The sequence below is a fragment of the Feifania hominis genome (assembly GCF_014384765.1).
GTDB lineage: Bacteria > Bacillota > Clostridia > Oscillospirales > Feifaniaceae > Feifania > Feifania hominis.
The window spans coordinates 282,970-338,060 of the sequence record NZ_JACRSP010000003.1; the positions used below are offsets into that span (position 1 = coordinate 282,970).

A 55,091-nucleotide genomic window follows, 5' to 3' on the forward strand; every position below is an offset into this window, starting at 1 on the left:
TTCAGGGGCTCGACGCGTTTCTGCACGCGGCGGAGGGCTACATCTCCCGCCAGAGCCAGTTTATCACCGACCGCTTTGCGCTCGAGGCCGTGCGGCTGGTGTACCAGAATCTCGGCGAGTGCGTCAACAACGGCAAAAACCTCGAGGCGCGCACCTCGGTCGCCCTTGCGAGCACACTTGCGGGAATGGTGATCGCGCTCGCGGGCTGCATCACCGAGCACTCCATGGAGCACCCGATCAGCGCCCACTTCCCGCGTGTGCCGCACGGGGCGGGGCTTGCGCTGATCTTTGAGCAGTACTTCACCAAGGTGGTGGAGAAAGGCACGGTCAACGACCGCCTGATCGAGCTTGCGCAGGCCATGGGCGTCAAGGTCGAGGGGACGGACGAGGCGGCGCGCGCCATGTGCTTTGTGCGCGCGGGCGTCGAGATGCTCAGGGCCTGCGGCATTGACCGCATCAGCCACGAGGCCTTTGGCATTGAAAACCCCGACGTCGACCAGCTCACGGAGGACACGTTCGGCTACTCGAGCGGCAACTTCGTACGCGACCCCTACGAGCTCACGCGCGACGACGTGCGCGAGATCTTCACAAAATCACTGTTGGAAGCGAAATGAGCAAAGCGGACCCGAGAGGGTCCGCTTTTTGTTTGCCGTCAGGCGATGACCTTGATGCGCTTCCACTTGCCGCGCCGGTAGCGCAGCAGGAAGAACGCCGCACGCACCACCCAGTCGGTGACCATGGCGAGCCACACGCCCGCAAGGCCCATATTGAGCCCCCAGGAGCAGGCGAACACATAGCTCAGGGCCACCCGGCAGACGAACATGGTCACCTGGGAGACCACCATCGTATAGAACGCATCGCCCGCTGCGCGCAGCGAGTTCGGCAGCGTAAAGGCCAGGGGCCAGATGACGATGATGCCGACGGCGCTGATGCGCAGCACCTGCGCGGCCATCCGGGCCGCCTCGGCGCTCAGGTGGAAGAGCGACACCCAGAAGCCGGCCGTGAAAAAGAGCAGCACCCCCATCGCCGACATGCACAGATAGCTCAGCCCCACGAGCTTTTTCGTGTAGAGCGCCGCCTGATCGGTCTCGCCCGCGCCCATGCACCGCCCGACCACCGTGATGACCGAGAGACCGATGGCCATACCGGGCACGTTGACGACGCCGGCAATGCTGTTGCCGATGGCGTTTGCCGCGACCGCCGAGGTGCCGAACGAGGTGATCAGCCCCAGCACCAGCAGCTTGCCGACCTGGAACATGCCGTTTTCAAGGCCGTTTGGAATGCCGACAAAGAGAATGCTCCGAATCATGCCCCACCGAAAGCGGATGTGGAGCAGATCGGCAAGGCCGATGCCGTGGCCCGTGCGGTTGAGAAACACCATGATGATGACCGCCGCCGCAATGCGCGAGACCAGCGTGCCGATTCCGGCGCCGGCGGCCCCCATGCCAAAGCCGTAGATGAAGATGGCGTTGACGGCAATGTTGATGATGTTGATGATCAGCGTACAGAACATGGACACTCTGCTGTTGCCCATGGCCCGAAAGAGAGCGGCGCCCGCGTTGTAGATGCCGATGAACGGATAGGCCGCCGCGGTCAGCAGAAAGTAGACGAGGGCGCTGCTCATGACATCCGGTTCCACCCGGCCGAAGATCAGCGAGAGAATGCCCTCGCGCAGCACCATGGCGACCGCCGTGAGCAGAAGAGAGAGGCCGGTCATGATGTAGAGAAGCTGCCGCGAGGCGATTTTGACATTGTGCTGCTCCTCGCGGCCCATGTACTGGGCCACCACCACGGCGCCGCCCGTGGACAGCGCGGAGAAGATCTGGATGATGAGAATGTTGATGCCGTCAACCAGCGAGACGCCGGACACGGCCGCCTCCCCCGCGGTGGTGACCATGACCGTGTCGGCCATGCCCACCGCCATGAGCAGAAACTGCTCTATGATCAGCGGAACGATCAGCCGCCGAAGATCGCCGCGCGAAAAGAGAGGCGCCTGACGCGCCTGTGTTTCGAGCTCCATGTGTTTGATTCCCCTTTAATGTGTGCTCTCTCTACTCTAAATTCAAATGCAGGCAATGTCAAGAGCGGCGCCCGGCTCTTTTTTGCGCCGGGGACTGGACGGAGCGCGCCGGGGATACTATACTGTCAGAGGATGGGTCTGTCGTCGGGCGCGGGTGTCTCCTGCTCCGGCGGCGCCTGGCGGGCATGCCGCCGGAAGAGGCGACGGTTGCTGCGGATGAAGCGCGAGAGAAACCTCTGCCACGCGCGGCTCTCACCGCGAACGAGGTAGAGATAGCCCGAGAGCGCGGCGAGAAACGAGCTGAGAAAGTCGACGGCGAGATCTTTCATGGTGTCGACAAGGCCGCTCTTCTGCATGTTCATGGCGAACAGGCCGTCCATAGCGAACTCGAAAAACTCCCACACCACGCCGATGGTCGTGGAGAAGCACACGGCGAAAAACGCAATGTAAAAGGGACTTAGAACAAAGTGGATCTTCTCGTTGCGGTTGAGTGCAAAGGTGACGAGAAACCCGATCACACCGAACAGGAGCCCCGACACGCCGTGGAGCATCAGATCCCACCACCAGAAGCGGTAGTAGAAGTCGAAGTACTCCCCGAGGCAGAGCGTGCAAAAGAGAAACAGCAGCAGAAAAAGCTGCAGCGACACGGGGATGTAGAGAAGCCGCCGGCGCTTCAAAATGGCCGGGGAAAAGCTCAGCGCAAGTCCCGCCGCGGCGGCGGCCGCCGAGGTGTAGTGACCCGACAAAACGGCCGCCGCGGCCGTGACCACAAAGGCGGCGCGGATGAGACAGGCCGCGCAGAGCAGAATTTTGAGAGAAAAACGTTTCATGGGGCCTCCCGTGATACTGGAATGAGGTAGGATATGCAGGTGGAATTCAGCGTTGTGCTGACACAGTTTCTCTTCTTTGGGCTGATGATTCTCATCGGCTTTCTGTCGATCAAGCTCCGGCTCATCGACGGGCAGGTGCTCTCGTCGGTGGCGATGCTCATCGCGCGGCTGATCATGCCCTGTATGATCTTCGGAAACATCGCGGGCGTCGGTACGCTGCGCGAGCTGCTCGCGGCCTGGCCGATGCTGCTCGCAGGGCTCGTCGAGCTGCTGTTCATGATCGCGCTGGGGATGGCGACCGCGCGACTTGCGCGCCTGCGCGGCGACCGGCACGACGCCTATGTGGCCGCGCACGCTTTCTCAAACTCCGGCTTTATGGGCATTCCCCTGATGGAGTCGCTCTACGGCGCGGCGGGAATTCTGCGCATCTCGCTGTACAGCCTGCCGGAGAACGCCCTGATGTGGACGCTCGGCGTCCATCTCACCACGGGCCGGGCCGAGCGCGCGGGGCGCGCCGGCGGGCTGCGTGCAACGGCTTTCAACATGCTGCGCCAGCCGACGGTGCTCGCGCTGCTGCTCGGGATTGCGGCGCTCGTGCTGCGCGTAGACCCCGACAACATCGTCGTCGACACCATCGCGGGAATCGGCGGCACGAGCAAGTACATCGCCATGCTCTACCTCGGCGGCAGCATTGCCTTTCTGGATTTTAAGAGCTTCTTTCGCGAGAGGAGCATTTTTCTGCTCATTGCGTCCAAACTGATTGTGGCGCCGCTGGCGCTCTACTATCTGCTGCGGCTGCTGCCGGTGTTCTCGCCTGAGGTGGCGCTGACCGCGGCGATTGTCGCGTCGCTGCCCGCGATGAGCTCCACCGCGATCTTCGCGCGCGCCGGCAACAGCGAGGCCGCCGACTATGTGACCCAGTGCGTGATGATGACCACGCTCTTTTCCCTTGTGACCATTCCGTTTGTCCTGTGGCTCTGCCGCTAGGGACAGCGGCGCAAAAAGACACGGGCGGACCCCGCCGCGCGCGGCGGGAGCGCACCATGACCATGAAAGAGGAGACAGACCATGAATTTACAGCAGGAGATCCGCGCCCGGCAGGGCGAGATTGTCAAGACTCTCAGCGAGCTCATCCGCATTCCGAGCGTCCGGGGGGAGCCCACTGAGGGCTGCCCCTACGGGGCACATTCAGCCGAGGCGCTGCGGTGGGTGCTCGAGCTCTGCGTGGGTATGGGCTTTCGCACAAAAAATCTCGGCAACCGCGTGGGATACGCCGAGTTCGGCGAGGGGGAGGAGCTTGTCGGCATCCTCATCCATCTCGACGTGGTGCCGGTCGGCGGCGTGTGGGAGCGCGACCCCTTTTCGGGCGACGTGGCGGACGGCCGGGTCTACGGCCGCGGCGCGGAGGACGACAAGGGCCCCGGCGTCGCCGCGCTCTACTGCGCGAAGACCCTGATGGACCTCGGCGTCGAGCCGAAGCGCCGCGTGCGGCTGATCTTCGGCACCAACGAGGAGACCAGCATGGACGATATGGACTACTACGTCGAGCGCGAGGGCGTACCGGACTATGCCTTTGCGCCGGACGGGCTCTACCCCATCATCAACTGTGAAAAGGGCATGGCGAAAATCGCCTTTGCCCGCGAGGGAGGAAGCCCCGGCGCCGTCGTGGCCTTTGAGGGTGGCACAGCCGTCAATATTGTGCCCGAAAGTGCGCGCGCCATTCTCGACGGCAGCCGGATTGACGCCGCCGCCGTCGCGCAGGCGGCCCGCTCGTATCAGGGGGCCGCGGCGCTCGAAGCCGAGACCGGCGCGGACGGCAGGCTCACCGTGACAGCGCGCGGGCGCGCCGCCCACGCGGCCTATGCGCCCGATGGGGTCAACGCGATCGGCGCGCTGGCGCTCTTTCTCAGAGAGCAGCTCAAAGAGCAGGCGGGGCCGCTTGTGAGCTTTCTCGCGGCGTGCTTCGGCATGCAGACCGACGGGGCGGCCGCGCGCGTCCGGTGCGAGGACGAAGTCTCGGGGCCGCTGACGCTCAACGTGGGTCTCGCGCAGGCCGGGGAGACCGGCCAGAGCGCGCACATCGACATCCGCTACCCGGTGAGCCGCACGGCGCAGGAGCTTGCCGACACGCTCGCGCCGCTCGCGGCGCGCTGGGGCTTTTCCACCGCCGTCACCCACGACATGCCGCCGCTTCTCGTGCCGGAGGACAGCCGCATTGTACGCGAGCTCTCGGCGGTGTACGAGCAGGTGACCGGCCGGCCCGCTTTCTGTCGGCCGCGCGGGGTCGGAACCTACTGCCGCAAGATGGCGGGGCGCGCCGTGACTTTCGGCGCGCATCTGGAGGACACCCCGCACACCAACTACCACGAGCCCAATGAATTCATCGAAATCGAGAATCTCATGGGCCACGCCGAGATCTGCATCGAGGCGATCTACCGGCTTGCGACCATGCCGGCCGTATGAAATTTGTAAGAGTTTTATAAGCAAAACCGGGAGAACCGCGCGCGGGCGGTCTGATACAATGAGAGCAAAGGGGGCGCAGCCGATGGCGGAGCGAATTCTTGTGGTGGACGATGAAAAGGAAATTGCAGATCTGGTGGAGCTGTATCTGAAAAACGACGGCTACGAGGTCTCAAAGTGCGCGAGCGTCGCCGAGGCGCTCGACTGTGTCGCGCGTGAGGAGCTGTCGCTGGCCGTGCTCGATGTGATGCTGCCGGACGGCAGCGGCTTTTCCCTCTGCCAGGAGATCCGCCGCGAGCATCTGTTTCCCATCATCATGCTCACCGCAAAGGTCGAAGACATGGACAAAATCATGGGGCTCACCCTCGGCGCGGACGACTACATCACAAAGCCGTTCAACCCGCTGGAGCTCGTCGCCCGCGTCAAGACCCAGCTTCGCCGCTACACCCGCTACAATCTCGCGCACCCGGCGGACAGCCGCCAGGAGTTTGACTTCGCGGGACTCACCGTCTGCCGCGAGAGCCGCAAGTGTACGCTCTACGGCCGCGAGCTCGCGCTGACCCCCATTGAGTTTGACATTCTGTGGTATCTGTGCGAGCACCGGGGACGGGTGGTGCCGTCGGAGGAGCTCTTTGAGGCGGTGTGGAAAGAGAAGTATCTCGACAGCAACAACACCGTCATGGCCCACATCGCGCGCCTGCGCGAGAAGATGGGCGAACCGAGCCGAAAGCCGAAGTTTATCAAGACCGTCTGGGGGGTGGGGTACACCATTGAATAGAGAGAAGAGAAGACGCCGCAGCCAGCTCTCGCAGAGGCTTCTGGTGCAGTACTTTCTCAGTGTGCTGATCTACCTGCTCGTGCTCGGCGCATCGGTGCTGATGGCGGCGCAGTTCTGCGCGGGGATCAACTGGCACTCCAACGACCCGCTCTACCGGTTTCTGCTTTTCGTCAGAGACTACATTCTGCTCTTTGTCGGCATACCGGCCATCGGGGGCTGGGTGCTGATCACCTGGTGGTATCTCTCGAAGCCGCTTCGCTATCTCGACGAGATTGTCGACGCCTCGCGTAAGCTCGCGTCGCCGAGCGAGGAGCCCATCGAGCTGTCCGCGGCGCTCGCCGCCACCGCAAACGAGATGAACCTCGTGCGCGAGAGGGCGCTTCGCGACGCGCGCGCGGCGCGCGACGCCGAGCAGCGCAAAAACGACCTGATCGTCTATCTCGCCCACGATCTCAAGACGCCGCTGACCAGCGTGATCGGCTATCTGACGCTGCTGCGCGACGAGACGGAGCTCTCGACCGGGTTGCGCGCCAAGTACACCGGCATCGCCCTCGCCAAGGCCGAGCGGCTCGAGGAGCTGATCAACGAGTTTTTCGACATCACCCGCTTCAGCCTGACCCATCTGACGCTCGAGCGGGAGACGGTCAATCTCACGCGCATGCTCGAGCAGATCACCTACGAGTTCAACCCCGCTCTCGCCGGGCGCTCGCTCACCTGGGACAACCGGCTCGAGCCGGGCGTCGAGCTCGTCTGCGACCCCGAGAAGCTCGAGCGCGTGTTTGACAACCTGCTGCGAAACGCGGTGGGCTACAGCTATGAGGGAACCGCCATTGAGGTGACGCTCGAGCGCCGCGGCGCACACGCCGTGGTGCGTGTGAAAAACCGCGGGCGCACCATCGCGCCGGAGAAGCTCGAGCGCATCTTTGAGCAGTTTTTCCGCCTCGACTCGTCGCGCGGCAGCGCGACCGGCGGGGCTGGACTGGGGCTCGCCATCGCAAAGGAGATCGTCGTGCTGCACGGCGGAACCATCACCGCCGAGAGCGCCGACGAGAGCGTGTGCTTCACCGTCACGCTGCCGGGAGCCGTGTAAGAAATTTGTATGATTTGCGTCAGAAAACCGCGAGAAAGGCGAGATGGAAAACGAAAATAAGAACCGCTCCGCTCTGGTACCATAGAGGTATCAGAGCGGAGTTTCTTTTTCGGGAGGTTTTTTTCATGGCGCGAAGACGCGTGACACAGATGTTCCCCTGGCTGCTGCCGCTGCGGCGCTGGCAGAGGCGGCTGTTCTTCTATACCAAAATGCGCTTCGACGGCTGCCGCTATGCAGACGGGCTCTCAGAGGACCTGCTGCCCTGCGTGCTGTTCACCTCGAGCTGTCCCATGCTCAACGACAGCACCGGGCTCGACATGGTCTACCAGCACAACAAGGTCTACAATCTGAAGCTCGCCGCAGCGACGCTGAGCGGGCTTGTCATCCGCCCGGGCGAGACCTTTTCATTCTGGCACCTCGTGCGCCGCGCCGACCGCGAGACACCCTACCGCGAGGGCCTCGCCGAGGTGGACGGCCGGCTTGTGCCCCGCCTGGGAGGGGGCGTCTGCCAGCTTGCGAATCTGCTGTTCTGGGTGATGCTGCACGCGCCGCTGACCATTGTCGAGCGCCACGGCCACCCGGTCAAGAGCTTTCCCGAGCCGCCGAGTGACGCGGGGGCTGGCGTGGACGCCACAGTCAGCGAGGGGTGGCTCGACCTGCGTCTGCGAAACGACACCGACGAGCCCTATCAGATCACAGTGGCGTTTGACGACGACCACATCATCGGCGGCGTGCGCGCGCAGCGCGACCCCGGGCGCATCTGGCGGGTGGCAGAGGAGAATCTGCGCTACTGCCGCGAGGCCGGCGAAGTCTATGAGCAGGTGGACATCGTGCGCCTTGTGCTCGACAGCGCGACAGGGCGGTGCCTCGAGAGGCGGCTGCTGTATCAAAACCGCTGCCGGATCGGCTATGAACTGCCGCCCGGCACACCCATAGAGGAGAGGTAGAGACATGGATAGAAAAAAGATCGTCATTCTGTTCGGCGGCTGCTCGGTGGAGCACGACATCTCGCTCGAGTCGGCCTGCGGCGTGCTCGGCGCGCTCGACCGCGAGCGCTACGAGCCCGTGACGGTGGGCATCACCCGCGAGGGCGAGTGGCTTCTGTACCGCGGCGGCCCTGAGCGCATCGCAAACGGCACCTGGCGCTTCGGCGACTGCGTGAGCGCCGCTCTCTCGCCGAACCGCGGCGAGAGAGCGCTTCTGGTCTTTGAGGCCGGGGGCGTGCAAAAAATCACCGTGGACGCGGTCTTCCCGGTGCTGCACGGGGAAAACGGCGAGGATGGAACCGTGCAGGGGCTCTGCGAGCTCGCGGGCATCCCGCTTGTCGGCTGCGGCACACTCGCGTCGGCGCTCGGCATGGACAAGGACCGCTCCCACAGGCTCGCGGCGCTTGCGGGGGTGCGCGTGCCGCGCTCTTTCGCGCTGATACAGGGCTGCGACCTGGCCGATGTCCACAGCCGGGCGCAGCAGCTTGGCTACCCGCTCTTTGTCAAGCCCGCGGGGGCGGGCTCCTCCTTTGGGGTGAGCCGTGTCGCCGCGCCGCAGGAACTGGAGAGCGCGGTGCGCGAGGCGCTGCGCTACGGCGGCCGGGCGCTTGTCGAGGAGTGCATCCCCGGCTTTGAAGTGGGCGTCGCCATCATGGGCAACCGGGAGCTGACAGTCGGGGAGGTCGATGAAATCGAGCTCGCAGACGGCTTTTTCGACTTCACGGAAAAGTATCAGCTGATCACTTCCAAAATCCATGTGCCGGCGAGAATCGAGCCGGAGAAAGCCTCCGAGATCAAGCGTGCCGCAGAGGCCGTCTACCGGGCGCTCGGCTGCCGGGGCTTCGCGCGGGTCGATCTGTTTTTGACGCCGGCGGGGGAGATCGTGTTCAACGAGATCAACACCATACCGGGCTTCACGGCCCACAGCCGCTTTCCCGGCATGATGCGCGCGGCGGGCCTGACGCTCGCGCAGGTGGTCGCCCGCGTGATCGAACTGGCGGTGCAGCCGTGAGCGCGCGCCTCGACCCCACCTGCCGGGGCAGCCTGATTCTCGTGAACGCCGGGCACCCCTATTGCGGGTGGGAACCGGAGCTCGCGCCCGTGGGCGGCGTGCTGCTGGAGCGCCGCGCGGCGGCGCTTCTCGAGCGGCTCATGGCGCGGATGCACGGCTGGGACGGCATTGCGGCAGTCAGCGGCTGGCGGCCCCATGTGGAGCAGCGCGGGCTCTGGGAGCAGTCTCTTCGCGACAACGGGGAGGATTTCACGCGCCGCTTTGTCGCAAGACCCGGCCACAGCGAGCATGAGACCGGGCTTGCGATTGACCTCGGGCTGCGCGGTGAGCCGCTCGACGCCATCCGCCCGCACTTCCCGGACGAGGGAGCTGCCCGCGCCTTTCGCCGGCTTGCGGCGGGCCACGGCTTTGTCGAGCGCTACCCGGCGGGAAAGGAGCACATCACCGGCATTGCGGCCGAGCCCTGGCACTTTCGCTATGTGGGCGTGCCCCACGCCGCAATTATGGTGAAGTTTGGCTTCATCCTCGAGGAGTACCACGACTTTTTGCGGCGCTTTCCGTATGGCGGCGCGCCCTTTTGCTTCACCGAGGGGGAGCGCAGCTTTGAGATCAGCCGCCTGACCGGCGCACAGACGCCGCCGCAGACGGACGGCACGGCGGTAGTCTCGGGCGACAACATGGGCGCGCAGATTTTGACCGTGTGGAGAGAGGGGGCGGCGGTATGGCAGTGAGACAGCGGCTGACCGAGTGGTCCCGGGGCGATTGCCTCGCAGGTTTCTGGCGGCTCTACCGGCTGCACGCCCGGGCAAAGAACCGGCTGGTCTCGGATGTGCTCGGCTTTCTGATGGCCCGCTCGGCCCGCCGCCACGGCGGTTATGTCGGCCGGGGCGCCGTGGTGGAGGGCGAGCCCTCGCTGCCCCACGGGCTGCACGGGGTCTATATCTCGCGCTATGCCAGGGTCGGGCGGGACTGCCGCATCTACCAGAATGTCACCATCGGCGAGGTCGGCGGGCGCGCTCCCAGGATCGGGCGGCGCTGTCTGATCGGAGCGGGAGCCGTGCTCGTCGGGGGCATCACGGTCGGCGACGGCGCGAAAATCGGCGCCGGTGCGGTCGTCAGCCGCGACGTGCCGCCCGGCTGCACGGTGGTCGCCCAGCCGCCGCGTGTGCTGTGCGGGGGTCAGAGAGATGTGTGAGCAGACCGCGCGCGCCTGGACCGAGCTCAGCCGGGCGGCTCTGCGCCACAACGCGGCGCTTCTGCGCGGACTGCTCCCCGCCGGGTGCGAGCTCATGCCCGCGCTCAAGGCCGACGCCTACGGCCACGGTGCGGCGGCTGTCGCAGGGGAGCTGGCGAAAATGGGGGTGCGTGCGTTCTGCGTGGCGACAGCCCGGGAGGGGGCGGCGCTGCGCGAGAGCGGCGTGCGGGGCGTGATTCTGGTGCTCGGCTACACCGGGGAGCAGGATCTCCCGCTTCTCATGCGCCACGACCTGACCCAGACGGTCGTCGATCTCGACTGCGCGCGGCTGCTTGCAGATCGCGGGGAACCTGTGCGCGTGCACATTGCCGTCGACACCGGCATGCACCGGCTCGGCGTGGGCCCCGGGGAGTTGGAGCAGCTCTGCGCGCTGCTGCGGCGCGCGCCGCTTCGTGTCGAGGGAGTCTTCACCCATCTGTGCGCCGCCGACGGGACCGGCCTGCGCGAGAGAGCCTACACGCGCGCGCAGGCCGCCGCGTTCTGGGAGACGGTGCAAACGCTGCGCGCGGCCGGCTGCGCCGCGCCGAAGGCACATCTTTTGAACAGCGCGGGGCTGCTCGGCTACCCCGAATTCGGCGGGGACTACGCGCGCGTCGGCATCGCGCTCTACGGCACGCTCTCCACGCGCGAAGAGCTCTCGCGCTGTGGGCTCGAGCTGCGGGCGGCGCTCTCGCTTCGGGCGAGGGTGTCCTCCGTGCGGCTGCTGCGCCGGGGCGAGTGCGCGGGCTACGGCATGGACTTTGCGGCGCCGCGCGACACAGTGCTCGCCTCGCTCGCCATCGGCTACGCCGACGGCCTGCCCCGCGCCCTCTCGGGAGGTGTCGGAGGCGTATTGCTGCACGGCTGCCGAGCGCCGATCGTCGGCCGGGTCTGCATGGACCAGACTCTCGTCGACGTCACGGATATCGGCGGCGCGCACGCCGGCGACACAGCCACTCTCATCGGGGAGGACGGGGGACAGAGCATCCACGTCTGCGACGTGGCGGCGCAGGTGGGCACGATCGCAAACGAGATTTTGAGCCGCCTCGGGCCGCGCCTCGGCCGCGTCGTGCAGTGAGAGCGGGCCGGCGGGCGTCAAAGCATGCTGACAGAGCAGTTCCAGAGGAGAACAACAGAGGAGGTCGAAAGGATGAAACGGGCGGCACGGGCTGCGCTTGCTTTCGCGGGCGCTTTTTCCGGAGTGTATCTTGCCTGCTGCTATCTGATTCCGGGGCTGAGAATCAAGCTGGCGGCGGACGCCGGAACCTATTTTTCTGAGAGCATCCGGCACATGGCCCCATATAAGAGCGCGGCCGCCGTGGCGGCAGGTCTGCTTGCGGCGGGGGTCGCCGCGGCCCTCGGGGCGAAGAGGGAGAAATAGGAGAAAGAGAAGCGGGGCTCCGGCAACACCGGGGCCCCGCTTCTCTTTTAAGGGGAATATGTGAAGAAAATTTAGAAGGCGGCCTTGAAAATTTCGAGGCAGTCGTCGTAGTGCATGGGTTTGTACATGATGGAGATGGCCTTGTCGTTGAGGCGGTTCATGGTCAGCTGCGCAAGCTCGGGCAGGCGGCTCTCCTCCACGCCCAGGTCGCGCAGGCGGCGCGGCATGCCGAGTTTGTTGAAGAAGTAGTCCTCGGTGATGTCGATGGCCTTGTTGGCGATCTCCATATCGGGCAGATTCCGGTCGATGCCCAGCACGTTCACGCCGAAGTCGACATAGCGGTAGGCGCGCTCCTCGTCGAGCGTCCAGCGCATCCAGGGCGGGGTCAGGCAGGCGAGGCCCTCGCCGTGGGTCAGATTCGGGTAGACGGCGCTCAAGGGGTGCTCCATGATGTGGGTCGCCCACATGACATAGTTGCCCTTGACCACGACGCCGTTGCAGGCCCAGGTGTTGGCGAGCATGACGTTTGCGCGCGCCTCGTAGTTCTCGGGGTCCTTGACGGCGGTCTCGCCGTACTGGAAGAGGGTCTTGAGAATGGCTTCGCTGAAGCGGGCCTGCAGATAGGCGCCTTTCTCGTTGCTGAAGTAGCTCTCAAAGACATGGCTCATGCCGTCGGCCACGCCGGCCGCGATCTGGCGCTTGGGCGCGGTGTAGGTGAACTCGGGGTTTAAGTAGGAGATGCGCGGGCGCACGTCGGGCCCGTGGAAGCCGGCCTTGACGCCGGTCGCCTCATTGTTGAGAACGGTGCTCGTGGTCATCTCGGAGCCGGAGCCCGACATGGTCAGGATGGTCAGAATCGGCAGGATCTTGCCGAAGTACTCCTGGCCGACGAGTTCGGCGATGTCGCCGTCGTAGTGCACACCGGCGGCCACGGCTTTCGCGGTGTCGATGGCGCTGCCGCCGCCGACGGCGAGCACGACGTCGAGGTTGTTGTCGCGGCAGAGTTTGATGCCCTCGCGCACAAGGCCCATCTTCGGGTTCGGCTCGACGCCGGACAGCTCCATAAAGGAGATGTCGTTGTCCTGAAAGATTTTGACGACCTTGTCATAGAGGCCGAAGCGCTTGATGCTGCCGCCGCCGTAGACCATCAGCACGCGGTTGCCATACTTCTTGACACCGCCCGCGAGCTTGTCGAGGGCAGTCTTGCCGAAGAAAATCTGTGTGGGGGCGCAGAACATAAAGTCTTGCATGGAAATTTCCTCGCTTTCGTTAGTGAATTATTTCGCAGCCGCGCAGTAGGAGCGGATCGTCTCGATCAGCTCGCGCGGTTGGTCGACCAGTTTGACAATGGAGCTGCCGACAAAGCAGCCGTCGGTGCCCGCCTCCCGCGCGGCCGCGGCGTCCGCCGGGGCGTGAATGCCCATGCCGCAGTAGATCGGGCGGGTGACGCCCGCCTCGCGCAGATGGCGCACACAGCCCGCGAGAGTCTCGCAGCCGGGCCGGGGCGTCTCGCCGGGAGTCAAAGCGGCGCGCAGATAGACAAAGCCGCCGTCGCCAAGGCAGTTTTGCACCGCCTCCTCCGGCATGGACCAGCCGGTGCCGGAGGACTTGAAGAGCCCGCCGCGGCGCAGCTCGTCGAGAAGCGCGGGGTCTTTGAGATCACCCGAGACCAGCTTGTCGATGCGAAGCTCCCGGCAGAAAGCGGTGAGCCGCTGCGCGCCGATGGCGCGGATGGTCTCGTCGTAGAGCAGCAGAAGAAGCTCGGTCTCGGGGTGCGCCTTTGCAAAGGCGCGGATGTCCTCGAGGTAGACGAGGGGATCCGGGCACTGCTCGTAGGCTCTGCGCATGACGCCGCGAAGATACTCGTTGTCGAGATAGGCGTCGCGCGGGGGGATGCCGATTTCGATGGCGTCGCAGCCGGCCTCAAGGTAGCAGGCGGCAATTTCCGCGCTGCGCTCCATCGAGGGGTAGCCCCAGGGGAGAAAACAGATGGTTTTCATGTGCGCCACCGTCAGGGTTCGCTGACCGACTCAAAGTCGTCGAGCATGGCCCAGAGCTTTGGCTCATCGTCCCACTGCTTCATGAGAATGGTGCCGATGTAGGCGCCGTCGGCGCCGGCCTGCTTGGCCTCCTCGAGCATGGCGCGGCTCGTGATGCCCGCCACGGCGAAGAGAGGCGCCGTGACGCCCTGTGCGCGCACATAGGCCACGCGGTCGCGAACCGACTCGCAGCCCGGGCGCGGGGTGATGCCCTCTTTGGCGTTTCGCAGCAGAACGATCTGCTTGTCGTTTCGCTTGGCGAGAGCAATCTGGGGGTCGTTTAAGTCATAGTTGATGAAAGTGGAGGTGACGACCCCGCGCTCGTTCATGTAGTCGAGCGTCTTCGAGTCCTTTGCGCCGAGAACCGAGTAGAGCCCGGTCTCGTTGCAGAAGTCGATGAAGCGGTCAAGGCCGATGGTCTCGATGACGTCCGGGTAGACCACGAGGTGAATTTCGAGCGTGGGGTGCTTTTTGCGGATGGCGCGGATGGAGTCCATGAAAAAGTCGTAGCTCGGGTATTTCGCGAGAGCCGCCGCCATGCGCTCCTGGATGAAAGGCGATTCGCCGTAGGGGTCCTTTGAGGGCATGTCGAGCTGAACGGCACTGACGCCGTGGGCGACATAGCGGTCGATCATCTGCTCGGTCTTCTCGAGCGTCGGATACCCCATGACGATGTAGTAGACGGGATGAAAGCTCATAACAAATCTCCTTTACCGGTAATTTTTCACGAGGTCGGCCATCTGCTGCGCGAGGTCCGCCTCGATGGGTGCGAGCAGGTTGCCGCCCTTTTTGAGCGACGAGCCGACGATGAGCCCGTCGGCCACCGCGAGCTGCTCATGGGCGTTTTTGGCCGACACGCCGCTGCCCGCGAGAACGGGAAGCTTGACGGCGCGGCGCACGCCGTCGAGCGCGGCGGTCGAGGTCTGCTTGCCGGTGGCGGCGCCGGTCACGACGATCGCGTCGGCCCCGCGGGTCGCGGCCCAGGCGGCCGACTCCTCGAGGGTGATCTCGGGGTTGAGCAGATAGGAGTGCTTGCTCTGCACGTCGGCGAGGATCTTGATGTGCTCCACGCCGAGCGACTTGCGAAGCAGCACCGCCTCGCGCGAGCAGGGCGAGATCACGCCCGATGCCGTGATGACCGTGTCGACAAAGACGGGCAGCCGGATGAACTGCGCGTCGGCCGCAATGGCGATGGACAAAGCCGCCGCATAGTCGTTGAAGACCGCCTCGACGCCGAGGGGCATGTCGACCGCGTCGCGGACCCGGGCGGCCACAGCGGACAGCCCCGCAATCTGGGGCACGTCGAGCTTTGCCGCGGTGGGCGCGTCGCAGGTGTTCTCGAGAATGACGGCGTCAAAGCCCGCCGCCTGCATGGTCCTGGCGTCGGCAATGGCCCGGTCGCTGATCTCGCGGAAGTTCCCGCCGTAGTGAAACGAACCGGGAAGAGGCTGACAGTGGATCATGCCGATGACGATTTTCTCGCCGTTTTTCATACGTTCAATGATGTTCATAGGCTATTCCTTTCCCGCATCCGGGCGGTTGTTGTTGCGCTCGATCAGCTCGTCGAGCGTCGGAAGATTGGTGGTGCTGCCCTCCTTTTCAATGACAAAGGAGGACAGGGTGCTGCCGTACTGCGCACAGACCGGCAGAGGCGCGCACTGCCTGAGGCCGAAGAGAAATCCCGCCACATAGGCGTCGCCCGCACCCACGGCGTCGACATTGCCGACGGGGGTCTCGGTGACGGGTATGGTGAGGCTCTCGCAGCTGCCGTCCGGCAGCTTGCGGTGGACGAGACTGCCGCGCTTGCCGAGGGTCTGAACGAAGATCTCGGTTTTGCCCAGAGCGAAGAGATCGGTGATGTGTTTCAGAGAGAATTCCGATGTGATGTAGTCGGTCTCGGACTCGTTTGCAAAGACGATGGTGGACGCGAGCAGAATCTCGCGCAGCCTCTGCGGCGGAAAGGCGTAAGGGTCTCGGCGCATGGAGAACGCAAGGGGCTTTCCCGAGGCCCTGATCGCCTCGACGAGAGCGGCGGCATTCTCCGGCCGGGGCGCGCTCAGCACAATGAGATCGCTGTCCGAAAAGAGCTCGGGCGTGTAGTTCTGGCGGATGACGACGCCTCCATCCTTGACGCCGTAGCCCGGGCCGAGGGTCATGTGGTCGCGGTTCTCATCCTGGATCATGAGCGCTACGCCCGCGTACCCCTCCGGGGGGCGCGCAATGCCGGCGTCGGGGATGCCGCGCGCGGTGAGCCAGGCGTCGAGCTCAGGGCCGAATGTGCAGTCCGAGTAGGTCAGAACCGGCAGAACCCGGCAGCCGAGCTTGTCGAGCGCGCAGCTGATGTTCCAGCCGGGGCCGCCGCGGTCGGGGACGTCGTAGCCGGGATTGAGAATCGCCGTCGTGACGCCGATGCGGGGCATCTCGCGGACCCTGAGCACCTTGACCGACGTCGCGACGCCGCAGACGGTGAAATCGTAGCCAGCCATGGCGCACCTCCCTAGAGCTCGCCGGCGTCGAGCCGGCGGAAGACCTCGTCGGAGTCAATGGCCTTGGCCATGTACTTGGTCATCTCATCGAGGTGGAACTGCGAGAGCTCGGCGGTGTTGGTGGCGAGCATGTCGCTGACCATGAAAGTGCGAAAGCCGTAGCTGTAGGCGTCGGTGGCGGTGGCGCGGCAGCAGACGTTGGTCTTGACGCCGCTGACAAGCACATTCTCGATGCCGCGCTCGTGGAGCATGTCGAGCAGATCGGTTTTGATGAACGCGCTCGGCGCGTACTTGCGCAGCTTGATGTCCCGCGCGGGATCGTAGGGGATGCGCTCGTCGAGCAGCTCCCCGCCGGTGCCCTCCACGAGCGTGCGGTTTTTGCCGACGCGGGTGAGCTCGGGGTTGATGGGGTGGTCTTTCGGCACGATGGAGTAGACGATCACGATGAGCACCCCAAGCTCACGCAGACGGTTGATGTTCTCACACAGCCGCGGCATCATCTCGCCGGTTGTCTCGTAGTAGGCGGGCGCGCCGGGCAGAGTGAAGTCGTGCTGCATGTCAATGACGAGCAGTGCGGTTTTTCCGGCCATGGCGTCCCCCTAGAACGTGCCGGCGTCGAGCCGGCGGAAGACCTCGTCGGAGTCGAGAGCCTTGGCGAAGTACTTGGTCATCTCGTCGAGGTGGAACTGCGAGAGCTCGGGGGTGTTGGTGGCGATCATGTCGCTGACCATGAAGGCGTAGAAGCCGTGGCTCGCAGCGTCGGTGGCGGTGGCGCGGCAGCAGACGTTGGTCTTGACGCCGCACACGAGCACATTCTGCACCCCGTGCTCGCGCAGCACCTCGTCGAGGTTGGTCTTGAAGAACGCGGACGCCGCGTACTTGCGCCAGATGATGTCGTGCACCGGGTCGATGGGGATGCGCTCGTCCATGAGCTCGCCGCCCGTCTCGGGGGAGAGCGTGGCCTTGGCCATGCGGGTCAGCTCCGGATTCACGGGCTTGTCGTGGTCGTGAATGGTGTAGATCGGCACGATCAGAACGCCCTTTTCGCGCATTTTGTTGATTTTCTCGGGGTAGGTTTTGAGCATCTGCTCGGTCATCTCGTAGTAGGCCTTGCCGCCGGGCTTGGTGAAGTCGTGCTGCATGTCGACAACGAGCAGTGCGGTCTTGTGCTGGGGAATTTTCATGGCGGTTTCTCCTTTCGGTTGGCTCAGATTTGCTCCTGGAAAATTCGCATGGTGTTGGCGCGAATGCGCGGCAGCTCCGTGATGAAGAGCACCACGAGAATGGTCGCGTAGGGAAGAATGCCGATCAGCGAGGCGACGACGGGGCCGACATAGTTGTTGAGAATGATCTGCAGCGCCCGTGCAAAGCCGAACAGCAGCGCGAAGAGAGACGCCTTGACGGGGTCTTTCTTGCCGCAGTTGATCGCCGACAGGCAGATGAAGCCGCGCGAGGCGGACATGTCGAGCGTGAAGATGCCGACGCTCTCGACCGATAGGTTGAGTCCGGCGAGCGCGCAGGTCACCCCGCAGATGACAAGCGTCCAGATGCGGATGCTCTTGACCTTGATGCCGACGGCCTTTGCGGCCTCCTCGTTCTCGCCCGCCACGCGCACGTGGACGCCGAATTTGGTGCGGTAGAGCACCACGGTGAGCACGGTCACAATGACAAAGGAGAGATAGGTCAGCGGGGTCTGGTTGTTGAAGATGTCCCCGAGGATGGGGATGTCGCGCAGAATGGGAATGTCGAGCTTCATCTTGGCCGGGTCAATGAGGCTGGTCGCGTTGAGCGAGCCGCGCGACTGAAAGAAAGCCTGCAGCAGAAAGGGCGGCACACAGCTTGCGACCGTGTTCAGGGAGAGGCCGACGATGGTCGGGTTGCCTCCGAGATGCACGACGAAGAGCCCGAAGATGAGATTGAAGACCAGGCACACCACAATGCCCATTGCAAAGCCGAGGGCGATGCTCTCGCCGAGCACGGTGAAGAGAATGCCGCCGAACGCGCCGAAAGTGATGGCGCCCTCGAGCGAGATGTTGAACACGCCCGCGCGCTGGACAAAGACGCCGCCGATGACGCACAGCAGATAGGGGGTCGACATCTTGAGGGTCATGTTGAGCAGACTGAGAATAATGTCCATGTTCTCTCCCCCTTTCTAGAGCGCGCTCTTCTCGCGGGTCTGCTTTCTGCCGAGGCGGCCCCGCAGCTTTTCAAACAGCTGGGTGTTCTCCTTGACATAGCGCGCCGAGAGGAAGAGGATAAGCGAGCTCTGGATGATGTTGATCAAATCGACCGGGATTCCCATGCTGGCCTGCAGCGAGACGCTGCCATACTTGAACGCCCCGAAGAGCACCGACGCCACAAGGATGCCGAGCGGGTGCTGCCGGGCGAGCACGCAGATCATCAGGCCGTCCCACCCGAGACCGGGCGAGCCGGAGAAGCCGGGAATGAAGCTCTTGTTGACGCCGAGAATCTCGGTTGCGCCGGCGATGCCCGCGAAGAGGCCGCCGAGCACGAAGACGATGATGGTCTTCTTGTAGACTTTCATGCCCACCGCGTCCGAGAACTCCGACTGCTTGCCGATGCAGTTGATCTCGTAGCCGAAGCGGGTCTTTCGCAGAACGATCCACACCGCGATGAGAATCACAAGGGCGATGTAGAAAGCGATGGTCACGCGGTATTTTGAGTCGATGCGCGGGATCACCGCGGACTCGTGGACCATCGGGGTCGAGGTGTAGGCCAGATGGCCGCTGCACGGGCCGTTGGTGAGAAAGGTGGCCACGATCATGGCGATGTTGTTGAGCATGATGGTCACGACGATCTCGTTGATGCGCATGTAGGCCTTGAGAAGCGCCGGAATCAGCGAGAAGAGCATGGCGACCACCGCTCCGCCCGCAATGCACACCGCAATGTGCAGCGCGGGGGGCAGCCCTGTGAGCGTGAAGCCGAGGTAGGCGGCGAAGAAGGCGCCGAGCGTGAGCTGGCCCTCAATACCCATGTTGTAGACCCCGGCCGTAAAGGAAAAAGAGGTCGCGATGCCGGTGATGATCATGGGGGTGGCAAAGCCCAGCGAATTCATGATGCCGCCGTAGCTGAGCAGCGACTTTTTGATGATGTAGCCGTATACGGCAAAGGGATTCTGGCCGAGGGCAAGTGTGAAGAGACTGCCGATCAGAAAGGCGAACGCGATCGGAATCAGAAAGTTCAGAACGGATGCCGTCCGCCTGCGCTGTTTTAACATGTGACTCATGGCGCCCTCCTACTGTCCGGCCGCGAGCGGCACGGCCTGCGGCTTCTTCTGCGACTTTGCCCCCGACATGTAGAGGCCGAGCTCCTGAAAGCTCACGTCGTCCGACTTGAACTCGCCGACGATCTCCCCCTTGTACATCACGAGCACGCGGTCGGAGAGACCGACGACCTCGGACAGGTCGGAGGAGATGATCAGCGCGGCTTTGCCCTCGTCGCGCAGCTTCAAAATGCTGTTGTGGACGAACTCCGTCGCGCCGATGTCGATGCCGCGGGTGGGCTGGCTTGCGAGGAGCACTTTCGGCGACCGGGAGAACTCGCGCGCGATGATGATCTTCTGGGCGTTGCCGCCCGAGAGAGACGAGACCGGCGGGTCGTCGGCCGAGAGACGGATGTCATACTCCCCGACGAGACGCTCCTTGTTCTCGCGGATGCTCTTGCTGCGCATGAAGCCCTTTTTGCAGTAGCAGTCGCAGCAGTGGTAGCCCGCGATCAGATTCCGGCTGACCGGCACCTCGCGGCACAGGCCCTGGCGGTAGCGGTCCTCGGGTACCACGGCGACGCCGTCGGCGCGCAGATCGCTCGGCCACTTGCCGGTGACGTCCTTTCCGTCGACGGTGATGGTGCCGCCGGTGGTGTTCATCAGACCTGTCAGGCAGTACATCAGCTCGGTCTGGCCGTTGCCCTCGATGCCTGCGATGCCCACGACCTCGTTAGCGTGAATGTCAAACGAGACGTCGTTTACCACCTTTTTGCCGTTCCCGTCGAGCGCCGAGAGCCCCCGCACCGAGAAGAGCGTCCTGGTCTCGTCAACGGGCTTGCCGCTCTTCTGCACGCGCAGGAGAATCGGCCGGCCGACCATCTTCTCGGCGAGCGATTCACGCGTGGCGCTCTCGTCGTTTGTGACGGTGTCGATCAGGCGGCCCTGGCGCATGACGCTGATGGTGTCGGCGCAGCGCTTGACCTCGTCGAGCTTGTGGGTGATGATGATAATGGTCTGCCCGAGCTTTTTGAAGTCCTCGAGCTGGTTCATGAACTCCTCGACCTCCTGGGGAATGAGCACAGCCGTCGGCTCGTCGAGGATGAGGATTTTGACGTTGCGGTAGAGCATCTTTAAAATTTCGACCCGCTGGCGCGCCCCCACGGCGATGTCCATGACGCGGTCGTTTACATCGAGATTGAAGTTGAGCTTGTCGACAAGCTCCTGAATGCGCCGGCGCTCCTCCTTGATGTCGATGGTGAGGCCGGAAAAGGTCTTCGAGCCGATCCTTCGGGTCTTGTTGATCTCGGCGCCGAGCAGGACGTTTTCAAAGATGGTCAGGCTCGGCGCCAGCTTGAAGTGCTGGTGGACCATGCCGATTCCGTGCGCAATGGCGTCTTTGGGAGAGCGCAGAGTAACCGGCTCGCCCTCGATGAGAATCTCGCCCGAGGTCGGCTCCAGAATGCCGTAGAGCATGTTCATCAGCGTCGTCTTGCCCGCGCCGTTCTCGCCGATGATGGCGCGGATTTCGCCCTGCTTCACCGCAAAGCTGATCTGATCGTTGGCGGTGAAGTCCCCAAATTTTTTGGTGAGATTGCGGGTTTCAATGATATTCATGTGCTCACCTCTCTGTGACAGTGGGTACTCCGGGCCCCGCCGAGGCGGAGCCCGGAGCCTGGTTGCTGCTTACTTTTTCTGGTCGGCCCACCACTGCTCGAAGCGGACCTCGCCATGCGTATAGGTGTCAAAGGGAACGAGCTCGCCGCTGGCAATCTGCTCTTTGAGATCGGCCAGAAGAGTCTTGAGTTCCTGGAACTTCTCGGGGTTGGTGACATGCTTTTCGATGACGGACATGTCGGTCAGCCGGAGAATCTCACTGCCGACGCCCCAGATGAACTCATCCTGCTCGAGCAGAGTGCCCTCCTGCCAGAGTTCGCCGAGGATGACCATGTTGCGCCCGGTGTCGCGCACGACGCTTGTGAGAATGTAGCCGTCTTCCACGGCGTCCTGGTCGTTGTCGACGCCGATGCCGAAAGCGTTGTTCATGCGGCAGGCCTGAAGACCGCCGAGACCCGCGGTACCGCAGCAGGTCCAGATGACGTCGCAGTTCTGGTTTTTGATCATGTTCTCCGCCACGGTCTGGCACAGCGCCGTGTCGGTGTTGCCGACGGTGTAGTCCACCTGGATATTGACGTTGTCGTTGTAGTAGTGCGCGCCGTGCTGGAACGCGTCAAAGTAGCGGTAGAAGCCGACCGACTCGGTCGGGAAGATGCAGCCGATGTTGACGCCCGGGCGGTTGCCGACGCCGTCGACAATCTCGTTGCCGTCGGTCGCGACAAAGGCGGCGGCCACACCCGCGAGGAAGGTGTGCTCAGGCAGCAGGAACTGGCTGTCGACCACGTTTGCGTACTTCTCCTCGGGCCGCCAGGAGGTGGGCATGCCGAGCGGCACAAAGATCTGGTCCGGGTAGTCGTTGACGACCTTGTAGGTCTCGGTCATGACGGTGTAGTCCATGATGATGATCAGCCCGTAGCCCTCCTCGGCCACCTCGCGGATGATCAGCTCGCCCTGCGAGACGTCGGCGGGCTCCACGGTGATGCTCTTGATGCCGTAGAGGCGCTCAAGCTCCTTGAGACCCTCGGCCGCGCCGTCGTTGAAGCCGTGGTCGCCGAGGCCGCCCTCGTTAAGGATGAGCGCGATCATGTTCTCCTTGGCGTCCATGTCCTTGCCGGGATCGGTTCCGGGGTCGGTGCCCGGCGTAGTTCCGGGATCGACTGTGCCGGGGTCTTTCGTGTCGCTGCAGCCGGTGAACAGGCCGACGATCAGAATCAGGGCCGTCAGCAGCGCAAGAATGCGGGTGTGTGCTCTCATGTCAAAGTTTCCTCCTTTTTTGTTGTGGTCCGTTTCCCATGACGATAGAAGTATATCATCATGTTGTTATGACTACATGATATGACGAGAACTCCCAAAATTCAATTGATAAAGATTCTGAAAAAGGGCGGGCGGGTCTGTGCATATCAGACAAGACGTCTTATCGGCGCCACGGCCGCCGAGACAGAAAGAGGCCCGGGCGATTTCGCCCGGGCCTCTTTGTAGAGAGCTTAGAAAATCTCCGGCAGGAGATGGATGACATCGGTTCGGTAGCAGAGCCGGAAGTGCTCGATGGGCTGGACATCCCCATCGCGGCTGCCCTGTGTGACGCCGGCATACTCCAGGAGAGGAAACCCGCTTTTCACGTGCAGAGCCTCGGCCATCGCGGCGTCGCAGACAATTGCTTTCAGATAGGCCTGCGCCTTTGACGCCTCGAGATGATAGTCCTCGCGGATGATGTCCATCATGGAGTAGCCGATAAGGTCGTACTTTTCAAAGCCGGGCAGTGCGGCGAGGCTGATGAGACTCTGCGCAAAGATGGCCGGCATCTCATCGGCGTAGTAGAGGCGCTCGAAGCGCAGCACGGGAGCGCCCGGCGCGAGCGCAAGCCCCGGCGCGGCGTCGTCCGGGCAGGGGATAACCTCCTTGCGTAGCAGCTCGCGGCGCGGCGTCATGTTCTGCCGGCGGATGGATTCGCTGCAGCTGACAGCGCCCGTTCTGGTCGCGTTTTCCTGCTTCGGCAGGCTGGACTGATCCGCGACAAAGGTGCCCTTGCCCTGTATCTTGTAAATGAAGCCCTCGGCGGCCAGCAGATCCATGGCCTTGCGCACGGTGATGCGGCTGGCGCTGAAGCGGTCCATCAGCTCCTTTTCCGAGGGGATGAGATCACCCGGGCTCAGCTCGTGGCTGTTGATCTGGTTCAAGATTGCCATCTTGACGATGTAGTACTTGGGAACAAGCTGATTTTCCGGTGCGATTCGCTGCATGTTCATCGCTTCCATCGGCTTTGCGCCTCCTCACGGCGGCCGGGGCCGCCCAAAACTAAGTTAATATAATATCATATTAAGATAAAACAGGAGAAAAAACAAGGGTTTTCCCCCAATTTTCCGCGTAAAATTGGAAATACAAGACAGAAAATCCGATGATTGACAACAAGAGGTCATTATGTTATAACGAATTTAACAGAGACAGAGGAGGAATGACGATGCAGTACCGTCCGCTTGGAAACACGGGTATGATGGTCTCGGAGATCGGCCTCGGCTGCGAGCACCTGGAGGGAAAACCGTACGAGGTGGTCGCCGAGACCGTACACGCGGCATTGGAGGCGGGAGTCAATCTGCTCGACGTCTTCATGAGCGAGCCGCAGGTGAGAAGCAACATCGGCCGGGCGCTCGAGAGCCGGCGGGACCGGGCGCTGATTCAGGGCCACATTCGCGCCGTGTGGCAGAATGGCCAGTACGGCCGCACGATGGACGTGGAGAAGTGCAGAGTCTTTTTTGAGGATCTGCTCACGAGGCTTCGCACCGACTATCTTGACATCGGCTTTCTGCATCTGGTCGACACGCCGGAGGACTTTGAGAGAATCTTCGACGGCCCCATATTGGAGTATGCGCTCGAGCTGAAGAGCCGCGGGGTCATCCGCGCGCTCGGCATGAGCTCCCACAACCCGGTCACGGCGCTGCGCGCGGTTGAGAGCGGGTTGATCGACGTGCTCTTCTTCCCGATAAACGCCGCGTACGATCTGCTCGCCGAAGAGGCAAAGGTGCCTCTGCCGCTGCCCGAGGGCTACTTTGACCGGCTCGACGTCGACGGGATAAACCCCGTGCGCGGGCGGCTGTACCGCACCTGTGAAAGACAGGGCGTCGGCATCACGGTGATGAAGAGTCTTGCGGCGGGCGCGCTGCTCAATGAGAAGACCTGCCCGTTCGGCCGGGCGCTGAGCGTGCCGCAGTGCATCCACTACGCGCTGACGCGGCCGGGGGTGTCGAGCGTGCTCGTCGGCATGAAGAGCGCGGCCGAGGTCGAACAGGCCGTCCGCTACGAGACCATGGACCCGCGCGAGCGCGACTACAGCGAAATTCTCTCGTCGGTGCCGCGCTTCAATTTAAAGGGGCAGTGCATGTACTGCAACCACTGCCTGCCCTGCCCGAAGCACATCGACATCGCGCAGGTCGGCAAGTACCTCGATCTCGCGCTGGTGGAGCAGCAGGTCTCCCCCACGGTGCGCGCGCACTACGAGGGTCTTGCGCACACGGCGGGCGAGTGCATCGCCTGCGGCAGCTGCGAGAAAAACTGCCCGTTTGAGGTGCCGGTGATGGAGCGCATGCGCCGCGCCGCGCAGCTCTTCGGCAGATGACAAAACAGAGAAAAGAGAGCTCACGCACTGCGTGAGCTCTCTTTTTTTCGCCTGAGCAGGATGACCGTCAGCACAAGGCCGACGCCCACGGCGGCGCCGGCTGTGTCGATGAGCACGTCGCGCAGCTCGCATGAGCGCCCCGGCACGAAGTACTGGTGCAGCTCATCCGACACGGCGTAGAGCGCGCACACGCCAAGCGACAGGCCGGCGCAGGACTGCCACCGCCGCGACCAGCTCGCCGCGGCGGGTGCGACAAACACGCCGAGCAGCAGGTAGCCTGCAAAGTGGGCGCACTTTCGCACCACGGCGCCGATCGCCGCCGCGATGGAGACGATCTGTGCCTCGGGCAGAGAGCCGAACCAGGGCAGCGCCCGGAGCACCGCGACAATGGCGCCCCGGCTCGTGCCGCTCGAGGCCGTGCCGTTCTGCGCCGAAAAGGCGAAGAGCACAGCCATCCAGCACAGGGTGAGAACGAGCGCCGCCGCCCGGACTTTCTTTGATGTTACAAGCATGGTTTTCTCCGATTTTCGCTGTTTTTTTTGTTTTACACGGTTTTTACAATTCCATCATACCGTCTTTTCATGGAAAAGCAATACTGTATCTGCAATCGAAAGAAACCATCAAATAGAAAACGGAGCGTGAAAAGATTGAAAAGAATGTTGAGTATTCTGCTGGCAGCTGTGCTTGTGCTGGCTGTCTTCGCGGGCTGCGCGCCCAAGAGTGAAGACCCCGGGACAACCGATCCCGGAACAACCGACCCCGGTACGACAGACCCGGGCACCACGGATCCCGGCACCTCGGACGAGAGCGCAAAGCTCGCCGTCGTCGGCTCCACTTCCGTCGGCCCGCTCATGGAGAAGTTCGTCGCGGGCTACAGCAAGGTAAAGCCGAACGTGGAAATTGAAGTCACTCAGGTCGGCTCGGGCGCGGGCATCACCGCCGCCGTGGACGGCACCGCCGACATCGGCATGAGCTCGCGCGACCTCAAAGACGAAGAGGTGCAGAAGGGCCTCGTCCCCACCTCCATCGCCATTGACGCGATTGCGGTCGTGGTTCACCCCGACAACAAGGTGGAGAACCTGACGGTCGATCAGATTCAGAAGATCTTCTCCGGCGAGATCACCAACTGGAAAGATGTCGGCGGCGAGGACAAGGCCATCACCGTGGTCTCCCGCGAGGAGGGCTCCGGCACCCGCTCGGCCTTTGAGGAGCTCGTAGGGCTCCAGAGAGAAGTCGAGAAAGACGGTCAGAAGCTCACCGAGTCGCTGCTCAGCGACAAGGCGGTCACCTCCGAGGGAACGGGCGCGGTCAAGGCGACGGTCGCGGGCAACCCCCAGGCCATCGGCTACATCTCGCTGGGAATGATGGAGTCCTCTGTCAAGGCTGTCTCGGTTGACGGCGTGGCCTGCAGCGTCGAAGACGTCGTGGCCGGCACCTACAAGATCTCAAGACCGTTCCTGCTCGTCACGAAAGGCGAGGCCACAGGCGCCGCAAAGGAGTTCATCGAATACATCCTCTCCGATGAGGCCCAGGCTCTGGTCGAAGAGAACGGCTACATCAAAATTCAGTAAATCCGCCTCCACCACCCCCGTTTTACGGGGATGTGAGTTACTCTTCATTTTCTCCATAGACACTCTTTGGCCGGCGACAGATCCTGTTGCCGGCTAAAGCGCAGTCATGGGGCTGGAAACAGCCGAAAGGAAACGCCAATGAAAGCGAGAAATCTTCTCGAACAGATCATGAAAGGCATCTTTGTTCTGTGCAGCGCGGTGTCTGTCGTCTGCATCGCCTTCATCTGTTTTTACCTCTTTGCGCGGGGCGTCCCCGCCATTGCCGAGATCGGCTTTACCAATTTCATCTTCGGCACGAAGTGGAGCCCGTCGAGCCTGGACTTCGGCATTGCGCCCATGATTGTGGCGAGCTTCTACGCCACGCTCGGCGCGGTGCTCATCGGGGTTCCCATCGGCCTGTTCACCGCGGTCTTTCTCGCGCGCTACTGCCCGAAGCGCCTCTACCGGGTGCTCAAGCCCGTCGTGGAGCTGCTCGCCGGCATTCCGTCGGTGGTCTACGGCTTCTTCGGGCTGGTGGTCATCGTGCCCATCATCCGCGAGCGCCTCGGGGGCAACGGCCAGAGTCTGCTCGCAGCCATCATCATTCTCTCGATTATGATACTGCCGAGCATCATCAACATCTCCGAGACCTCCATCCGCGCGGTGGGCGGCCAGTACTATGAGGGCGGTCTTGCGCTCGGCGCCACCCACACCGAGTCGGTGTTCGGGGTGGTGCTGCCGGCGGCGAAGTCGGGCATCATCACCTCGATCATCCTCGGCATCGGGCGGGCCATCGGCGAGACCATGGCGGTCATACTGGTCGCGGGCAACTCCACGGCCATGCCGAGCTCCATCCTCGACGGCGTGCGCACCATGACCGCCGGCATCGCGCTGCCCATGGGCTACGCGACCGAGACCGAGCAAAATGCGCTCTTCGGCATCGGCGTGGTGCTCTTCGTGTGCATCATTCTACTCAACATCGCGCTGAATGTCGTCCGCGGGAGAGGGGGTACACAGGAGTGAGAAGAGCAAAGGGGATCGCCCTGAGAGTGGGCGTCTTTCTGTCGGCGGGCATCACGGTCGGCACGCTGGCTGTCATTTTGGGCTTTGTGTTTTTCAACGGAATCCCCCACGTCAACCTCGACTTTCTGCTGGGCGACGCGGCAAGCGGCAAGCTCGGCATCTACCCCGCCATCATCACAACCGTCTACATCGTGGGTCTCGCGCTTCTCATCGCGGCGCCCATCGGCATCTGCACGGCCATCTATCTCAACGAGTATGCAAAGCGGGGCAGCAAATTCGTCAAGGTGGTGCGCCTTGCGGCCGAGAGCCTGTCGGGCATTCCGTCGATTGTCTTCGGCCTGTTCGGCATGATTTTCTTTGTGACCCGCCTCGGCTGGCGGTGGAGCATTCTCGCCGGCGTGATGACGGTGTCGATCATGATTCTGCCGACCATGATCCGCTCGACCGAGGAGTCGCTCAAGAGCGTGCCGGACGCCTACCGCGAGGGCAGCTTCGGCCTCGGCGCGGGAAAGCTGCGCACGTTCTTCGTCGTCGTGCTGCCGTCGGCTCTGCCGGGCATCATCGGCGCGATCATCCTCTCGATGGGGCGCATCGTCGGCGAGACGGCGGCGCTGATGCTCACCGCGGGCACCATGCTCAAAATTCCCAAAGACCTCTTCTCGCAGGGGCGCACCCTGTCGGTGAACATGTACATTCTCGCCAAGGAGGGCATTGACATGGGCGAGGCCTACGCCACAGCCGTCGTGCTGCTCGCAACGGTTCTGGCGCTCAACGCCGTCGCCAATCTCCTCGGCAAAAAACGCAGGAAAGGTTGATTGTATGCAGCCGCAAATTCAGATTCAGATTCAGAATCTCGATCTCTACTATGACAGTTTTCAGGCGCTCAAAAACATCAATCTCGACATCGCCGAAAAGGAGATCACCGCTTTCATCGGGCCGTCGGGCTGCGGCAAGTCGACGCTGCTCAAGTCCATCAACCGCATGAACGATCTTGTCGAGGGCTGTCGCATCACGGGGGAGATCAAAATAGACGGCAAGAACATCTACGACCGCGACGTCGACGTGCCGAGTCTGCGCAAGCGCGTGGGCATGGTCTTTCAAAAGCCGAACCCGTTTCCCATGTCGGTCTATGACAACATTGCCTACGGCCCGCGCACGCACGGCATTCGCAAAAAGGCAAAACTCAACGAGATCGTCGAGCAGAGCCTGCGCGGCGCGGCCATGTGGGATGAGATCAAGGACCGTCTCGGCAAGTCGGCGCTCGGCCTGTCGGGCGGCCAGCAGCAGCGCCTGTGCATCGCGCGCGCGCTCGCAGTGAACCCGGACATTCTGCTGATGGATGAGCCCACCTCGGCGCTCGACCCGATTTCCACCATCAAAATTGAGGACCTGATGGCGGAGCTCAAGCAGAAGTACACCATTGTCATCGTCACGCACAACATGCAGCAGGCGACGCGCATCTCAGACAAAACAGCTTTCTTTTTGCTCGGCGAGGTGGTAGAGTATAATCAGACGGATTTGCTCTTCTCCATGCCGAAAGACAAGCGAACCGAAGATTACATCACCGGCCGCTTCGGCTGATGGAAAGGGAGATTCTATGAGAAATCGATTTGACGCCGAGCTCGAGCGCCTGGGCGACGCTCTCGTCGACATGGGGAGCATGGCCGAGCAGGCGCTCGGCGACACCATCGCGGCGCTCAAGGACCGCGACTACGACAAGGCGCGCGCTCTGATTGCAAACGCCGACCGCGCCGATCAGGCCGAGCGCAGCATCGAGAGCGCCTGCCTGAAGCTGCTGCTCCAGCAGCAGCCGGTGGCGCGTGATCTGCGCACCATCTCGGCGGCGCTGAAGATGGTCACCGATCTGGAGCGCATCTACGACCAGGCGGGCGATCTCGCCGAAATCTGTCTTCGCTTTGAGGGGCAGGAGTACATCAAAGAGCCCACGCAGATTTCTCAGATGGCCGACACGGCGGGCGAGATGGTCAAGCAGAGCATCGACGCCTATGTGCGCCGCGACACAGAGCTCGCGCTGCGGGTCATCGACCGGGACGACCGGGTCGACGAGCTGTTCACCCGGGTCAAAAACGACCTTGTGGACATTCTCGTGCGCGACCACGACCGCGCGAAAGGCGATCAGGTGGTCGATTTTCTGATGATTGCCAAATACATTGAGCGCATCGCCGACCACGCGGTGAACATCGCCGACTGGGTGATCTTCAGCGTGACCGGCGAACACCGCGGAGGCAAAGTCCTCTGACGGAGAGCAGGCCCGCTTTGGCGGGCGGTACAGGAGTGAGAGCATGAAAACCAGGGTCTACACCCTCGAGGACGATGAGAACATCCGCGAGCTGATCCGCTGGTCGCTGACGACCTCCGGCTTTGAGGTGGAGGGATTCGAGACGGGCGCCGCCTTTTTGAAAGCGGTTGAGCAAAGCCCGTGCGACCTCGCGCTGATCGACGTGATGCTGCCCGACACGAGCGGGCTCGACGTGCTCGCCGCGCTCAGGGAAAACCCGAGGCTGCGCGAGCTGCCGGTGATTCTTGTGACGGCCCGCAGCAGCGAGCTCGACAAGGTGCAGGGGCTCACCGTCGGCGCGGACGACTATATCACAAAGCCCTTTGGCATCATGGAGCTCACCGCCCGCATCAAGGCGCTGCTGCGCCGCACCCGCGGGGAGACCAGGCAGGAGATTCTGCACTACCGCGGCTACACCATTGACACTTCGAGCCGGGAGGTGAGCCTCGGCGAGCGGAAGATCGCGCTGACCTACAAGGAGTTTGAGCTTCTGTGCTACCTGGTGGAAAACCGGGGGCGCGTGCTCACGCGCGAGATGATTCTCGACCGGGTTTGGGGCTACGACTTCCCCGGCGAGACCCGCACGGTCGACATGCACATCAAGACCCTGCGCCAGAAGCTCGGCCCCGACGCGGAGAATGCCATTGTCACGGTGCGCTCGGTCGGATACAAGCTGGAAAGTGAGTAGGTAACTATGAAAAGACGAATCGTGCTGATCATCAGCGTGCTGGTTGTGCTCTCGCTGCTGGTGACGGGCATCATGACCGTGACGGTGGCAAACCGTCAGTACCGCGAGGAATCCAAGGTCTACCTGTCGGACCTCGCGGAGCTTCTCGCGCAGGAGTACCGGGAGAACAGCCCCGACCCCGCAGCCTTTGCGGCGAACAGCGCGCGCGCGCTCAACAAGGTGCAGCGCATCAGCATCATCGCCAGAGACGGCACGGTGCTCGGCGACTCGGTGAGCGTGGGGGAATTTGACGACCATAGTGAGCGCCCCGAGATCGTCGAGGCCTTTCGCAGCGGCTCCGGGCAGGACATCCGCTACAGTGAGACCGTCGGCAAGCAGCTGATGTATGTGGCAAAGCGCCTCGATGAGAACACGGTGCTGCGCGTGTCGCTGGCCCTGGAGAACGACCGGGATTACATCACGGGCATCATCTTTGTCTGCGCGCTGACGGCGCTCGCGTGCGTGGCGCTCGCGGTGATCTTCGCGTCGCGAATGACCGACCGGGCGCTGCGGCCCCTGGACCGCATTCAGAGAGATATGAACCAGATCGCCTCGGGCGACTACCAGGAGATCGCCGAGCAGTCGAGCTACCGGGAATTTGCCCCGCTGCTCGCCGACATGCGCGACGTCAGCCGCAGGCTGCGCTCCTACATCGAGTCGATTGAGGAGCAGTCGCGCAAGATGAGCAGCATCCTTGTGAACATGCACGAGGGACTTTTGCTGCTCGACGAGCAGGGGACGGTGCTGCTGTCAAACCCCGCGGCGAACCGCATCATGACGCTGCCGCCCGACATCGACGGCCGAAAGATCTACCCCTATCTGCGCCGCGACGGGCTGACCGAGCAGATTCAAAAGACCCTCGGGGAGGATGCCTCCAGCATTTTCGACGTGCCGATCGGCAGCGACTACTACCGCTTTTACACGAACCCCGTCAAGAGCGCTGCGGCGGCGCCGGCGGGGGGGATGATCGTCATCATCACAAACATCACCAAACAGAAGAAAGTCGATCAGATGCGCGTCGACTTTGTGGCAAACGTCTCGCACGAGCTCAAGACGCCGCTGACCACCATCAAGGGCTACGCCGAAATGCTCGGCATGGGCTACGCCGAGGACGATGAGCAGCGCGCCAAGTGCTACGACGCCATTCTGCGCGAGACCGACCGGCTGATTCACCTGACAAACGATCTGCTGCGCCTGTCGGAGCTCGACGAGGCGGGCGAAGCGCCCGAGCAGACCCCCGAGCGCATCAGTCTGCCGCAGATGGCGGGCGAGATCTGTGAGGAGCTCGCGCCGCTCGCCCAGAAGAAAAACGTCTCGCTCGCCTGGCGGGGCGAGGGGGAGATCATCGCCCCGCGCGGGCGGGTCTTTGAGATGCTCTACAACCTGGTCGACAACGCCGTCAATTACAACCGCGACGGCGGACGGGTGACCGTTTTGATCGACACGGATACCGAGAGCGCGACCATCCGCGTGGAGGACACGGGAATCGGCATACCGAAAGAGGAGTGCGACCGGGTGTTTGAGCGCTTTTACCGGGTGGACAAGAGCCGCTCGAGAAAATCGGGCGGGACGGGGCTTGGGCTCTCCATCGTGCGCCACATCGTCATGGAACTCGGCGGTGAGATCGAGCTGCAAAGCGAGCTCGACCGCGGTACCGTTGTAACGGTGAAGCTCAAAGCGGCCGCGCCGAGGGCATAGAAGAATATCTTTGTGAATAAACCGTAAATGCGCGGCATTTACGGTTTATTCTTTTTGCCAATTGAAGTATAATGAAAAACAGAGAAAACTTACACGAACGCGGGGGGCCTATGAAAGCCAAACTCAGAGAAAACAGAAAATACATCATCCTCTCGGCTGTCGCGGTGGCGGCGATCGTCCTCTTTGCCGTGCTGTCGAAAGTGTTCGCGCTCTACCCCGACTTCACGCTGGCGTATGTGATGCCGGTGACAAAGGGCATTCTCACCGCAATCAAGTGGGTGATGAACTTTGTGCCGTTCTCGGTGACGGAGGTGGTCATCGCGCTCATGCTCGCCTATCTTGCGGTGATGCTGATTGTGGGCGTGATTGGGCTCATCAGAAAGCTCGTGCGGCGCCTGCGCGGCCGGTACCGCGTCACGGTCAGGGCGATGCGCCGCGAGGGGGCAGAGCCCGCCTATGCCGCAGAGGAGCCCGAGCAGAAGAAGACACCGCTTATGAAAGAGATCGCAACCGTTCTGATCACGATTGCGGCGGTTCTGTTTTTCTTTGGCATCTCGTTCGGGTTTGTCTACAACATTCCGATTGTGGCCGACGGAATCGGCCTTGAGAGCGAGCCGTATGACAAGCAGCTTCTCTATGAGACCACGCTCTACATGGCCGAGCACGCAAACGCCTGCAGGCGCCGCCTCGTCGAAGAGGGCTTTACCGGGACGGCGGAACTGGTCAGGCAGAGCGACCAATTTGACTTCAATGAGACGGCGGCAATTCTCAAAGAGAGCTACCGCTCGCTCGGTGAGCAGTACTCGATCTACCGGGGGCTGCCGGCGAAGCCGAAGCGCCTGCTGACGAGCGAGGCGATCTCCTACACGGGCATTGCGGGCATGTTTCTGCCCTTTACGGGCGAGGCGAACATCAATGTCGACAGCCCGGTTTTCGCCCTGCCGCAGACCATGGCCCATGAGATGGCGCACAGCCTTGTCATCGGCCGGGAAAACGAGGCCGACTTCTCGGGCTTTCTCGCCTGTGTCAACAGCACCGACACCCTCACGCAGTACTCGGGCTATGCCATGGCGCTGCTCTCCTGCACCAACGACCTCTATGCCGCCGATCCCGAGCTCTACTACGATGTGCGCGAGCAGATCGACCCCGGCGTGCTGCAGGATTTTGCAGAATATTCAAAACATGTGAATAAATATAAAGGAATTGTCAACAATGTCTCCGCCTCCATCAACGATCTCTCCATCAAGATCCGCGGGGATGAATTGGGCATTCAGGCCTACAGCAAGGTGGTTGACCTCCTGGTTGGATGGGTTGCACAACAGCAGCCGCAATAATGCAAGAAAATACAGAGATTGTTCATAAACATTCAAAATAGGGCTTGCTTTTTCGGCCCAATGCGCTATAATAGGTGTTGCACATGAGAGCGAGAATTTATTCAGTGGGATGAATAAACGCTCCGGTGCAGCACCTTTGTTTTTACAAAATTGAAATAAAAGGGAGATCGACGAAATGAAAAAGACAAGTAAAGTACTGGCGCTCGCCATGGCGGCGCTGCTTCTGTTCGGGGCGCTCGCGGGCTGCTCTGCAAAGGGAATCACCATTGACGACATCAAAGAGGATGGCAAGCTGATCATGGCGACCAATGCCGAGTTCCCGCCCTACGAGTACCATGAGGGCAGTGAGATCACCGGTTTCGACGTTGAGATGGCGCAGGCCATTGCCGATGAGATCGGCGTGCCGCTGCAGATTGAGGACATGGCGTTTGACTCGGTGGTTGCCTCGGTTCAGTCGGGCAAGGCCCACATTGCGGCCGCCGGCCTGACGGTGGACGAGAAGAGAAAGAAGTCCATCGACTTCTCCGATCCCTACACCACAGCGACCCAGGTCATCATTGTCAAAGAGGGTTCTGAGATCACCGACGTCGCCGGCCTCGTCGGAAAGAAGATCGGCACCCAGATCGGCACGACCGGCGCCACCTATGCCGAGGACATTGAGGACGCCACGGTCGAGAGATACAACAAGGGCGCCGACGCTGTGCTCGATCTGATCAACGGCAAGGTGGACGCCGTGGTCATCGACGATCAGCCGGCAAAGAAGTTTGTTGAGAAAAATGAGGGCATTGTCGTTCTGGATGAGGCGCTCACCGTTGAGGATTACGCCATCGGCATCCCGAAGAACAGCCCGGAGCTTGTGGAGCTGGTCAACAAGGTCATCTCCGACATGAAAGCCGACGGCCGCTACGATGCGCTCATCGCCAAATACATCGACAACAACTGACACAAGCAACCGAAAATTTTGACAGCCGTGTTTGACACACGGCTGTTTTCCTCTGAGAGGAAAGAGAGGGGGAGCGAATGACAACTGTCCTGACTCAGCTCGCTGCGGCGAGCTGGTTTGAAAATGTGAAACAGGCGGTGAGCGACTGGTTTGCTAATCTTGCCGACCGCTTCTATACAAATTTCATACTCGACGATATGTACCTGTATCTGGTCGACGGCCTCAAGGTGACGCTTCTGATCACATTCCTGGCTGCGATTCTGGGTATTATCATCGGCTTTCTAGTGGCGATGGTCAAGGTCACCTATCAGAACACCGGAAAACTGCGCGTGCTCAACGGGTTTTCGTCGCTCTACCTCACGGTCATCCGCGGCACACCGATGGTCGTGCAGCTGATGATCTTCTGGTTTGTCATCTTCAAGGATTTCACACCGGCCATAGGCAATCCAAAAGTCTATGTCGCCGTGCTTGCATTCGGCATCAATTCGGGCGCCTATGTCGCCGAGATTGCCCGCTCGGGCATTCTCTCGATCGACAAGGGTCAGATGGAGGCGGGCCGCTCACTCGGCCTGACCTACATACAGACCATGGGCAAGATCATCATGCCGCAGGCCATCAAGAATGTGCTGCCGGCGCTCGGCAACGAGTTTATCGTGCTGCTCAAGGAGACCTCGGTCTGCGGCTTCATCGCGCTGACCGATCTGACCAAGGGAGGCGACATCATCCGCAGCGACACCTACGACGCGTTCATGCCGCTGATTGCGGTGGCGCTGATCTATCTGACACTGGTGCTGGTGTTCACCAAGATTCTGGGACACTTTGAGAGGAGGTTGCGTCAGAGTGATAACCGTTAAGGACCTTTGCAAGAGCTTTGGCGACAACCTGGTGCTCGACCACATCAACGAGCACATCGCGCCCGGCGAAAAAGTCGTGGTCGTGGGCCCCTCGGGTTCGGGCAAGAGCACCTTTCTGCGCTGCCTGAATCTGCTCGAGCAGCCGACCGGCGGCGACATCATCTTCGAGGGCACGAGTCTGTTTGACAAGAAGACCGACATCAACAAGCTGCGCCAGCGCATGGGCATGGTGTTTCAGCAGTTCAATCTCTTCCCCCATCTGACGGTCATGAAAAACATGACGCTCGCGCCGGTGCTGCTCAAGTTGCTCCGGGAGGACGAGGCGGTCGAGAAGGCGAAGAAGCTTCTCGAGCGGGTGGGGCTTCTCGAAAAGGCCGACGCCTATCCGAAACAGCTCTCCGGCGGCCAGCAGCAGCGCATCGCCATCGTGCGCGCGCTCATGCTCAGCCCCGATGTGATGCTCTTTGACGAGCCGACGTCGGCGCTCGACCCGGAGATGGTCGGCGAGGTGCTCGAGGTCATGCGCGAGCTCGCAAACGAGGGCATGACCATGGTGGTCGTCACCCACGAAATGGGCTTTGCCCGCGAGGTCGCGACCCGCGTGCTCTTCATGGACGGCGGCAACATCCTCGAGAACAAGCCGCCCGAGGAGTTCTTCGCAAACCCCGAAAACCCGAGACTGCGCGAATTTTTGAGCAAGGTTCTCTAAAGCGAAAGAGAGCAGCCGCCATTTGGCGGCTGCTCTTTCATTCTCATTGTTCCCGGATGTGGACGACGAGTTCGGGCGGGGGAGCGTCGGCCTCTTTGGCGTCCACGGTGCCGGGTTCGCGCTGCTCGGCGGCCCGCTCGAGGAGCGCGGCAAGCTCGCCGCTCTCAATCTGGGCCGGGGTCGCGCCGCTGACCGTGATGGAGCGCCCCTCTCCCTCGAGCGTGAGTGTGTAGAGGGAAAAGCGGCAGTTGTTTTTGAGCATGGTCTGGTGCAGCTCGGTGAGAATTTCGGCGCAGCGCGCGAGAGTGGCCTCGTCGATTGCACCGCCGATCATGAGCTCGTAGTCGAGCGGCAGATCCTTTGAAAACGGCATATCGAGCACCACTTCGGGCGGCGTGCTCTCGGACTTCTCGAGAAAGACCGTGATCCGTTCGGCAGTGAGACCGCCGACGCCCTCCACCAGGGGGGTGACGTGGGTGGTATACTCCTCGCCGAGGCGGTCGAGGGTGTTGCGACGCTCGCCGACGCGCAGCTCATAGTCGTCATAGCGCACCTCGCCCCTGCGGCAGTAGAGGGTAAACCGGGTGTCAGGGCTCGTTTTGGACCGGACGCGCACGATGTATTCGCCGAACTTGAAGTCGTACACGGCCCGCTCAAACTCGGCGTCGAGGCCGGGGTAGGTCTCGGCGACATGGGCTCTGGCCGCGCGGCCGGCGAGCATGGCCGAGATGGGATTGCCGAGCGCGGAATTCGCTGTGGCGAGCACGAAAAAGATGAGAGCAAAGCCGAGCAGACCAGCGAAAATGCGCAGGATGGTTTTTCGTTTCATTTTGTTCTCTCCTTTTGAAAGGCGAAGCGCAAAAGCGCGGCGATGAGCGTACCGAGCGCGGTGAAGAGCAGATAGAGCACGGCATAGACCGCGGCGGCCGACAGGGAGTCGGCAAGCGGCATGCCGTCGCGCAGCATGGAGACGGTCGTCCAGAGCAGAGTCAGCAGCGCGAGCGCCGCAGGGCAGAGCCAGAACCGCCGGCCGAGCACCAAAAGGGCCAGCGCGCCGAGCGCCGGCAGCAGAAGAAAGTTGTAGAAGACGCCCATGGAGTTGAAGAGCATGACCCCGAGCAGACTGCCGATGATGAGCAGCGCCCCGCCCGAGAGCAGAAGACTGCGCCGCACCGCGCGCAGCACACGCTCATCGTGCGCCGGCGCCGCGGCGGCCGGCGGCGACCCGAGGACGGCGCGGCAGCTCTCACAGCTCTCGCAGTGGCGCCGCACGGCGAGCTCGCTGCCGGGGCTCGCGGCGGCGTCGCGCACGAGGGGAATGAGGTCGAGGCAGACCTCGCAGGAGATGTCGGTCTGTGACTGATTCAAAGCAATCCCTCCCTGGTGAGTGCATCGCGCAGCGCCGTTCTCGCCCGAAAGACGATGACGCGCGCGGAGTTTTCAGACAGTTTCAGTTTTTCGCCGATCTCGGCGTAGGAGTACCCCTGCGCGCGGAGCAGCACCGCGTTTCGCGTGCGCTCATCGCGCCCGGCGAGCAGCTCGAGCAGCCGGGCGGCGGCCTGCCGGGTCACGGCCTGCTCCTCGAGGGCAACGCCCCAGTCGAGCGCCTGCGCCTCGTCGAGTCCGCTGTGGACGCGCTTTCGCAGATGGGTCAAATAGCGGTTGCGGGCGATGCCGAAAAGCCAGGTTTTGACCGCCGAGTCGCCGCGAAAGCTGCCAAGACCCCGTATGGCGTACAGAAAGGTCTCGCTGAGCAGATCCTCCGCAAGCGTGGGGTCGCGCGCAAGGGTGAGCAGATAGCGGTAGAGTTCCCTGCTGTAGAGTCGGTAGAGCTCTTCCATCGGCTGCATGGCGCGTTCCCCCCTTTCTGTCTATGAGTCGCATGAGGTCGCCGGTTTGTTACAGATTTTGTTTCAATTTACAATACCACAAAACGCGCGCCTGTGCGAGCGCTTTGTGAAGCCCCCTGTGCGTGCGGCTGAAAAAGCGCCTCGGGATATACCAACAGATGCCGAAATCTGATATAATAGCCTCTGCGAGGCCCCTGCGGGGAGCAGCACCCTTACGGACAAAATGCCCCGGCGCAAGCCGGCGGGGAGGTAAAATGCCCCGGCGCGAGCCGGCGGGGAGGTAAAATGTCCCGGCGCAAGCCGGCGGGAAGGTAAAATGCCCCGGCGCAAGCCGGCGGGGAGGTAAAATGTCCCGGCGCAAGTCGGCGGGGAGGCAAAATGCCCCGGCGCAAGCCGGCGGCGACCAAAGGAGAGAGATACATGGACGAACAGCGTGTGATAGAGCGGCTGCACCGCGTGATGAAAGACAGCCGAATTCGGGACAACACTCTGGTGCTGCCCGACTGCGGGCTTGTGGTGACGGCGTTTGTACAGCGTGCGGACGAGCGCTTCGCACAGGTGGTTTTCACCTTTCACCACGAGAGCTTTGCAACGCCCATCGTCGAGGTGACCGCCGGCGTCGGCGCCGACCGGGCCGGTGCGCTGGATGCCGCGGCGGCAAATGTGGCGCTCGGCGCTCTTCAGAGCGTGGCAAACGCCCTGCGGGGGGTGGACTGTGAGACGGTACAGGGCAGCTTCTACCGCGAGAAGACGCAGTTTCTTCTGGCGAAGAGCCCGGTACAGACCCAGGGGCGCGACCGCGGCGAGCCGGGCGCCGGCATGTGGGACATCATCGGCGACGAGCTTGTCGCGCGTCTCGGAGATGACCCGGTGGTCTTTGTCAAGGCGCTCGCGGCAAGGACCCCGCAGGGAGTCCGCTGCGAGTGCAAAATCGACGCGCTGACAAATCCTGCGCTGACCGATATTCTCGCCGAGTACGCCGCGGATTTCGAGCCCGAGGGGGACTTCTATCTGCAAAAGCAGTACTTTGTCTTTCGCCGCCTCTCCCCCCGCGGCGGGATGGATCGCACCGACATGGAGACAGCCGCGGACGAGGCGCTCACTCTCATGGCGGACTGCGTCAGCCGCGAACAGCGCGACGCCCTGCCGCAGAGCATGCGCCGCCTTGCGGGAACGGATGGGCTCGCCTGTGAGTTTCTGCGCTTTCTGCCCGAGATCGTCTGCCAGTTCTCCTTTCTCTCCACCCGCTTTGACGACCGTGTGATCGTCGAGGAGGCGGGCGTGCGGACCGAGATGTACGCCGACCAGTTTCTCAGCTACCGCGTCCTCTACGACATGGTGCACGACCGACTTCAGAGAGGGGAGCTGACCGGCGAGCAGATGGACCGGATTCTGCTGCTCAGCGAGGGATACCGCACCATCTGCGCCGCCGTGCGGGACGGGCGCGAGCCCGACGAGGCCGAGGTCGGGCCTGTCACGCTGCGCGTACCGCGGGGCTACCGACCCGCCTGAACACCGCAAGAGCCGCTTCGGCGGCTCTTTTTTTGTTGCGGATAGTTTTGCAAAAACCGCGAACAATAGTCGCGAGGTGATACATTTGAACGAGAGAATTTTGAAATCCGACGCTCCCGCACAGCCCGATGCGCCCGATATGCCCGAGAGCGGCAAGCCGGCCGACGACAGCGGCCGCGAAATCGTCAATTTTGGCAGCGTGACGTCGAAAAACCGACGCGGAACCATCCACTGCATCACGATCATCGGCCAGGTAGAGGGCCATTTTATCCTGCCCTCGCAGAACAAGGCGACGAAGTATGAGCACATCATCCCCCAGCTTGTGGCGGTGGAGGAGAGCGAGGAGATCGAGGGACTGCTCGTCATTCTCAACACCGTGGGCGGCGATGTGGAGGCGGGGCTTGCCATCGCCGAGATGATCGCGAGCATGAGAAAGCCCACGGTCTCCCTGGTGCTCGGCGGCGGTCACTCCATCGGCGTGCCGCTTGCGGTGTGCGCCAAGCACTCCTTTATCGTACCCACGGCGACCATGACCATCCACCCGGTGCGCATGAACGGGCTGATCATCGGCGTGCCGCAAACCTTCAGCTACTTTGAGAAGATTCAGGACCGCATCATCGCTTTCATCACCGAGAACTCTCACATTGCGGGCGACCGGCTCAAGCAGCTGATGTTCAAGACCGGCGAGCTCACCACAGACATCGGCTCGGTGCTGCAGGGCGAGGAGGCCCAGCGCGAGGGACTCATCGACTCGCTCGGCGGTCTGTCGAGCGCGCTCGACGAGCTCTACCGCATGATCGGCGAGCAGCGCGCGAAAGAGCAGGCGCAGCCATGAACCGCCCGCAGAGCGCCGATTGGACGGTCTGGGAGCAGCCCTGCTGTCTGATGGACATCGGGGCCGGATTCCTGGCCGGCGGACAGGACGGGGGCTTTGACGCCGCGCTGACGGCGGCGGCCTTTGTCTTTCCGGCTGAAAATTTTCCGTACAATTAAAAATTTAAGGCGTCCTTTGTAATTTCCGATTGCGTTTGACCTGAAAAAATGATACTATTTGATTAGTGCCCGGGATCCGCGGCAGGCGGACAAACCCGGATGGTCGCAGGGGGGAAACATGGACGAGGTCAAAAAAATTGACGAGATTGACGTCAAGATCATCAGACTCTTACAGGCAAACGCAAGAAGTACGGTGTCCGAGATCGCCGAGAAGATCAAAATGTCGGTTCCGGCGGTGAGCGAGCGCATCAAAAAGCTCGAGAATTCCGGCATCATCAGCAAGTACACCTGCGTACTCGACAACGCGAAGCTCGGGCGGGAGCTGACCGCCTTTCTCTTTGTCTCGCTCGACACGCCCGACTGTATGGATCAGCTGCGCGAGGCCATCGCGGGCGAGAAAGATGTGCTCGAATCCCACTACATCACGGGTACATTTGACTACATTCTAAAGGTCGTCACCACCGACACCGATTCGCTCGAGCGGCTGATCTACCGCATCAAGCGCATCCCCGGAGTGCAGAAGTCGAACACCTGTGTGGTGCTCTCGACCGACAAGGATCTGCTCCCCATTCAGCTGTAAGAAAGGCCCGGCAGGCGTATTCCTGCCGGGCTCTTGTTTTGGAAAAATGAGGGCCCTGTGGAAACTCCACAGGGCCCATTTTTGAAGGAGGGGGGATTAGTACATGCCGCCGCCCATCTGGGCAGCTGCCGCCGCAGCGGCGTTGGCTTTCTCCTTATCCTCTTTGATCTCGGCCACGAGAGACTCGGTGGTCAGAACCATGGAGGCGACGGAGGCAGCGTTCTGAAGAGCGGTGCGGGTGACCTTGGTCGGGTCGACAATGCCGACCTCGAGCATGTCGCAGAACTGCTCTTTCTGGGCGTCAAAGCCGTAGGTCTTGCTGGTGTTCTTGCGCAGGGCGTCGAGAATGACCGAGCCCTCAAGACCGGCGTTTGCGGCGATCTGGCGAACCGGCTCCTCGAGCGTGCGCAGCACGATCTTGGCGCCCGTGCGGATGTCGCCGTCAACGGAGTCGATGAACTTCTCGAGAGCATCCATCGCCTTGACATAGGCTGTGCCGCCGCCGGCGACAATGCCCTCTTCCACAGCGGCCTTGGTCGCGGCGAGCGCGTCCTCGATGCGCAGTTTCTTCTCTTTCATCTCGGTCTCGGTGGCAGCGCCGACCTTGACAACGGCTACGCCGCCGGCGAGCTTCGCAAGGCGCTCCTGGAGCTTCTCCTTGTCAAACTCAGAGGAGGTGTTCTCAATGGCGTTGCGGATGGAGCCGATGCGATCCTGAATGGCCTGCGCATCGCCGGCGCCCGAGACGATGATGGTGTTCTCCTTGCCGACCTTGACCTGTTTGGCGCGGCCGAGCATGTCGACAGTGGCGTTCTTGAGCTCATAGCCGAGCTCTTCGCTGATGACCTGGCCGCCGGTCAGGATGGCGATATCCTGCAGCATCTCTTTTCTTCTGTCACCGAAGCCCGGAGCCTTGACGCACACGCAGGTGAACGTGCCGCGCAGACGGTTGACGAGGATGGTCGCAAGGGCCTCGCCCTCGACGTCCTCGGCGATGATGACGAGTTTTTTGCCCGACTGCACGATCTGCTCGAGCAGCGGCAGGATCTCCTGGATGTTCGAGATCTTCTTGTCGGTCAGAAGCAGGTAGGCGTCGTCGATGACGGCCTCCATCTTATCGGTGTCGGTGGCCATGTAGGGCGAGATGTAGCCACGGTCGAACTGCATGCCCTCGACGACCTCAACGGTGGTCTCGGCGGTCTTGCTCTCCTCGACGGTGATGACGCCGTCCTTGGAGACCTTGCCCATGGCCTCGGCGATCAGCTCGCCGACGTGCTCGTCGCCGGAGGAGACGGTCGCGACGCGCGCGATGTCGCCCGAGCCGTTGACGGCCTTGGCGGATTCGACGATGGCGCTGACAACAGTCTCGACCGCCTTGTCGATGCCGCGCTTGATGTCCATCGGGTTCGCGCCGGCGGCAACGTTCTTGTTGCCCTCGCGGACCATGGCCTGCGCGAGCAGGGTGGCGGTGGTGGTGCCGTCGCCGGCGATGTCGTTGGTTTTGACAGCCACTTCTTTGACCAGCTGCGCGCCCATGTTCTCAAAGGGGTCGGACAGCTCGATCTCCTTGGCGATGGTGACGCCGTCGTTGGTGATCAGCGGGCCACCGTAGCTCTTCTCGAGAACGACGTTTCTGCCTTTCGGTCCCATGGTGATTTTTACGGTGTTTGCCAGTTTATCAATACCGGTCTGAAGGGCCTTTCTGGCCTCTTCGCCGTAAGCAACCTGTTTTGCCATTGTTCGTTACCCCTTTCTTACTCCACAATTCCGAGAATGTCGTTTTGTTTGACGATGATGAGCTCCTCGCCGTCGAGCTTGACCTCGGTGCCGGCGTATTTGTTGAAGATGACCTTGTCGCCAACCTTGACTTCCATCTTCACTTCTTTGCCGTCAACGACTCCACCCGGACCGACTGCCAGGACCTCAGCAACCTGCGGCTTCTCCTTTGCGGCGCCCGTGAGGATGATGCCGCTCTTGGTCGTCTCTTCGACCTCTGCCATCTTGACAACGATCTTGTCAAACAGTGGTTTTATTTGCATAAGAAAGACCTCCTTTAAAAATTTCCTGTTCCTGATTTTCATCTGGCACTCGTGAATCTCGAGTGCTTAGCACTCATTTCGCTTGAGTGCTAAAGCTATTGTAATGGATGGCTCCGGAAAAATCAAGGGGAATTGTTCAAATTTACAAATTTGTAACAAATACACGAAGCCGGCGGCAGCAGACGGCGCAGGCGAGGAGCGCTGTGGGCTCAGAGAGCCGCGCAGGCAATAAAAGCCGCGCAGGCGGCGCAGGCGCAAAAAAGGCCACGCAAGCGGCGCAAACGGCAAAAAAGGCCGCGCATGCGGCCCGCTCTTTTATTTCTCGGTGCGCCCGAGCAGATAGTCCACGCTGACACCGTAGTAGTCGGCGAGTTTTACCAGCACATGGGGAGGGATCATTCGCTTGCCGCTCTCGTAGTAGGAGTAGGTGCGCTGCGGCACATTGATCAGCTGTCCCAGCTGCTGCTGTGTCAGATCATGGTCCTCCCGCAGGTCGCGCAGGCGCGGATATTTCATGCTTCATCACCAACGCAAGTATAGGCTAGAACAAATTGGTCTATTGATTTATAGAACATATTGTTCTATTCTGTGCGTAAGAGGTGAAATTATGACAGAGAAGAATCTGGAATGGTATGAAATTGTAGGGAGAAATCTCAGATGGCTTCGCGCGGGGGAGAATTTGAGCATCGCCGAACTCTCGCGGCGCACAGGGGTCTCGAGAGGAATGCTCACGCGGCTCGAGCGCGAGGAGCATGTGGCGCGCTTCTGTGTGAGCCATGTCAAGAAGCTGTGCGACTATTTCGGCGTCATGGCGTGGGAGCTGCTGGAGTCCGATCTGACACGGCGCCGCGGCGATGAGCGGCGGCCGGGGACAGACCCGTCCGGCGGAGAGTGTGGCACGGCGCCTTGATGGAGTGGGGAGCGCTGGCCGTGAAAAGGGCCCGCCGCATTCTGCGGCGAGCCCTCCGGTTGTATGCGGCGAATTCTACCGCCGCTCGCGCGGGGTGAAGTACTGGTAGAGATCACACTTGATCATGCCGTTGTACATCTTGCGCTTTTTGGTGGCGCGACGGCCGAAGTGCTTTTCAAACTCCTCGTCGGAGGTGATGATATAGCAGTTGAAGCCGGGCAGAGCCGAAAAGGCGCGCCCCATCACCCGGGCGAGAGCCTGCGCCTCGCTGCGCTCGAGCATGCGCTCGCCGTAGGGGGGATTGCAGGCGATGACGCCGCGCTCCGCCGCCGGGCGGAAGTGCTTCACATCGCAGACCGTCGCCTCAACGTGGTGTGAGACGCCGGCGAGGGCGGCGTTTTTCTTCGTCAGCTCGGCCATGGCGGGGTCAATGTCCGACGCGTGGACGACAAAGTCCGCACGGCGGATGGCCGAGAGAGCCTCCTCGCGTGCGGCGCGCATGAGAGCCCGGTCGAAGCAGGGCCACTGCTCGACGAGAAAGGAGCGCCGAAGCCCCGGCGCAATGTTTGCGCCGAGCAGCGCCGCCTCGATGGCGATGGTGCCGCTGCCGCACATCGGGTCGTAGAAGTTGACGTCGGGAAAGAAGCGCGCCGTTTTGACGATGGCCGAGGCCAGCGTCTCGCGAAGGGGAGCCATGTTGGCGTTCTCGCGGTAGCCGCGCTTGTGGAGCCCCTCGCCCGAGGTGTCGAGCAGCAGCGAGACGCGGTCGTGAAAGAGAAAGAACTCGATGGGAAACTTTGGCCCGGTCTCGGCGAACCACTCGACGCGGTGGGTCTGGCGCAGCTTGTCGACCACCGCCTTTTTGACGATGGACTGGCAGTCGGGCACACTGAAGAGCCGGCTTTTGAGCGCGTGGCCGGTCACGGGGAAGGCGCCGTCTTTCGGAATGAAGCGCGCCCAGTCGGCGGCCTTGGTGCCCTCGAAGAGCTCGTCGAATGTGAGCGCCTGAAAGTTTGCCACCTCGATGAGCACCCGCTCGCCCTCGCGCAGGTTGAGGTTGGCGCGGGCCACGGCTGAAAAATCGCCGAAGAAGCTCACGCGGCCGTCTGTGACGGCGTCGGTCTCGTAGCCGAGGCGGCGGATGTCCCGCGCGACAAAGCTCTCGAGGCCGAACAGGCAGGGTACGACAATTTTAAACGGTTCCACAACATTCTCCTCTCGCAGTGGCGGACAGAAAAAAACAGATGAGAGCGCCGCTCTCATCTGTCTTCAGAGGATCTGGCTTATTTCGCGACGACGTCTTTGAGAGCCTTGCCGGCCTTGAAGACGGGCAGCTTGGAAGCGGGGATGACAATCTCCTGCTTGGTCTGGGGATTGCGGCCCTTTCTCTCGCCTCTCTCGCGAACTTCAAACGTGCCGAAACCGACAAGCTGAACCTTGTCGCCGGCCTTGAGAGCCTCGGTGACAGCGTCGACAAACGCCGCAACGGCCTTCTCGGAATCCTTCTTGGAAAGCGCGGTCTTCTCTGCAACAGCAGCGATGAGTTCTGTCTTATTCATTTGATACTTCCTCCCTAAAATATGTTGAAGAATATCATGCGGCGGCAAAGCCTCACGACCATTCATTCTTCCTGTTTTTTTGCGTCGTTCCAGAGCTTGTCCATCTCGTCGAGAGACAGCTGCTCAAGCTGTTTGCCGGCGGCTGCGGCGGCCCGCTCCATCGCGGCGAAGCGGCGGATGAACTTCTCGCTTGTGCGCGAGAGCGACTCCTCGCTGTCGACCTTGAGAAAGCGCGAGACGTTGACCACCGAGAAGAGCAGATCTCCGAGCTCTTCGTCGATGTGCGCCGCGTCGCCCTCGCGGATGGCGGCGGCGAGCTCGGCGCGCTCCTCGTCGAGTTTTTCGAGGGCGCCCTCCGCCGAGGGCCAGTCAAAGCCGACCTTGGCGGCCTTGGCCTGGAGTTTCTCGGCGCGCATGAGAGCCGGGAAGTACTTCGGCACGCTCTCGAGAACTTCGGTCTGGCTGCGCTGATGCTTCTCGACTTTTTTGATCTGATCCCAGTTTTTGAGCACCGCGTCGGAGTCGTCGGCCACGACGCTGCCAAAGACATGCGGATGGCGCAGCACGAGCTTTTTGGCGACGCCGTCGATCACATCGTCGACGGTGAAGACGCCGCGCTCACGCTCCATCTGGGCGTGAAGCGCGACCTGGAGCAGAATGTCGCCGAGTTCTTCGCACAGCAGCGTGGCATCTGCCCGGTCGATGGCCTCGACCACCTCGTAGGTCTCCTCAATGAAGTTTTTGCGGATGGACTCGTGGGTCTGTTCCCGGTCCCACGGGCAGCCGCCGGGACTTCTGAGAATCTCGACGATCTCGAGAAAATCCGCCCAGGTGTAGGGCGTTTTCTGGTTGGCCAGACGTGAAATATTCGTATCCATTCTAACGTATCCACCCCCGTTTTGCAAGCATTTTTTCGATTTTGTCACCCTTTGGCAAAAGCCGGATATCCTCGCCGCGCAGCGCCTTTGTGACAATCAGAAGCACAAAGTAGAACACGACGGCAAAGCCCACTGCGGCGACGGTGGCAAGATGCGGCGAAATGTGCCGCGAGAGAAAGCTGCACAGCACCGCCGCGCCCCCGCAGGAGACCAGCGACGCGAGCAGGGGCTTGACCGTCGCGTCGAACAGATGGCTCATGGGGCCGATGGCCCGTACGAGCACAATGACGTTCAAGAGCGTGATGACGCCGTAGCAGAGATTGGTGCCGATGGGCGCGCCGTTGATGTTGATGGCGGGGTTGCCGACCAGCACGAGATTGGACACCAGCTTGACGGCGCCGCCGGCGAGCATGGTGAATACCGGCACCCGCTCGCGGCCGATGGCCTGGAGCATGGCGTTTGTGATGGACACCAGACACACGAAGAGAACCGCCGGGCCGAGCGCCGTCAGAAGCGGCGCCGCGATCTCAACCTCGGCAGGTCTGGCCGAGAACAGCAGATTCAAAATGGGCTTTGACAGCAGCGCGAGCCCGAAGCCCGAGGGCAGCGCGAGCAGGATCGCCACGCGCAGCGCCGAGTCGACGATGCCCTTGGCCTCGCCGATGCGGCCGATGGAGTACTTCTCCGAGATCACCGGGATGACGCTGGTGCCGATGGGAATGATCAGCGCCGTCGGCAGATTGAACATGGTGCGCGCAAGGCTCGAATAGCTGCCGTAGAGCATCTCGGCGTCGGCCTGGGTGATGCCGGCGGCGAGCAGCCGGTCCATCAGAAGCCCCATGTCGAGCAGATTGGTCACCGACAGCACGGAGGAGCCGATGGCGATGGGGATGGTGATGGCGAGCAGCCGCCGGAAGAGAACGCCGCGCCCCTCAACCCGGTCGTCGGGCGGCGCCTCGTGGACGAGCTGAGGCTTGAAAAAGGCCTTTTTGACGATGAGGTAGAGCGCGCCGAACATGGTGCCGAGCGTGACGCCGAAGATGGCACCCGCCGCCGCATAGGGCAGGCGTACCTCCTGCGGGAGATCGAGACTGAGAATGTACCACGCGATCACAAAGCCGCCGAGCAGCTTGACCACGGCCACGATCACCTGCGACACGGCGGTGGGCACCATGTCCTTGTTGCCCTGGAAGAAGCCGCGGTAGGCGCTCATGGTGATCTCAAAGAGAATCGCCGGGGCAATGGCCATGATGGCGTAGACCGAGCTCGGGTTGCTGAAAGCGCGCGCGAGGCTGCCCGCGCCGATGAACAGAAAGGCCGAGCCCAGAAGCCCCAGCACCAGAAACGAGCCGAACGCGATGGAGAGAATGCGCCGGGCGTTTTTGTAGCGGCCCTGGGCGTTGCTCTCGGAGACCATGCGCGAAATTGCGACGGGCAGTCCCGCGGTGGTGATGATGTACATCCACACATAGATGTCGTAGGCGGTGGTGAAGTAGGCCATGCCCTGGCCGCCGATGAGGTTGGTCAGCGGAATTTTGAACAGCGCGCCGACCACCTTGACCACGATGCCGGCGATGAGCAGCACAATGGCGCCCTGCATGTAGTTCTGTTTGGAAGAAGATTGTGACATAGTCGCTCCCTTACTGTCGATGGTTAATCCTGAAAGAGCATTTCGGCATAGGTCGGAATGGGCCAGCGGTCTGCCGGCACGGCGCACTCGAGCTCGTCGCACACGGCGCGCAGCTGCTCCATGGCGGGCAGCAGCGTGTCGTGCGCGCAGACGGCCCGGGCTTTGACGCCGCCGCTGCGGGACGCCTCGCCGAGCGCTGCGCGCAGCGCCGCGAGACCGTCGTAGACGCCGTCGAGCAGCGTGCGCATGGTGCGAAGCTGCGCCCCCTGGGCGCTCTGCTGCGCGCCGAGACTGTCGGTCCACGCGGCGAGCTCGGCCGCGGCGGCGTTTCCGGCGGGCAGAATCTGGCGCTCGACCATGTCGGCGAGGGTGCGCCCCTCGAGCAGAAGTTGCCCGGTGTAGCTCTCGAGCAGAATCTCGTAGCGCGACGCGAGCTCCTCGGCGGTGAAGACGCCGTACTTCTCATAGAGGTCGACGGTCTGCTTCTGCCGGAGGATTTCCACTGCGTCGACCGCCGACGGGATGATGGGCAGCCCGCGCTCGCGCGCCTGCTCGAGCCAGCCGGGCGAATAGCCGTTGCCCGAGAAGAGAACCCGGTCGTGGCGCTTGAGAATGTCCTTTAAAATCTCGCGCACTTCGCTCTGGAAATCGCCCGCCATCTCAAGGCGGGTCGCGATGTCGTCGAGCGACTCGGCGATGATGGTGTTCAAAACCGTGTTGGTCTCGGCGAGCGGCTGCGAGGAGCCGGGCATGCGAAACTCGAACTTGTTGCCGGTGAACGCAAAGGGAGAGGTGCGGTTGCGGTCGGTGGCGTCCGAGACGATGGTGGGCAGCGTCGGCACATTGAGCTCGAGCGTGCGTCCGTGGCTGCAGGGGGTCTCGCGGTCCGACTTGATGTGGGAGAGAATCTCCTCAAGGTCCTGCCCCATGAAGATGGAGATCACGGGCGGCGGGGCCTCAAAGCCGCCGAGGCGGCGGTCGTTCGAGGCGTTTGCCGTCGACAGCCGCAGAAGCCCCGCGTGCTTGTCGACCGCGCGGATGACCGCGCACAGAAACACGAGAAAGCGCCAGTTCTCCGCCGGGTTTTTGCCGGGATCGAAGAGGTTCTCCCCGCCGTCTGTGACAAGCGAGAAGTTGTTGTGCTTGCCCGAGCCGTTGATGTACTCAAAGGGCTTCTCGTGCAGCAGACACACAAGGTCGTAGTGGGCGGCGACCTTTTTGAGAGTCTCCATGATGAGCTGGTTCTGGTCGGCGGCGATGTTCGCGGTGGCGTAAATCGGGGCGAGCTCATGCTGGGCGGGGGCCGCCTCGTTGTGTTTGATCTTGGCGTAGACCCCCATGCGCCAGAGCTCGCGGTCGACCTCGGCCATGAAAGAGGCCACCGTCTCGCTGAGCGCACCGTAGTAGTGGTGGTCGGTCTCCTGCTCCTTGGGGGGCTTCGCGCCGAGCAGCGTGCGCCCGGTCAGGCGCAGATCCTCGCGCCGGCGGTAGGAGTCGCGGTCGATGAGAAAGTACTCCTGCTCCGCGCCGACCATGGTGGTCACGCGCGTGGTCTCGCTGTCGCCGAACAGGCGCAGCACCCGCACAGCCTGTTTCGAGAGGGCCTCCATCGAGCGCAGAAGAGGGGTCTTCTGGTCGAGCGCGTGGCCGCCGTAGGAGCAGAACGCCGTCGGGATGCACAGGGTGACGCCCGCGGCGTCCTCCTTGAGAAAGGCGGGGGAGGTGCAGTCCCACGCGGTGTAGCCGCGCGCCTCGAATGTGGCGCGCAGCCCGCCGGACGGGAAGCTCGACGCGTCGCTCTCGCCGCGCACGAGCATCTTGCCCGAGAACTGCATGGTGGCCCGCCCGCCCGGCACCGGCGCGATGAAGCTCTCGTGCTTCTCGGCGGTGATGCCCGACAGGGGCTGAAACCAGTGGGTGAAGTGGGTAGCCCCTTTCTGAATGGCCCAGTTTTTCATCGACTCGGCCACGGCCTCGGCAAGCTCGGGGTCGAGACTTGCCCCCTGGTCGATGGTGCGCCGCAGCGCCGCGTAGACGTCGGGGGGCAGCGTCTGCTTCATGACCGCGTCGCTGTAGACGTTCTCAGCAAAGAGCTCGGAGATCTTCAGCGACGTGCGTGCGTTTTTGTCTGTCATATGTTCTCTCCTCCGGGGGAAATCACGCTTCACACAGCATTTTGACAATCTGGTTGTAGGTCTTGACCGAGGTTTTCAAAAACCGGTCAAAGGAGTCGTCGGCGGCCTCGTCGGCGCTGTCGGAGATCATGCGGATGACCGAGAACGGCACGCCGTGCATCACGCAGACCTGGGCGATGGCGCCGCCCTCCATCTCGCAGCAGGCGGCGCCGGTCGCCGCGCGGATGGCGTTTTTGCGCTCGGTGCTCTCGATGAACTGGTCGCCTGTCGCGACGGTGCACAGGCGGCAGGGCTCGCCGAGCCGGGCGCAGGCCTCGGTGATGCGGCGGTTCAAATCCCGGTCGGCGTGAAAGCGGCCGCCCTCGGGGTAGTAGTTGTCGAGAATGTCGCCGGGGCAGATGTCGTGGTAGGTGACGGTGTCGGCCACGGTGATGTCGCCAAGGCGCAGCGCGTCGTCGAGCGCGCCGCCGAGCCCGATGTTCAGCACAAAGTCGGGCTGGAACGCGCCGATGAGGCTCATGCAGGTGACCGCGGCGTTGACCTTGCCCACGCCGCTGACCGTGGCGACCACGCGGGAGCCGCCGATGCGGCCTATGTAGTAGGTGTGGCCGAGCAGCTCACGGGTCTCGGCGCCGTCCATCAGCTCGAGCAGAGACGAGAGTTCGCCGTCGAGCGCGGCGATGATGCCGTATGTCTTCATGTGGTATCCTTTCCGGCGGGGCCAATGAAAAGGGCGGCCGCAGAGGGCCGCCCCTGCGGGCCGCCGCCCGCGATCAGTCGAGTTTTTTGCCGCAGGCGGGACAGAACTCATTCTCAGCGTCTGTGCGCTTGCCGCAGGCGGCGCAGGTCTTAAGCCCCCGGCGATCGTCCTGCTGGGCCTTGAGTTCCACCAGTCTGTCGGTCTTGCCGTCGATTTTGCCGATGAGCTCCGCCGGGTCAAAGATGCTGTCGGAGGTCTTGGCGGCAAAGTAGACCGCGCGCCCGAGCTCGCGGTAGAGGTCGTTGATGTCGGACTCAACGGCGGAAATCTCCATGTTGAGCTTCGCGGACTCGGTGAGCTCGCCCACTTTCTGGGTGGCTGTTTCGGTCGCCTTTTTCACCTTGTTCATGATATCTCCCGAAAGTCCCATCTGAAACGCTCCTTTCAAAACTGGTCGGTTGAATCCGGCCGATTCCCAGCCGCCGGGGCGGGAGAAACGGCTCTTTAACTACAATAGTATAGCATGGACGGGCAAAAAGGAAAAGACGAATTTGTGAACTTTTCTGCGCTCACTGTTCGTGGTAGTCGCTGTCGCCGATGAACTCGCGCAGCAGCGACGTGCTCGGCACGAGCGCCGCCTCGAGCGGCTCGAAGCGCCCGAGCGCCCGGTGGAGCTCTGCGATCTTCGCGGGGCAGTCGGGAGCGTTCAGCTCCCCGGCGAGAAGCGGGCGAAGTTCGCCTGCCATCAGCGCGGGCTCGTAGCGGAAGACCGTGTTGAACCGGATGTCGGCCTCGGGGATGTAGGGGGTGATGAACTCCCGCTCGCCGGCGAGCACCCCGTCCCACATCTCGAGCGTGCGCCGCAGGCTGCTGCCGCGGAACTTGTAGTCGCGGATCAGCCGGCGCATCAGGCGGATGTCGGTGCGGCCGAGCACCTTTTGCTCCCCCTCGCGGAAGTCGGAATCCACGCAGATGTAGGCCCGCGAGCAGTTCTGCCCGGGCAGCTTCCCGGTGACGATGGGATTGAGCGCGTGGATGCCCTCGACGATGAAGATGTCGCCCCGGCGGTAGCGCAGCGGGTGGCGGTGGGTCGTGCGCCGGCCGGAGGTGAAGTCGAACCGGGGCACGGGCGTCTCGCGGCCGCTGAGAAGCGAGCGGAAAAAGTCCTCGAAGCAGTCGAGGTCGACCGCGTAGACGGTCTCAAAGTCCTGCGTGCCGTCGGGCTTGCGCGGGGCGTTTTGCGGCTCGTAGAAGAAATTGTCCATCGAGATGACGTGGGCCTCGCAGCCCGAGCTGTCGAGCAGGCGCTCGGTCTTGAGCGCGGTCGTGGTCTTGCCCGAGCCCGAGGGCCCCGAGAGCATGATGACCGGCCGGTCGTCGCGCACGAGGCGCAGCGCCTCGGCGAGGTCCTCGACAATCGAGTCGTAGCCCCGCTCGGTCTGCGCGACGAGGGCGGCGGGGTTCAGCCGCGCCTCGCGGTTGAGCTCGCCGATGTCGATGTGGGAGCTGTCAGCGGTGAATTTGCGGTCCATCTCAAACCTCCTTTACCGGGAAAAGGCCGAGACGATCTTTTCCTTCTCCTGTAGAATCTGCGAAAAGCGGTCTCTATATTCATATGGATACTTGGGGTTAAAAATACGCTCGATGCGCTCGCCGCCGTCGAAGACAAACTTGGTCACGCCGCCCGCCCCGCAGGAGAGAATGGTCTGAAATTCCCCCATGATGTAGATGTTGTAGAGGCTCGCCCTGCCGTCGCGGCAGAAGCCGATGTTCTCGTTGTTTCCGATGGTGTTCTTCTGGCGGTAGAGGTAGTAGGGGTGGTAGCCCGCCCGGGCGAGAGCCTGCTGGCTGTAGGCGAGCATGGCCGAGACCTTCTCGTTTTCCCCCCTGAAGATGTCGGTGCCCATGGCGCGCAGATTCGCCGCGCGCTTGAGCGAGAGGGTGTGGACGGTGACATTCTCCGGCGCGAGGGCGAGCACCCGGTCGACGCTGCGGCAGAAGCTCTCGGCGCTCTCGCCCGGCAGCCCTGCGATCATGTCCATGTTGACCGCGTCGAAGCCGACGGCGCACGCCTCGCGATAGGCGCGCTCGATGTCGGCGGCGGTGTGGGTGCGCCCGATGGCGGCGAGGGTGCCGTCGTCCATGGTCTGGGGGTTGATGCTCACGCGGTTCGCGCCGCGCGCGCGGATGACCGCGAGCTTTTCGGGGGTGATGGTGTCGGGCCGGCCGGCCTCGACGGTGTACTCGGCGAGACTCCCGGCCGGAAAACAGTCGCCGACGCGGGCCATCAGCGTGTCGAGCTGGTCTGCGTCGAGCACGGTCGGCGTGCCGCCGCCGATGTAGACGGTGTTCACCGTGAGCCCCGCGCGGCGCGCGGCGTCCGCGGTGGCGGCGATCTCCTGCCCGAGCAGTTCGAGATAGCCCGGCAGCAGGCGGCGCGCCTTTTCAATGGAGTGGGACACAAACGAGCAGTAGCTGCACCGCGAGGGACAGAAAGGGATGCCGATGTAGAGGCTCGCCGAGTGCGCGGGCAGCACCCGCAGCGCCTCGCGCTCCTCCTCGAGCGCGGCGAGGCACAGCGCGGTTTTGCCGGGCTCTGTGAGATACTCGCGCGCAAGATAGTCCGCCGCCCCGTCCGGCGTGAGACCGCCGCGCAGCAGAGCCGCGACCTTTTTCGCCGGGCGGATGCCGATGAGCGTGCCCCAGGGGGGCTTGAGGCCCGTCAGCCGCTGTCCCGCGCGGTAGAAGCTGCGCGCGACGGCCCGGGCGAGAGCGCCGTCGTCCGGCGCGAGCCGCTCGACGGTCTCGTCGGCGGCGGTGCGCCCGTCCGCCGTGATGGAGGAGTGGATGGCCGCGCGCTCCCCGTCGAGCGTGACGCGGCTCACGGCCGAGCGGCCGTCGGCGTCGTCGCGAAAGGAGCACCCGGGCAGAAACAGCAGCGACAGGCACTCGATCAGATAGCGTTCCTCATGGCCGACAATGGTGATCTTCATGGCTCAGCGAAACAGAGGATTGTGCGCTTTCTCGTAGTCGAGAGTGGAGCGCTCCTCGTGGCCGGGCATGATGTGACGCTCCCCCTCGATGGCGCCGAGCACGTCGCGGATGGAGCGGTGGAGCTCTTCGTAGTTGCCGCCGGGCAGATCGGTGCGGCCCACGTCGTCGTGAAAGAGCGTATCGCCGGTGAACAGATAGTCCTCGGCCTCGATGCAGATGCCGCCCTTTGAGTGGCCGGGGGTGTGATAGACGCGAAGCGGCAGCGCGCCGAGCGTGAGCGTCTCGCCGCCGTGGAGCACGATGTCCGGCGGGCAGGGGGGGATCTCACGCCCGCCCGGCACGAGGCTCTGCGCCGAGTCGGTCAGGCATGCGGCGTCGCCCTCGTGGATGGCGACAAGCCCGCCGTGGGTCTGCTTGAGCTTTGCGACCTCGCCGATGTGGTCGAAGTGGCCGTGGGTCGCAATGATGTACTTGACTTTGTAGTCGCCCTCATCGAGAGCGCGGTAGAGCGAGGCGTTGCGAAAGCCGGGGTCGATGACCGCGGTCTCGCGGGTGGCCTCGTCGGTGACGAGGTAGGTGTTGTTCTGCATGAAGCCGGAGGTGATGGTGGTGACTTCCAAGGCGAATCTCCTTTCTATCGGTCGGGCGAGTCGATCACCAGGGTGATGGGCCCGTCGTTTTGCAGGGCGACTTTCATCTCGGCGCGGAATTTTCCGCCGCACACCCGCCGCACGCCGTTTTGGCGCAGGCGCTCGATGAAGTACTCATAGAGAGGCTCGGCCTGCTCGGGGCGGGCGGCGTCGGTGAAGCCCGGGCGGTTGCCGTGGCGCGCGTCGCCGTAGAGGGTGAAGTTCGGCACGACCAGTATCTCGCCGCCGATGTCGCGCACCGAGCGGTTGAGCTTGCCCGCGTCGTCCTCGAAGACGCGAAGAGACGCGAGTTTGTCGGCGAGCCAGTCGGCCTCGCGTTCGGTGTCGCCCACGCGGATGCCGAGCAGTACGAGGTAGCCCGCGCCGATCTCGCTGATGCGCTCGCCGCCGACGGTGACCGACGCATAATCTACACGCTGTATAACAAGTCTCATAAATACCTCTCCGTTGTTTCTGTTGCGCCGCCGCAGGCGGCAAAACGGGACAGGGCAGCCGGGGTCAGCCCGCGCTGCGCTTGATTTTTACCACGCTCTCCACTGCCTCGAGCTTGTGGACGACCGAGCGCAGATGTTCGACGTCGCGCACGTCGACCGTCACATGGATGACGCTGAAGCCGTCCTGCGTCTCACGGGCGTTGAGCGCGTGTATCTGCACTTTCAGATTGGCGAGCACCGTCGTGATGTCGGCGAGCAGGCCGTAGCGCTTGGAGGCGAGAATCTGAAGCGACGCCTGGAAAGAGGCGGCCTTGTTCGTGTTCC

61 protein-coding genes (2 of these 61 only partly in view) are annotated in these 55,091 nt (G+C 62.7%); 28 read left to right on the forward strand and 33 right to left on the reverse strand.

Features of this window, described 5'->3' with window-relative positions; translation table 11 throughout:
- A protein-coding gene (locus H8695_RS08405) for an iron-containing alcohol dehydrogenase (RefSeq protein WP_249300541.1) crosses the window boundary here: on the forward strand, nt 1-614 show its 3' portion. 586 nt of this gene lie to the left of the window's left edge; only the last 614 of its 1,200 coding nucleotides appear in the window; its start codon lies off the left edge, out of view; the stop codon is at nt 612-614.
- Nucleotides 615-652: 38 nt separating this feature from the next.
- Here H8695_RS08405 and H8695_RS08410 read toward each other — a convergent pair whose 3' ends face one another.
- Together H8695_RS08410 and H8695_RS08415 are read right to left on the reverse strand one after the other, a co-directional pair.
- The gene (locus H8695_RS08410; RefSeq protein ID WP_249300542.1) at nt 653-2,020 is read right to left on the reverse strand and encodes an MATE family efflux transporter; all 1,368 of its coding nucleotides are present in this window, start codon (nt 2,018-2,020) and stop codon (nt 653-655) included.
- A gap of 125 nt (nt 2,021-2,145) precedes the next feature.
- On the reverse strand, nt 2,146-2,850 hold the full coding sequence (locus H8695_RS08415) for a DUF2238 domain-containing protein (protein WP_249300543.1): 705 nt from the start codon (nt 2,848-2,850) through the stop codon (nt 2,146-2,148).
- Between the two features lie 33 nt (nt 2,851-2,883).
- On the opposite strand from H8695_RS08415, the gene H8695_RS08420 reads away from it, so the two are divergent.
- From H8695_RS08420 to H8695_RS08465, 10 genes are all read left to right on the forward strand, one after another.
- Complete coding sequence (locus H8695_RS08420; RefSeq protein WP_249300544.1) at nt 2,884-3,837, forward strand: AEC family transporter; 954 nt, start codon at nt 2,884-2,886, stop codon at nt 3,835-3,837.
- 81 nt (nt 3,838-3,918) lie between these two features.
- The gene (locus tag H8695_RS08425; protein ID WP_249300545.1) at nt 3,919-5,313 is read left to right on the forward strand and encodes a Sapep family Mn(2+)-dependent dipeptidase; all 1,395 of its coding nucleotides are present in this window, start codon (nt 3,919-3,921) and stop codon (nt 5,311-5,313) included.
- Nucleotides 5,314-5,395: 82 nt separating this feature from the next.
- A complete protein-coding gene (vanR, locus tag H8695_RS08430) occupies nt 5,396-6,088 on the forward strand; it encodes a VanR-ABDEGLN family response regulator transcription factor (protein ID WP_249300546.1) in 693 nt (230 codons plus the stop codon).
- The gene (locus tag H8695_RS08435) at nt 6,081-7,178 is read left to right on the forward strand and encodes a sensor histidine kinase (RefSeq protein WP_249300547.1); all 1,098 of its coding nucleotides are present in this window, start codon (nt 6,081-6,083) and stop codon (nt 7,176-7,178) included. Before vanR ends, H8695_RS08435 begins: the two co-directional genes overlap by 8 nt.
- Nucleotides 7,179-7,303: 125 nt before the next feature.
- Entirely contained in the window at nt 7,304-8,125 is an 822-nt protein-coding gene (gene vanW, locus H8695_RS08440; protein WP_249300548.1) for a glycopeptide resistance accessory protein VanW, read from the forward strand.
- 4 nt (nt 8,126-8,129) lie between these two features.
- Nucleotides 8,130-9,176 (forward strand): D-alanine--D-serine ligase VanG, encoded by a 1,047-nt coding sequence (vanG, locus tag H8695_RS08445; RefSeq protein WP_249300549.1) that lies wholly within the window; start codon nt 8,130-8,132, stop codon nt 9,174-9,176.
- A complete protein-coding gene (locus tag H8695_RS08450) occupies nt 9,173-9,907 on the forward strand; it encodes a D-alanyl-D-alanine carboxypeptidase family protein (protein WP_249300550.1) in 735 nt (244 codons plus the stop codon). Before vanG ends, H8695_RS08450 begins: the two co-directional genes overlap by 4 nt.
- Nucleotides 9,898-10,371, forward strand: coding sequence for a serine O-acetyltransferase (locus H8695_RS08455; protein WP_249300551.1), 474 nt, complete (start codon nt 9,898-9,900; stop codon nt 10,369-10,371). Before H8695_RS08450 ends, H8695_RS08455 begins: the two co-directional genes overlap by 10 nt.
- On the forward strand, nt 10,364-11,488 hold the full coding sequence (vanT, locus tag H8695_RS08460; protein ID WP_249300552.1) for a serine racemase VanT catalytic subunit: 1,125 nt from the start codon (nt 10,364-10,366) through the stop codon (nt 11,486-11,488). The genes H8695_RS08455 and vanT overlap by 8 nt, the downstream gene beginning before the upstream one ends.
- Before the next feature lie 72 nt (nt 11,489-11,560).
- Complete coding sequence (locus H8695_RS08465; RefSeq protein WP_249300553.1) at nt 11,561-11,791, forward strand: hypothetical protein; 231 nt, start codon at nt 11,561-11,563, stop codon at nt 11,789-11,791.
- 71 nt (nt 11,792-11,862) lie between these two features.
- Here the strand turns inward: H8695_RS08465 and H8695_RS08470 are convergent, their stop codons facing one another.
- From H8695_RS08470 to H8695_RS08525, 12 genes are all read right to left on the reverse strand, one after another.
- Nucleotides 11,863-13,041, reverse strand: coding sequence for an iron-containing alcohol dehydrogenase (locus H8695_RS08470; RefSeq protein WP_249300554.1), 1,179 nt, complete (start codon nt 13,039-13,041; stop codon nt 11,863-11,865).
- A 27-nt stretch (nt 13,042-13,068) separates the two neighbouring features.
- Entirely contained in the window at nt 13,069-13,791 is a 723-nt protein-coding gene (locus tag H8695_RS08475; protein ID WP_249300555.1) for a tryptophan synthase subunit alpha, read from the reverse strand.
- 11 nt (nt 13,792-13,802) lie between these two features.
- Entirely contained in the window at nt 13,803-14,528 is a 726-nt protein-coding gene (locus tag H8695_RS08480; RefSeq protein ID WP_249300556.1) for a tryptophan synthase subunit alpha, read from the reverse strand.
- A gap of 12 nt (nt 14,529-14,540) precedes the next feature.
- Nucleotides 14,541-15,341, reverse strand: a complete 801-nt coding sequence (locus tag H8695_RS08485; RefSeq protein WP_249300557.1) for a BtpA/SgcQ family protein — start codon at nt 15,339-15,341, stop codon at nt 14,541-14,543.
- A 3-nt stretch (nt 15,342-15,344) separates the two neighbouring features.
- Nucleotides 15,345-16,316, reverse strand: a complete 972-nt coding sequence (locus H8695_RS08490; protein ID WP_249300558.1) for a carbohydrate kinase family protein — start codon at nt 16,314-16,316, stop codon at nt 15,345-15,347.
- Nucleotides 16,317-16,327: 11 nt separating this feature from the next.
- Nucleotides 16,328-16,906, reverse strand: coding sequence for a cysteine hydrolase family protein (locus H8695_RS08495; RefSeq protein ID WP_249300559.1), 579 nt, complete (start codon nt 16,904-16,906; stop codon nt 16,328-16,330).
- 9 nt (nt 16,907-16,915) lie between these two features.
- The gene (locus tag H8695_RS08500) at nt 16,916-17,500 is read right to left on the reverse strand and encodes a cysteine hydrolase family protein (protein ID WP_249300561.1); all 585 of its coding nucleotides are present in this window, start codon (nt 17,498-17,500) and stop codon (nt 16,916-16,918) included.
- 23 nt (nt 17,501-17,523) lie between these two features.
- Complete coding sequence (locus tag H8695_RS08505; protein WP_249300563.1) at nt 17,524-18,453, reverse strand: ABC transporter permease; 930 nt, start codon at nt 18,451-18,453, stop codon at nt 17,524-17,526.
- 15 nt (nt 18,454-18,468) lie between these two features.
- Nucleotides 18,469-19,563, reverse strand: coding sequence for an ABC transporter permease (locus H8695_RS08510; protein WP_249300565.1), 1,095 nt, complete (start codon nt 19,561-19,563; stop codon nt 18,469-18,471).
- 9 nt (nt 19,564-19,572) lie between these two features.
- Nucleotides 19,573-21,156, reverse strand: a complete 1,584-nt coding sequence (locus H8695_RS08515; RefSeq protein ID WP_249300567.1) for an ABC transporter ATP-binding protein — start codon at nt 21,154-21,156, stop codon at nt 19,573-19,575.
- A 69-nt stretch (nt 21,157-21,225) separates the two neighbouring features.
- On the reverse strand, nt 21,226-22,410 hold the full coding sequence (locus H8695_RS08520) for a BMP family lipoprotein (RefSeq protein WP_249300569.1): 1,185 nt from the start codon (nt 22,408-22,410) through the stop codon (nt 21,226-21,228).
- A gap of 230 nt (nt 22,411-22,640) precedes the next feature.
- On the reverse strand, nt 22,641-23,411 hold the full coding sequence (locus H8695_RS08525; RefSeq protein WP_249300572.1) for a GntR family transcriptional regulator: 771 nt from the start codon (nt 23,409-23,411) through the stop codon (nt 22,641-22,643).
- Between the two features lie 203 nt (nt 23,412-23,614).
- Here H8695_RS08525 and H8695_RS08530 point away from each other — a divergent pair, with 203 nt between their 5' ends.
- Nucleotides 23,615-24,766, forward strand: a complete 1,152-nt coding sequence (locus H8695_RS08530) for an aldo/keto reductase (RefSeq protein ID WP_249300576.1) — start codon at nt 23,615-23,617, stop codon at nt 24,764-24,766.
- A 20-nt stretch (nt 24,767-24,786) separates the two neighbouring features.
- Here the strand turns inward: H8695_RS08530 and H8695_RS08535 are convergent, their stop codons facing one another.
- Nucleotides 24,787-25,278, reverse strand: a complete 492-nt coding sequence (locus H8695_RS08535; RefSeq protein WP_249300579.1) for a VanZ family protein — start codon at nt 25,276-25,278, stop codon at nt 24,787-24,789.
- A gap of 144 nt (nt 25,279-25,422) precedes the next feature.
- Between H8695_RS08535 and H8695_RS08540 the strand changes: the two genes are divergently transcribed.
- The 11 genes from H8695_RS08540 to H8695_RS08590 all read left to right on the forward strand — a co-directional run bounded on the left by H8695_RS08540 (nt 25,423) and on the right by H8695_RS08590 (nt 35,903).
- Nucleotides 25,423-26,337 (forward strand): phosphate ABC transporter substrate-binding protein, encoded by a 915-nt coding sequence (locus tag H8695_RS08540; protein ID WP_249300804.1) that lies wholly within the window; start codon nt 25,423-25,425, stop codon nt 26,335-26,337.
- A 138-nt stretch (nt 26,338-26,475) separates the two neighbouring features.
- Complete coding sequence (gene pstC / locus H8695_RS08545) at nt 26,476-27,339, forward strand: phosphate ABC transporter permease subunit PstC (protein WP_249300580.1); 864 nt, start codon at nt 26,476-26,478, stop codon at nt 27,337-27,339.
- The gene (gene pstA, locus H8695_RS08550; protein ID WP_249300582.1) at nt 27,336-28,154 is read left to right on the forward strand and encodes a phosphate ABC transporter permease PstA; all 819 of its coding nucleotides are present in this window, start codon (nt 27,336-27,338) and stop codon (nt 28,152-28,154) included. The genes pstC and pstA overlap by 4 nt, the downstream gene beginning before the upstream one ends.
- 4 nt (nt 28,155-28,158) lie before the next feature.
- Nucleotides 28,159-28,920 (forward strand): phosphate ABC transporter ATP-binding protein PstB, encoded by a 762-nt coding sequence (gene pstB, locus H8695_RS08555; protein WP_249300584.1) that lies wholly within the window; start codon nt 28,159-28,161, stop codon nt 28,918-28,920.
- Nucleotides 28,921-28,936: 16 nt separating this feature from the next.
- The gene (gene phoU, locus H8695_RS08560) at nt 28,937-29,599 is read left to right on the forward strand and encodes a phosphate signaling complex protein PhoU (RefSeq protein ID WP_249300587.1); all 663 of its coding nucleotides are present in this window, start codon (nt 28,937-28,939) and stop codon (nt 29,597-29,599) included.
- A gap of 43 nt (nt 29,600-29,642) precedes the next feature.
- Nucleotides 29,643-30,326, forward strand: a complete 684-nt coding sequence (locus tag H8695_RS08565; RefSeq protein ID WP_249300590.1) for a response regulator transcription factor — start codon at nt 29,643-29,645, stop codon at nt 30,324-30,326.
- A gap of 6 nt (nt 30,327-30,332) precedes the next feature.
- The gene (locus tag H8695_RS08570) at nt 30,333-32,063 is read left to right on the forward strand and encodes an ATP-binding protein (protein WP_249300592.1); all 1,731 of its coding nucleotides are present in this window, start codon (nt 30,333-30,335) and stop codon (nt 32,061-32,063) included.
- Nucleotides 32,064-32,173: 110 nt separating this feature from the next.
- On the forward strand, nt 32,174-33,397 hold the full coding sequence (locus H8695_RS08575; protein ID WP_249300594.1) for a DUF3810 domain-containing protein: 1,224 nt from the start codon (nt 32,174-32,176) through the stop codon (nt 33,395-33,397).
- Nucleotides 33,398-33,572: 175 nt separating this feature from the next.
- A complete protein-coding gene (locus H8695_RS08580; protein WP_249300595.1) occupies nt 33,573-34,340 on the forward strand; it encodes a transporter substrate-binding domain-containing protein in 768 nt (255 codons plus the stop codon).
- Nucleotides 34,341-34,537: 197 nt separating this feature from the next.
- Nucleotides 34,538-35,194 (forward strand): amino acid ABC transporter permease, encoded by a 657-nt coding sequence (locus H8695_RS08585; RefSeq protein WP_249300806.1) that lies wholly within the window; start codon nt 34,538-34,540, stop codon nt 35,192-35,194.
- Complete coding sequence (locus tag H8695_RS08590; RefSeq protein ID WP_249300597.1) at nt 35,181-35,903, forward strand: ATP-binding cassette domain-containing protein; 723 nt, start codon at nt 35,181-35,183, stop codon at nt 35,901-35,903. Before H8695_RS08585 ends, H8695_RS08590 begins: the two co-directional genes overlap by 14 nt.
- A 43-nt stretch (nt 35,904-35,946) precedes the next feature.
- On the opposite strand, the gene H8695_RS08595 is transcribed toward H8695_RS08590, so the two are convergent.
- From H8695_RS08595 to H8695_RS08605, 3 genes are read right to left on the reverse strand one after another with little or no spacing between them, the layout of a single operon-like run.
- Entirely contained in the window at nt 35,947-36,732 is a 786-nt protein-coding gene (locus H8695_RS08595; RefSeq protein ID WP_249300599.1) for a YfjL-like protein, read from the reverse strand.
- The gene (locus H8695_RS08600) at nt 36,729-37,271 is read right to left on the reverse strand and encodes a zf-HC2 domain-containing protein (RefSeq protein WP_249300602.1); all 543 of its coding nucleotides are present in this window, start codon (nt 37,269-37,271) and stop codon (nt 36,729-36,731) included. The genes H8695_RS08595 and H8695_RS08600 overlap by 4 nt, the downstream gene beginning before the upstream one ends.
- On the reverse strand, nt 37,268-37,753 hold the full coding sequence (locus tag H8695_RS08605; RefSeq protein ID WP_249300604.1) for an RNA polymerase sigma factor: 486 nt from the start codon (nt 37,751-37,753) through the stop codon (nt 37,268-37,270). Before H8695_RS08605 ends, H8695_RS08600 begins: the two co-directional genes overlap by 4 nt.
- 420 nt (nt 37,754-38,173) lie before the next feature.
- Here H8695_RS08605 and H8695_RS08610 point away from each other — a divergent pair, with 420 nt between their 5' ends.
- The 4 genes from H8695_RS08610 to H8695_RS08625 all read left to right on the forward strand — a co-directional run bounded on the left by H8695_RS08610 (nt 38,174) and on the right by H8695_RS08625 (nt 40,838).
- Nucleotides 38,174-39,265, forward strand: a complete 1,092-nt coding sequence (locus H8695_RS08610) for a DUF6348 family protein (RefSeq protein ID WP_249300607.1) — start codon at nt 38,174-38,176, stop codon at nt 39,263-39,265.
- A gap of 139 nt (nt 39,266-39,404) precedes the next feature.
- Nucleotides 39,405-40,100, forward strand: coding sequence for a ClpP family protease (locus tag H8695_RS08615; protein ID WP_283243677.1), 696 nt, complete (start codon nt 39,405-39,407; stop codon nt 40,098-40,100).
- Nucleotides 40,097-40,258 (forward strand): hypothetical protein, encoded by a 162-nt coding sequence (locus H8695_RS08620; RefSeq protein ID WP_249300610.1) that lies wholly within the window; start codon nt 40,097-40,099, stop codon nt 40,256-40,258. Before H8695_RS08615 ends, H8695_RS08620 begins: the two co-directional genes overlap by 4 nt.
- A gap of 118 nt (nt 40,259-40,376) precedes the next feature.
- Nucleotides 40,377-40,838 carry an Lrp/AsnC family transcriptional regulator gene (locus H8695_RS08625; protein ID WP_249300612.1) on the forward strand — a complete coding sequence of 154 codons (462 nt, stop codon included), beginning with the start codon at nt 40,377-40,379 and terminating at the stop codon, nt 40,836-40,838.
- 96 nt (nt 40,839-40,934) lie between these two features.
- On the opposite strand, the gene groL is transcribed toward H8695_RS08625, so the two are convergent.
- The 3 genes from groL to H8695_RS08640 all read right to left on the reverse strand — a co-directional run bounded on the left by groL (nt 40,935) and on the right by H8695_RS08640 (nt 43,393).
- Nucleotides 40,935-42,575, reverse strand: a complete 1,641-nt coding sequence (gene groL / locus H8695_RS08630; RefSeq protein ID WP_249300616.1) for a chaperonin GroEL — start codon at nt 42,573-42,575, stop codon at nt 40,935-40,937.
- Nucleotides 42,576-42,592: 17 nt separating this feature from the next.
- On the reverse strand, nt 42,593-42,877 hold the full coding sequence (locus H8695_RS08635) for a co-chaperone GroES (protein WP_249300618.1): 285 nt from the start codon (nt 42,875-42,877) through the stop codon (nt 42,593-42,595).
- Nucleotides 42,878-43,192: 315 nt separating this feature from the next.
- Nucleotides 43,193-43,393, reverse strand: a complete 201-nt coding sequence (locus H8695_RS08640; RefSeq protein WP_249300620.1) for a helix-turn-helix domain-containing protein — start codon at nt 43,391-43,393, stop codon at nt 43,193-43,195.
- Nucleotides 43,394-43,484: 91 nt separating this feature from the next.
- Here H8695_RS08640 and H8695_RS08645 point away from each other — a divergent pair, with 91 nt between their 5' ends.
- A complete protein-coding gene (locus H8695_RS08645; RefSeq protein WP_249300622.1) occupies nt 43,485-43,787 on the forward strand; it encodes a helix-turn-helix domain-containing protein in 303 nt (100 codons plus the stop codon).
- Between the two features lie 75 nt (nt 43,788-43,862).
- On the opposite strand, the gene H8695_RS08650 is transcribed toward H8695_RS08645, so the two are convergent.
- The 12 genes from H8695_RS08650 to H8695_RS08705 form a co-directional block, all read right to left on the reverse strand.
- A complete protein-coding gene (locus H8695_RS08650; protein WP_249300624.1) occupies nt 43,863-44,993 on the reverse strand; it encodes a THUMP domain-containing protein in 1,131 nt (376 codons plus the stop codon).
- 77 nt (nt 44,994-45,070) lie between these two features.
- Nucleotides 45,071-45,346 (reverse strand): HU family DNA-binding protein, encoded by a 276-nt coding sequence (locus H8695_RS08655; protein ID WP_249300626.1) that lies wholly within the window; start codon nt 45,344-45,346, stop codon nt 45,071-45,073.
- Between the two features lie 62 nt (nt 45,347-45,408).
- The gene (gene mazG / locus H8695_RS08660) at nt 45,409-46,224 is read right to left on the reverse strand and encodes a nucleoside triphosphate pyrophosphohydrolase (RefSeq protein WP_249300628.1); all 816 of its coding nucleotides are present in this window, start codon (nt 46,222-46,224) and stop codon (nt 45,409-45,411) included.
- A gap of 1 nt (nt 46,225) precedes the next feature.
- On the reverse strand, nt 46,226-47,854 hold the full coding sequence (locus H8695_RS08665; RefSeq protein ID WP_249300630.1) for a putative polysaccharide biosynthesis protein: 1,629 nt from the start codon (nt 47,852-47,854) through the stop codon (nt 46,226-46,228).
- A gap of 23 nt (nt 47,855-47,877) precedes the next feature.
- Nucleotides 47,878-49,989, reverse strand: coding sequence for a glutamine synthetase III family protein (locus H8695_RS08670; protein WP_249300632.1), 2,112 nt, complete (start codon nt 49,987-49,989; stop codon nt 47,878-47,880).
- Nucleotides 49,990-50,011: 22 nt separating this feature from the next.
- Entirely contained in the window at nt 50,012-50,689 is a 678-nt protein-coding gene (locus H8695_RS08675) for a 5'-methylthioadenosine/adenosylhomocysteine nucleosidase (RefSeq protein WP_249300635.1), read from the reverse strand.
- 73 nt (nt 50,690-50,762) lie between these two features.
- On the reverse strand, nt 50,763-51,098 hold the full coding sequence (locus H8695_RS08680) for a zinc ribbon domain-containing protein (RefSeq protein WP_249300637.1): 336 nt from the start codon (nt 51,096-51,098) through the stop codon (nt 50,763-50,765).
- Nucleotides 51,099-51,258: 160 nt separating this feature from the next.
- The gene (locus H8695_RS08685; protein WP_249300639.1) at nt 51,259-52,221 is read right to left on the reverse strand and encodes a uridine kinase family protein; all 963 of its coding nucleotides are present in this window, start codon (nt 52,219-52,221) and stop codon (nt 51,259-51,261) included.
- 12 nt (nt 52,222-52,233) lie between these two features.
- The gene (gene hemZ / locus H8695_RS08690; protein ID WP_249300641.1) at nt 52,234-53,682 is read right to left on the reverse strand and encodes a coproporphyrinogen dehydrogenase HemZ; all 1,449 of its coding nucleotides are present in this window, start codon (nt 53,680-53,682) and stop codon (nt 52,234-52,236) included.
- Nucleotides 53,683-53,685: 3 nt separating this feature from the next.
- Complete coding sequence (locus tag H8695_RS08695; RefSeq protein WP_249300643.1) at nt 53,686-54,303, reverse strand: MBL fold metallo-hydrolase; 618 nt, start codon at nt 54,301-54,303, stop codon at nt 53,686-53,688.
- 14 nt (nt 54,304-54,317) lie between these two features.
- Nucleotides 54,318-54,767 (reverse strand): D-aminoacyl-tRNA deacylase, encoded by a 450-nt coding sequence (dtd, locus tag H8695_RS08700; protein WP_249300645.1) that lies wholly within the window; start codon nt 54,765-54,767, stop codon nt 54,318-54,320.
- 64 nt (nt 54,768-54,831) lie between these two features.
- A protein-coding gene (locus H8695_RS08705) for a RelA/SpoT family protein (protein WP_249300647.1) crosses the window boundary here: on the reverse strand, nt 54,832-55,091 show its final stretch. The gene runs 1,915 nt beyond the window's last position; 260 of the gene's 2,175 nt are visible here — the last part of the coding sequence; its start codon lies beyond the right edge, outside the window; it ends in the stop codon at nt 54,832-54,834.

Coding starts and splice junctions, on each gene's coding strand:
- H8695_RS08410 (WP_249300542.1), bottom strand. CDS start 2,020: ATGGAGCTCGAAACACAGGCGCGTCAGGCGCCTCTCTTTTCGCGCGGC.
- H8695_RS08415 (WP_249300543.1), bottom strand. CDS start 2,850: ATGAAACGTTTTTCTCTCAAAATTCTGCTCTGCGCGGCCTGTCTCATC.
- H8695_RS08420 (WP_249300544.1), top strand. CDS start 2,884: ATGCAGGTGGAATTCAGCGTTGTGCTGACACAGTTTCTCTTCTTTGGG.
- H8695_RS08425 (WP_249300545.1), top strand. CDS start 3,919: ATGAATTTACAGCAGGAGATCCGCGCCCGGCAGGGCGAGATTGTCAAG.
- vanR (WP_249300546.1), top strand. CDS start 5,396: ATGGCGGAGCGAATTCTTGTGGTGGACGATGAAAAGGAAATTGCAGAT.
- vanW (WP_249300548.1), top strand. CDS start 7,304: ATGGCGCGAAGACGCGTGACACAGATGTTCCCCTGGCTGCTGCCGCTG.
- vanG (WP_249300549.1), top strand. CDS start 8,130: ATGGATAGAAAAAAGATCGTCATTCTGTTCGGCGGCTGCTCGGTGGAG.
- H8695_RS08455 (WP_249300551.1), top strand. CDS start 9,898: ATGGCAGTGAGACAGCGGCTGACCGAGTGGTCCCGGGGCGATTGCCTC.
- vanT (WP_249300552.1), top strand. CDS start 10,364: ATGTGTGAGCAGACCGCGCGCGCCTGGACCGAGCTCAGCCGGGCGGCT.
- H8695_RS08465 (WP_249300553.1), top strand. CDS start 11,561: ATGAAACGGGCGGCACGGGCTGCGCTTGCTTTCGCGGGCGCTTTTTCC.
- H8695_RS08470 (WP_249300554.1), bottom strand. CDS start 13,041: ATGCAAGACTTTATGTTCTGCGCCCCCACACAGATTTTCTTCGGCAAG.
- H8695_RS08475 (WP_249300555.1), bottom strand. CDS start 13,791: ATGAAAACCATCTGTTTTCTCCCCTGGGGCTACCCCTCGATGGAGCGC.
- H8695_RS08480 (WP_249300556.1), bottom strand. CDS start 14,528: ATGAGCTTTCATCCCGTCTACTACATCGTCATGGGGTATCCGACGCTC.
- H8695_RS08485 (WP_249300557.1), bottom strand. CDS start 15,341: ATGAACATCATTGAACGTATGAAAAACGGCGAGAAAATCGTCATCGGC.
- H8695_RS08490 (WP_249300558.1), bottom strand. CDS start 16,316: ATGGCTGGCTACGATTTCACCGTCTGCGGCGTCGCGACGTCGGTCAAG.
- H8695_RS08495 (WP_249300559.1), bottom strand. CDS start 16,906: ATGGCCGGAAAAACCGCACTGCTCGTCATTGACATGCAGCACGACTTC.
- H8695_RS08500 (WP_249300561.1), bottom strand. CDS start 17,500: ATGAAAATTCCCCAGCACAAGACCGCACTGCTCGTTGTCGACATGCAG.
- H8695_RS08505 (WP_249300563.1), bottom strand. CDS start 18,453: ATGGACATTATTCTCAGTCTGCTCAACATGACCCTCAAGATGTCGACC.
- H8695_RS08510 (WP_249300565.1), bottom strand. CDS start 19,563: ATGAGTCACATGTTAAAACAGCGCAGGCGGACGGCATCCGTTCTGAAC.
- H8695_RS08515 (WP_249300567.1), bottom strand. CDS start 21,156: ATGAATATCATTGAAACCCGCAATCTCACCAAAAAATTTGGGGACTTC.
- H8695_RS08520 (WP_249300569.1), bottom strand. CDS start 22,410: ATGAGAGCACACACCCGCATTCTTGCGCTGCTGACGGCCCTGATTCTG.
- H8695_RS08525 (WP_249300572.1), bottom strand. CDS start 23,411: ATGGAAGCGATGAACATGCAGCGAATCGCACCGGAAAATCAGCTTGTT.
- H8695_RS08530 (WP_249300576.1), top strand. CDS start 23,615: ATGCAGTACCGTCCGCTTGGAAACACGGGTATGATGGTCTCGGAGATC.
- H8695_RS08535 (WP_249300579.1), bottom strand. CDS start 25,278: ATGCTTGTAACATCAAAGAAAGTCCGGGCGGCGGCGCTCGTTCTCACC.
- H8695_RS08540 (WP_249300804.1), top strand. CDS start 25,423: ATGTTGAGTATTCTGCTGGCAGCTGTGCTTGTGCTGGCTGTCTTCGCG.
- pstC (WP_249300580.1), top strand. CDS start 26,476: ATGAAAGCGAGAAATCTTCTCGAACAGATCATGAAAGGCATCTTTGTT.
- pstB (WP_249300584.1), top strand. CDS start 28,159: ATGCAGCCGCAAATTCAGATTCAGATTCAGAATCTCGATCTCTACTAT.
- phoU (WP_249300587.1), top strand. CDS start 28,937: ATGAGAAATCGATTTGACGCCGAGCTCGAGCGCCTGGGCGACGCTCTC.
- H8695_RS08565 (WP_249300590.1), top strand. CDS start 29,643: ATGAAAACCAGGGTCTACACCCTCGAGGACGATGAGAACATCCGCGAG.
- H8695_RS08570 (WP_249300592.1), top strand. CDS start 30,333: ATGAAAAGACGAATCGTGCTGATCATCAGCGTGCTGGTTGTGCTCTCG.
- H8695_RS08575 (WP_249300594.1), top strand. CDS start 32,174: ATGAAAGCCAAACTCAGAGAAAACAGAAAATACATCATCCTCTCGGCT.
- H8695_RS08580 (WP_249300595.1), top strand. CDS start 33,573: ATGAAAAAGACAAGTAAAGTACTGGCGCTCGCCATGGCGGCGCTGCTT.
- H8695_RS08585 (WP_249300806.1), top strand. CDS start 34,538: ATGTACCTGTATCTGGTCGACGGCCTCAAGGTGACGCTTCTGATCACA.
- H8695_RS08595 (WP_249300599.1), bottom strand. CDS start 36,732: ATGAAACGAAAAACCATCCTGCGCATTTTCGCTGGTCTGCTCGGCTTT.
- H8695_RS08605 (WP_249300604.1), bottom strand. CDS start 37,753: ATGCAGCCGATGGAAGAGCTCTACCGACTCTACAGCAGGGAACTCTAC.
- H8695_RS08610 (WP_249300607.1), top strand. CDS start 38,174: ATGGACGAACAGCGTGTGATAGAGCGGCTGCACCGCGTGATGAAAGAC.
- H8695_RS08615 (WP_283243677.1), top strand. CDS start 39,405: ATGCCCGAGAGCGGCAAGCCGGCCGACGACAGCGGCCGCGAAATCGTC.
- H8695_RS08620 (WP_249300610.1), top strand. CDS start 40,097: ATGAACCGCCCGCAGAGCGCCGATTGGACGGTCTGGGAGCAGCCCTGC.
- H8695_RS08625 (WP_249300612.1), top strand. CDS start 40,377: ATGGACGAGGTCAAAAAAATTGACGAGATTGACGTCAAGATCATCAGA.
- groL (WP_249300616.1), bottom strand. CDS start 42,575: ATGGCAAAACAGGTTGCTTACGGCGAAGAGGCCAGAAAGGCCCTTCAG.
- H8695_RS08635 (WP_249300618.1), bottom strand. CDS start 42,877: ATGCAAATAAAACCACTGTTTGACAAGATCGTTGTCAAGATGGCAGAG.
- H8695_RS08640 (WP_249300620.1), bottom strand. CDS start 43,393: ATGAAATATCCGCGCCTGCGCGACCTGCGGGAGGACCATGATCTGACA.
- H8695_RS08645 (WP_249300622.1), top strand. CDS start 43,485: ATGACAGAGAAGAATCTGGAATGGTATGAAATTGTAGGGAGAAATCTC.
- H8695_RS08655 (WP_249300626.1), bottom strand. CDS start 45,346: ATGAATAAGACAGAACTCATCGCTGCTGTTGCAGAGAAGACCGCGCTT.
- mazG (WP_249300628.1), bottom strand. CDS start 46,224: ATGGATACGAATATTTCACGTCTGGCCAACCAGAAAACGCCCTACACC.
- H8695_RS08665 (WP_249300630.1), bottom strand. CDS start 47,854: ATGTCACAATCTTCTTCCAAACAGAACTACATGCAGGGCGCCATTGTG.
- H8695_RS08670 (WP_249300632.1), bottom strand. CDS start 49,989: ATGACAGACAAAAACGCACGCACGTCGCTGAAGATCTCCGAGCTCTTT.
- H8695_RS08675 (WP_249300635.1), bottom strand. CDS start 50,689: ATGAAGACATACGGCATCATCGCCGCGCTCGACGGCGAACTCTCGTCT.
- H8695_RS08680 (WP_249300637.1), bottom strand. CDS start 51,098: ATGAACAAGGTGAAAAAGGCGACCGAAACAGCCACCCAGAAAGTGGGC.
- H8695_RS08685 (WP_249300639.1), bottom strand. CDS start 52,221: ATGGACCGCAAATTCACCGCTGACAGCTCCCACATCGACATCGGCGAG.
- hemZ (WP_249300641.1), bottom strand. CDS start 53,682: ATGAAGATCACCATTGTCGGCCATGAGGAACGCTATCTGATCGAGTGC.
- dtd (WP_249300645.1), bottom strand. CDS start 54,767: ATGAGACTTGTTATACAGCGTGTAGATTATGCGTCGGTCACCGTCGGC.